59 protein-coding genes (2 of these 59 cut by a window edge) are annotated in these 55,340 nt (G+C 68.3%); 27 read left to right on the top strand and 32 right to left on the bottom strand.

Annotation, left to right across the window (positions count from 1 at the left end):
- On the bottom strand, nucleotides 1-742 hold the 5' portion of the coding sequence (locus tag LFM09_RS05410) for an NAD(P)H-quinone dehydrogenase (protein ID WP_414095128.1). The gene continues 662 nt to the left of window position 1, outside the view; the window shows 742 of its 1,404 coding nt (coding positions 1-742); it begins with the start codon at nucleotides 740-742; the stop codon falls past the left edge of the window.
- Between the two features lie 110 nt (nucleotides 743-852).
- Here LFM09_RS05410 and LFM09_RS05405 point away from each other — a divergent pair, with 110 nt between their 5' ends.
- A complete protein-coding gene (locus LFM09_RS05405; RefSeq protein WP_045317832.1) occupies nucleotides 853-1,302 on the top strand; it encodes a gamma-glutamylcyclotransferase family protein in 450 nt (149 codons plus the stop codon).
- Nucleotides 1,303-1,754: 452 nt separating this feature from the next.
- Here the strand turns inward: LFM09_RS05405 and LFM09_RS05400 are convergent, their stop codons facing one another.
- The 8 genes from LFM09_RS05400 to LFM09_RS05365 form a co-directional block, all read right to left on the bottom strand.
- Nucleotides 1,755-2,561: an ESX secretion-associated protein EspG gene (locus tag LFM09_RS05400; protein ID WP_414095127.1), complete on the bottom strand. Its 807-nt coding sequence runs from the start codon at nucleotides 2,559-2,561 to the stop codon at nucleotides 1,755-1,757.
- Entirely contained in the window at nucleotides 2,561-3,748 is a 1,188-nt protein-coding gene (locus LFM09_RS05395; protein WP_414095126.1) for a PPE domain-containing protein, read from the bottom strand. Before LFM09_RS05395 ends, LFM09_RS05400 begins: the two co-directional genes overlap by 1 nt.
- A gap of 2 nt (nucleotides 3,749-3,750) precedes the next feature.
- Nucleotides 3,751-4,056, bottom strand: a complete 306-nt coding sequence (locus LFM09_RS05390) for a transcriptional regulator (protein WP_414095125.1) — start codon at nucleotides 4,054-4,056, stop codon at nucleotides 3,751-3,753.
- A 157-nt stretch (nucleotides 4,057-4,213) separates the two neighbouring features.
- A complete protein-coding gene (locus LFM09_RS05385; RefSeq protein WP_414095124.1) occupies nucleotides 4,214-4,795 on the bottom strand; it encodes a DUF3558 domain-containing protein in 582 nt (193 codons plus the stop codon).
- Between the two features lie 6 nt (nucleotides 4,796-4,801).
- Nucleotides 4,802-5,368, bottom strand: a complete 567-nt coding sequence (locus tag LFM09_RS05380; protein ID WP_414095123.1) for a GNAT family N-acetyltransferase — start codon at nucleotides 5,366-5,368, stop codon at nucleotides 4,802-4,804.
- Nucleotides 5,369-5,378: 10 nt separating this feature from the next.
- The gene (locus LFM09_RS05375) at nucleotides 5,379-6,149 is read right to left on the bottom strand and encodes an HAD-IA family hydrolase (protein WP_414095122.1); all 771 of its coding nucleotides are present in this window, start codon (nucleotides 6,147-6,149) and stop codon (nucleotides 5,379-5,381) included.
- A complete protein-coding gene (locus tag LFM09_RS05370; RefSeq protein WP_414095121.1) occupies nucleotides 6,128-6,514 on the bottom strand; it encodes a DUF1707 SHOCT-like domain-containing protein in 387 nt (128 codons plus the stop codon). The genes LFM09_RS05375 and LFM09_RS05370 overlap by 22 nt, the downstream gene beginning before the upstream one ends.
- A 38-nt stretch (nucleotides 6,515-6,552) precedes the next feature.
- A complete protein-coding gene (locus LFM09_RS05365; protein WP_414095120.1) occupies nucleotides 6,553-8,322 on the bottom strand; it encodes an acetyl/propionyl/methylcrotonyl-CoA carboxylase subunit alpha in 1,770 nt (589 codons plus the stop codon).
- Between the two features lie 133 nt (nucleotides 8,323-8,455).
- On the opposite strand from LFM09_RS05365, the gene LFM09_RS05360 reads away from it, so the two are divergent.
- Nucleotides 8,456-9,112, top strand: a complete 657-nt coding sequence (locus LFM09_RS05360) for a hypothetical protein (RefSeq protein ID WP_414095119.1) — start codon at nucleotides 8,456-8,458, stop codon at nucleotides 9,110-9,112.
- On the opposite strand, the gene LFM09_RS05355 is transcribed toward LFM09_RS05360, so the two are convergent.
- The 3 genes from LFM09_RS05355 to LFM09_RS05345 all read right to left on the bottom strand — a co-directional run bounded on the left by LFM09_RS05355 (nucleotide 9,109) and on the right by LFM09_RS05345 (nucleotide 12,594).
- Nucleotides 9,109-10,389, bottom strand: a complete 1,281-nt coding sequence (locus tag LFM09_RS05355) for a dicarboxylate/amino acid:cation symporter (protein WP_414095118.1) — start codon at nucleotides 10,387-10,389, stop codon at nucleotides 9,109-9,111. The genes LFM09_RS05360 and LFM09_RS05355 overlap by 4 nt on opposite strands.
- Nucleotides 10,390-10,634: 245 nt before the next feature.
- On the bottom strand, nucleotides 10,635-11,234 hold the full coding sequence (locus LFM09_RS05350) for a Maf family protein (RefSeq protein WP_414095117.1): 600 nt from the start codon (nucleotides 11,232-11,234) through the stop codon (nucleotides 10,635-10,637).
- The gene (locus tag LFM09_RS05345; protein ID WP_414095164.1) at nucleotides 11,194-12,594 is read right to left on the bottom strand and encodes an MFS transporter; all 1,401 of its coding nucleotides are present in this window, start codon (nucleotides 12,592-12,594) and stop codon (nucleotides 11,194-11,196) included. The genes LFM09_RS05350 and LFM09_RS05345 overlap by 41 nt, the downstream gene beginning before the upstream one ends.
- A gap of 77 nt (nucleotides 12,595-12,671) precedes the next feature.
- Here LFM09_RS05345 and LFM09_RS05340 point away from each other — a divergent pair, with 77 nt between their 5' ends.
- A complete protein-coding gene (locus tag LFM09_RS05340; protein ID WP_414095116.1) occupies nucleotides 12,672-13,061 on the top strand; it encodes a hypothetical protein in 390 nt (129 codons plus the stop codon).
- Between the two features lie 65 nt (nucleotides 13,062-13,126).
- On the opposite strand, the gene LFM09_RS05335 is transcribed toward LFM09_RS05340, so the two are convergent.
- Both LFM09_RS05335 and LFM09_RS05330 read right to left on the bottom strand, forming a co-directional pair.
- Complete coding sequence (locus LFM09_RS05335) at nucleotides 13,127-13,348, bottom strand: acyl-CoA carboxylase subunit epsilon (RefSeq protein ID WP_414095115.1); 222 nt, start codon at nucleotides 13,346-13,348, stop codon at nucleotides 13,127-13,129.
- Nucleotides 13,345-14,982, bottom strand: coding sequence for an acyl-CoA carboxylase subunit beta (locus tag LFM09_RS05330; protein WP_414095114.1), 1,638 nt, complete (start codon nucleotides 14,980-14,982; stop codon nucleotides 13,345-13,347). The genes LFM09_RS05335 and LFM09_RS05330 overlap by 4 nt, the downstream gene beginning before the upstream one ends.
- 117 nt (nucleotides 14,983-15,099) lie before the next feature.
- Between LFM09_RS05330 and LFM09_RS05325 the strand changes: the two genes are divergently transcribed.
- The 4 genes from LFM09_RS05325 (at nucleotide 15,100) to LFM09_RS05310 (ending at nucleotide 17,914) form a co-directional block, all read left to right on the top strand.
- The gene (locus LFM09_RS05325; RefSeq protein ID WP_414095113.1) at nucleotides 15,100-15,918 is read left to right on the top strand and encodes a biotin--[acetyl-CoA-carboxylase] ligase; all 819 of its coding nucleotides are present in this window, start codon (nucleotides 15,100-15,102) and stop codon (nucleotides 15,916-15,918) included.
- A 13-nt stretch (nucleotides 15,919-15,931) separates the two neighbouring features.
- Nucleotides 15,932-16,456 carry a PH domain-containing protein gene (locus LFM09_RS05320; RefSeq protein WP_414095112.1) on the top strand — a complete coding sequence of 175 codons (525 nt, stop codon included), beginning with the start codon at nucleotides 15,932-15,934 and terminating at the stop codon, nucleotides 16,454-16,456.
- On the top strand, nucleotides 16,443-17,372 hold the full coding sequence (locus LFM09_RS05315; RefSeq protein ID WP_414095111.1) for a hydroxymethylglutaryl-CoA lyase: 930 nt from the start codon (nucleotides 16,443-16,445) through the stop codon (nucleotides 17,370-17,372). The genes LFM09_RS05320 and LFM09_RS05315 overlap by 14 nt, the downstream gene beginning before the upstream one ends.
- 92 nt (nucleotides 17,373-17,464) lie before the next feature.
- On the top strand, nucleotides 17,465-17,914 hold the full coding sequence (locus tag LFM09_RS05310) for a GNAT family N-acetyltransferase (protein ID WP_414095163.1): 450 nt from the start codon (nucleotides 17,465-17,467) through the stop codon (nucleotides 17,912-17,914).
- A 199-nt stretch (nucleotides 17,915-18,113) separates the two neighbouring features.
- On the opposite strand, the gene LFM09_RS05305 is transcribed toward LFM09_RS05310, so the two are convergent.
- On the bottom strand, nucleotides 18,114-18,608 hold the full coding sequence (locus LFM09_RS05305) for a MaoC family dehydratase (protein WP_414095110.1): 495 nt from the start codon (nucleotides 18,606-18,608) through the stop codon (nucleotides 18,114-18,116).
- A gap of 38 nt (nucleotides 18,609-18,646) precedes the next feature.
- Here LFM09_RS05305 and LFM09_RS05300 point away from each other — a divergent pair, with 38 nt between their 5' ends.
- From LFM09_RS05300 to LFM09_RS05285, 4 genes are read left to right on the top strand one after another with little or no spacing between them, the layout of a single operon-like run.
- Nucleotides 18,647-19,129, top strand: coding sequence for a YbaB/EbfC family nucleoid-associated protein (locus LFM09_RS05300; RefSeq protein ID WP_414095109.1), 483 nt, complete (start codon nucleotides 18,647-18,649; stop codon nucleotides 19,127-19,129).
- Nucleotides 19,126-19,440 (top strand): WXG100 family type VII secretion target, encoded by a 315-nt coding sequence (locus LFM09_RS05295; RefSeq protein ID WP_414095108.1) that lies wholly within the window; start codon nucleotides 19,126-19,128, stop codon nucleotides 19,438-19,440. The genes LFM09_RS05300 and LFM09_RS05295 overlap by 4 nt, the downstream gene beginning before the upstream one ends.
- Before the next feature lie 2 nt (nucleotides 19,441-19,442).
- The gene (locus tag LFM09_RS05290) at nucleotides 19,443-22,034 is read left to right on the top strand and encodes a TNT domain-containing protein (protein ID WP_414095107.1); all 2,592 of its coding nucleotides are present in this window, start codon (nucleotides 19,443-19,445) and stop codon (nucleotides 22,032-22,034) included.
- The gene (locus LFM09_RS05285) at nucleotides 22,031-22,291 is read left to right on the top strand and encodes a hypothetical protein (protein ID WP_414095106.1); all 261 of its coding nucleotides are present in this window, start codon (nucleotides 22,031-22,033) and stop codon (nucleotides 22,289-22,291) included. The genes LFM09_RS05290 and LFM09_RS05285 overlap by 4 nt, the downstream gene beginning before the upstream one ends.
- Here LFM09_RS05285 and hisN read toward each other — a convergent pair.
- Entirely contained in the window at nucleotides 22,272-23,051 is a 780-nt protein-coding gene (gene hisN, locus LFM09_RS05280; RefSeq protein WP_414095105.1) for a histidinol-phosphatase, read from the bottom strand. The two genes, LFM09_RS05285 and hisN, sit on opposite strands and share 20 nt — an antisense overlap.
- A 32-nt stretch (nucleotides 23,052-23,083) precedes the next feature.
- On the opposite strand from hisN, the gene LFM09_RS05275 reads away from it, so the two are divergent.
- Together LFM09_RS05275 and LFM09_RS05270 are read left to right on the top strand one after the other, a co-directional pair.
- On the top strand, nucleotides 23,084-23,758 hold the full coding sequence (locus LFM09_RS05275; protein ID WP_414095104.1) for a response regulator transcription factor: 675 nt from the start codon (nucleotides 23,084-23,086) through the stop codon (nucleotides 23,756-23,758).
- Entirely contained in the window at nucleotides 23,758-25,032 is a 1,275-nt protein-coding gene (locus LFM09_RS05270) for an ATP-binding protein (protein WP_414095103.1), read from the top strand. The genes LFM09_RS05275 and LFM09_RS05270 overlap by 1 nt, the downstream gene beginning before the upstream one ends.
- 7 nt (nucleotides 25,033-25,039) lie before the next feature.
- Here LFM09_RS05270 and LFM09_RS05265 read toward each other — a convergent pair whose 3' ends face one another.
- The 3 genes from LFM09_RS05265 to LFM09_RS05255 form a co-directional block, all read right to left on the bottom strand.
- Nucleotides 25,040-25,573 carry a GtrA family protein gene (locus tag LFM09_RS05265; protein ID WP_414095102.1) on the bottom strand — a complete coding sequence of 178 codons (534 nt, stop codon included), beginning with the start codon at nucleotides 25,571-25,573 and terminating at the stop codon, nucleotides 25,040-25,042.
- Nucleotides 25,503-26,102 carry a GtrA family protein gene (locus LFM09_RS05260; protein WP_414095162.1) on the bottom strand — a complete coding sequence of 200 codons (600 nt, stop codon included), beginning with the start codon at nucleotides 26,100-26,102 and terminating at the stop codon, nucleotides 25,503-25,505. Before LFM09_RS05260 ends, LFM09_RS05265 begins: the two co-directional genes overlap by 71 nt.
- 124 nt (nucleotides 26,103-26,226) lie before the next feature.
- A complete protein-coding gene (locus tag LFM09_RS05255; protein ID WP_414095101.1) occupies nucleotides 26,227-28,422 on the bottom strand; it encodes a sigma-70 family RNA polymerase sigma factor in 2,196 nt (731 codons plus the stop codon).
- A 139-nt stretch (nucleotides 28,423-28,561) separates the two neighbouring features.
- Here LFM09_RS05255 and LFM09_RS05250 point away from each other — a divergent pair, with 139 nt between their 5' ends.
- The 4 genes from LFM09_RS05250 to LFM09_RS05235 all read left to right on the top strand — a co-directional run bounded on the left by LFM09_RS05250 (nucleotide 28,562) and on the right by LFM09_RS05235 (nucleotide 31,553).
- Nucleotides 28,562-29,329 carry a GGDEF domain-containing protein gene (locus LFM09_RS05250; protein ID WP_414095100.1) on the top strand — a complete coding sequence of 256 codons (768 nt, stop codon included), beginning with the start codon at nucleotides 28,562-28,564 and terminating at the stop codon, nucleotides 29,327-29,329.
- Nucleotides 29,330-29,440: 111 nt separating this feature from the next.
- Complete coding sequence (locus tag LFM09_RS05245; protein WP_414095099.1) at nucleotides 29,441-29,821, top strand: GntR family transcriptional regulator; 381 nt, start codon at nucleotides 29,441-29,443, stop codon at nucleotides 29,819-29,821.
- A complete protein-coding gene (locus tag LFM09_RS05240; protein ID WP_414095098.1) occupies nucleotides 29,818-30,612 on the top strand; it encodes an ATP-binding cassette domain-containing protein in 795 nt (264 codons plus the stop codon). Before LFM09_RS05245 ends, LFM09_RS05240 begins: the two co-directional genes overlap by 4 nt.
- The gene (locus LFM09_RS05235) at nucleotides 30,609-31,553 is read left to right on the top strand and encodes a hypothetical protein (protein ID WP_414095097.1); all 945 of its coding nucleotides are present in this window, start codon (nucleotides 30,609-30,611) and stop codon (nucleotides 31,551-31,553) included. The genes LFM09_RS05240 and LFM09_RS05235 overlap by 4 nt, the downstream gene beginning before the upstream one ends.
- On the opposite strand, the gene LFM09_RS05230 is transcribed toward LFM09_RS05235, so the two are convergent.
- A complete protein-coding gene (locus LFM09_RS05230; protein WP_414095096.1) occupies nucleotides 31,511-31,729 on the bottom strand; it encodes a hypothetical protein in 219 nt (72 codons plus the stop codon). The genes LFM09_RS05235 and LFM09_RS05230 overlap by 43 nt on opposite strands.
- Nucleotides 31,730-31,789: 60 nt before the next feature.
- On the opposite strand from LFM09_RS05230, the gene LFM09_RS05225 reads away from it, so the two are divergent.
- The 3 genes from LFM09_RS05225 (at nucleotide 31,790) to LFM09_RS05215 (ending at nucleotide 34,704) form a co-directional block, all read left to right on the top strand.
- A complete protein-coding gene (locus tag LFM09_RS05225; protein WP_414095095.1) occupies nucleotides 31,790-32,977 on the top strand; it encodes a 5-(carboxyamino)imidazole ribonucleotide synthase in 1,188 nt (395 codons plus the stop codon).
- Nucleotides 32,974-33,462, top strand: a complete 489-nt coding sequence (gene purE, locus LFM09_RS05220; RefSeq protein WP_414095094.1) for a 5-(carboxyamino)imidazole ribonucleotide mutase — start codon at nucleotides 32,974-32,976, stop codon at nucleotides 33,460-33,462. The genes LFM09_RS05225 and purE overlap by 4 nt, the downstream gene beginning before the upstream one ends.
- Nucleotides 33,463-33,540: 78 nt before the next feature.
- Entirely contained in the window at nucleotides 33,541-34,704 is a 1,164-nt protein-coding gene (locus LFM09_RS05215) for an acyl-CoA dehydrogenase (RefSeq protein WP_414095093.1), read from the top strand.
- A gap of 48 nt (nucleotides 34,705-34,752) precedes the next feature.
- Here LFM09_RS05215 and LFM09_RS05210 read toward each other — a convergent pair whose 3' ends face one another.
- Both LFM09_RS05210 and LFM09_RS05205 read right to left on the bottom strand, forming a co-directional pair.
- Entirely contained in the window at nucleotides 34,753-35,109 is a 357-nt protein-coding gene (locus LFM09_RS05210) for a hypothetical protein (protein ID WP_414095092.1), read from the bottom strand.
- Nucleotides 35,110-35,170: 61 nt separating this feature from the next.
- Nucleotides 35,171-37,957, bottom strand: a complete 2,787-nt coding sequence (locus tag LFM09_RS05205; RefSeq protein WP_414095091.1) for a BTAD domain-containing putative transcriptional regulator — start codon at nucleotides 37,955-37,957, stop codon at nucleotides 35,171-35,173.
- Between the two features lie 86 nt (nucleotides 37,958-38,043).
- Here LFM09_RS05205 and LFM09_RS05200 point away from each other — a divergent pair, with 86 nt between their 5' ends.
- Nucleotides 38,044-38,616, top strand: coding sequence for a hypothetical protein (locus LFM09_RS05200; protein ID WP_414095090.1), 573 nt, complete (start codon nucleotides 38,044-38,046; stop codon nucleotides 38,614-38,616).
- Nucleotides 38,613-39,197 (top strand): hypothetical protein, encoded by a 585-nt coding sequence (locus LFM09_RS05195; protein WP_414095089.1) that lies wholly within the window; start codon nucleotides 38,613-38,615, stop codon nucleotides 39,195-39,197. Before LFM09_RS05200 ends, LFM09_RS05195 begins: the two co-directional genes overlap by 4 nt.
- A 29-nt stretch (nucleotides 39,198-39,226) precedes the next feature.
- Here the strand turns inward: LFM09_RS05195 and LFM09_RS05190 are convergent, their stop codons facing one another.
- The 4 genes from LFM09_RS05190 to LFM09_RS05175 form a co-directional block, all read right to left on the bottom strand.
- Nucleotides 39,227-43,957, bottom strand: a complete 4,731-nt coding sequence (locus LFM09_RS05190; protein ID WP_414095088.1) for an eIF2A-related protein — start codon at nucleotides 43,955-43,957, stop codon at nucleotides 39,227-39,229.
- The gene (locus LFM09_RS05185) at nucleotides 43,954-44,442 is read right to left on the bottom strand and encodes a toll/interleukin-1 receptor domain-containing protein (protein ID WP_414095087.1); all 489 of its coding nucleotides are present in this window, start codon (nucleotides 44,440-44,442) and stop codon (nucleotides 43,954-43,956) included. The genes LFM09_RS05190 and LFM09_RS05185 overlap by 4 nt, the downstream gene beginning before the upstream one ends.
- Before the next feature lie 121 nt (nucleotides 44,443-44,563).
- A complete protein-coding gene (locus tag LFM09_RS05180; protein ID WP_414095086.1) occupies nucleotides 44,564-45,040 on the bottom strand; it encodes an SRPBCC domain-containing protein in 477 nt (158 codons plus the stop codon).
- Nucleotides 45,037-45,363 carry an ArsR/SmtB family transcription factor gene (locus LFM09_RS05175; protein ID WP_414095161.1) on the bottom strand — a complete coding sequence of 109 codons (327 nt, stop codon included), beginning with the start codon at nucleotides 45,361-45,363 and terminating at the stop codon, nucleotides 45,037-45,039. The genes LFM09_RS05180 and LFM09_RS05175 overlap by 4 nt, the downstream gene beginning before the upstream one ends.
- Nucleotides 45,364-45,677: 314 nt before the next feature.
- Here LFM09_RS05175 and LFM09_RS05170 point away from each other — a divergent pair, with 314 nt between their 5' ends.
- From LFM09_RS05170 to LFM09_RS05160, 3 genes are all read left to right on the top strand, one after another.
- Nucleotides 45,678-46,583 (top strand): trypsin-like serine peptidase, encoded by a 906-nt coding sequence (locus LFM09_RS05170; RefSeq protein ID WP_414095085.1) that lies wholly within the window; start codon nucleotides 45,678-45,680, stop codon nucleotides 46,581-46,583.
- Between the two features lie 74 nt (nucleotides 46,584-46,657).
- Nucleotides 46,658-47,419 (top strand): META domain-containing protein, encoded by a 762-nt coding sequence (locus LFM09_RS05165; RefSeq protein ID WP_414095084.1) that lies wholly within the window; start codon nucleotides 46,658-46,660, stop codon nucleotides 47,417-47,419.
- A gap of 105 nt (nucleotides 47,420-47,524) precedes the next feature.
- A complete protein-coding gene (locus LFM09_RS05160) occupies nucleotides 47,525-47,941 on the top strand; it encodes a DoxX family protein (protein ID WP_414095083.1) in 417 nt (138 codons plus the stop codon).
- Here LFM09_RS05160 and LFM09_RS05155 read toward each other — a convergent pair.
- From LFM09_RS05155 to LFM09_RS05145, 3 genes are all read right to left on the bottom strand, one after another.
- Entirely contained in the window at nucleotides 47,922-48,599 is a 678-nt protein-coding gene (locus LFM09_RS05155) for a TIGR03089 family protein (protein WP_414095082.1), read from the bottom strand. The two genes, LFM09_RS05160 and LFM09_RS05155, sit on opposite strands and share 20 nt — an antisense overlap.
- A gap of 9 nt (nucleotides 48,600-48,608) precedes the next feature.
- On the bottom strand, nucleotides 48,609-49,796 hold the full coding sequence (locus LFM09_RS05150) for an LCP family protein (RefSeq protein ID WP_414095081.1): 1,188 nt from the start codon (nucleotides 49,794-49,796) through the stop codon (nucleotides 48,609-48,611).
- Nucleotides 49,797-49,863: 67 nt separating this feature from the next.
- Nucleotides 49,864-51,423 carry an LCP family protein gene (locus tag LFM09_RS05145; protein ID WP_414095080.1) on the bottom strand — a complete coding sequence of 520 codons (1,560 nt, stop codon included), beginning with the start codon at nucleotides 51,421-51,423 and terminating at the stop codon, nucleotides 49,864-49,866.
- A gap of 108 nt (nucleotides 51,424-51,531) precedes the next feature.
- On the opposite strand from LFM09_RS05145, the gene rfbB reads away from it, so the two are divergent.
- Both rfbB and rfbD read left to right on the top strand, forming a co-directional pair.
- A complete protein-coding gene (rfbB, locus tag LFM09_RS05140) occupies nucleotides 51,532-52,518 on the top strand; it encodes a dTDP-glucose 4,6-dehydratase (RefSeq protein ID WP_414095079.1) in 987 nt (328 codons plus the stop codon).
- Between the two features lie 3 nt (nucleotides 52,519-52,521).
- A complete protein-coding gene (rfbD, locus tag LFM09_RS05135; protein WP_414095078.1) occupies nucleotides 52,522-53,370 on the top strand; it encodes a dTDP-4-dehydrorhamnose reductase in 849 nt (282 codons plus the stop codon).
- A gap of 223 nt (nucleotides 53,371-53,593) precedes the next feature.
- On the opposite strand, the gene LFM09_RS05130 is transcribed toward rfbD, so the two are convergent.
- The 3 genes in view from LFM09_RS05130 to LFM09_RS05120 are tightly spaced (each overlapping or abutting the next) and all read right to left on the bottom strand, a layout consistent with a single transcriptional unit that may run on beyond the window.
- Complete coding sequence (locus LFM09_RS05130; RefSeq protein ID WP_414095077.1) at nucleotides 53,594-54,100, bottom strand: DUF6000 family protein; 507 nt, start codon at nucleotides 54,098-54,100, stop codon at nucleotides 53,594-53,596.
- Nucleotides 54,100-55,191 (bottom strand): glycosyltransferase family 4 protein, encoded by a 1,092-nt coding sequence (locus tag LFM09_RS05125; RefSeq protein ID WP_414095076.1) that lies wholly within the window; start codon nucleotides 55,189-55,191, stop codon nucleotides 54,100-54,102. The genes LFM09_RS05130 and LFM09_RS05125 overlap by 1 nt, the downstream gene beginning before the upstream one ends.
- Nucleotides 55,184-55,340 carry the end of a glycosyltransferase gene (locus tag LFM09_RS05120; protein WP_414095075.1) on the bottom strand. 2,336 nt of this gene lie beyond the right edge of the window, so 157 of the gene's 2,493 nt are visible here — the last part of the coding sequence; its start codon lies beyond the right edge, outside the window; it ends in the stop codon at nucleotides 55,184-55,186. The genes LFM09_RS05125 and LFM09_RS05120 overlap by 8 nt, the downstream gene beginning before the upstream one ends.

The following is a 55,340-nucleotide window of genomic DNA, read 5'->3' as shown; positions in this document are numbered from 1 at the left end:
TGTTCTCGACCCGGTCCGCGCGGGCGTGCTTGACGACGGCCGTGCCGCGCTCGGCGAACACGTCCTCCAGCACCGCGGCCGCGTCGGCGTCCTCGTGGGGGAGCACCCGGTCCCTGGACGAGACCATGGTCACCTTCACGCCCATCTCGGTGTAGGCGGAGGCGAACTCGACACCCGTCACACCGGAACCGATCACGGCGAGGTGCTCGGGCAGTTCGGGCAGGTCGTAGATCTGCCGCCAGGTCAGGACGCGCTTGCCGTCCGGCTCGGCCCCCTGCAGCACCCGCGGCGTGGCGCCCGTTGCGATGAGCACCACATCGGCGTTGAGGATCTCCTCCTCGCCGTCCGCCTTGATGGCGACGACCCGGTGCTGAGCGAGCCCCCGCGTGTCGTCCGCGAACTTCGCCCGCCCGTTGATCAGCCGAACGCCCTCGCGCTGCAGCCGCGCCCGGACGTCCGCGGACTGCGCGAGCGCGAGCCCCTTCACCCGTCCGTGCACCACCGGCAGGTCGACGGCCGCCTGGTCGTTGTTGGTCTGAATGCCCAGCTCACCGGCGTTGCGGAAGGCACTACGAGCCCCCGCCGACGCGATGAAGGTCTTGGACGGCACGCAGTCGTACAGCACGCACGCGCCACCGGCCCCGTCGTTCTCGACCACGGTCACGTCGGCGCCGTGCTGCGCAGCGACCAGGGCTGCCTCGTAACCTGCGGGTCCGCCGCCCATGATGACGATGCGGGTCACGATCATTTCCCCTCTGCGCGCTTGCTGGCCGGGCACAACCGTACGCGTTGGCCGAATCGAGCGTGTCGTCAGTACCGAAAGCTGATCGTTGGGTCGCTACGCTGTCGGACGTGCCGCTCTATGCCGCGTACGGGTCGAACATGGATCCGAACCAGATGATGGAGCGAGCCCCGTACTCCCCGCTCGCGGGGACCGGCTGGCTCGTCGGTTGGCGTCTGACGTTCGGTGGCGAGGACCTCGGCTGGGAAGGCGCCCTCGCGACGATCGTCGAGGAGCCTGACCAGCAGACGTTCTGCGTGCTTTACGACGTCTCGCCGCGCGATGAGTCGCGGCTGGACCGGTGGGAGGGCGCGCTCGGGCTGTACAAGAAGATCCGGCTGCGGGTGCAGACCCTGGAGGGGTCTGTGGTGGCTTGGCTGTACGTGCTGGACGCGTATGAGGGTGGGCTGCCGTCTGCCCGGTACATCGGGGTTGTGGCCGATGCTGCTGAGGCTGCTGGGGCGCCGGATGACTATGTGAACGACTTGAGGACTCGGCCGTGTCAGGGGATCGGGCCCTGATCTCGGCTGGTTGAGCGGGCTGGAGCCGGACGCGCAGTAGTCGCGTGGGTGGTCGCCTTCAGCTGGCGGGCGGGTCGGCGTTCCAGCGGGGTGGCCACCTGGCGTGCGGGCGGCCGCCCTTGCATGGGTGGTTGCTCAGGCCTTGGACGAGCTTTGGTTGCGTCATCGCCGCTTCGCGACGATTGCGATTGGGGCTTGACTTCGGGGCCCTTGCGAAACGCTGGTCGGCCTGTAAAAGGCGGGCTGACAAAGCGCCCGGCCGATCCGAAACGGTAGCGCCTCGAACCCAAAGTCAAGCCCCAAGCGCCGTCGTGCGTGGTTGCGTTGACACCGTCGGCGCGAGTCATTACCGCAGCTCAGCGTGGCAGCAGGCCGTTTCGGGCTCGCCTTCGGCTTCGCCGCGCCAGCCGGGGTGCCGACACGCCGACCGGGGCATTGCTGTGGCGGGTGCGCTACACCCCGGCAGCTTCCGCCAGCAGTTCCACCAGGTGGTGGTGCAACCGCCGGTAGTCCACGGGCGTGATCGTCGACCACGGCGGCTGGCCCGGCGTGGACCGCCGCATCTGCAGGTAGCGGCCCTTCGGAGTGTCGTAGAACGCCACCACGCGGTCCGGCCGCACCCGCTTGCCCCACTTGTCGCGGGCCGCGGCCCCGAACTGGCCGCGATGCGTGGCGTCGCGGACCATCTCGGCCAGCGTGTGGGCGTCGTCGGAGCGCAGCCCGTGGCTGCGTAGCCCCGCTTCCAGATCCTCTGGGGTTGCCGCTGAGGCTGCTGCTGCGTCCAGGTCGGCGGAGGGCAGGGTGATCGAGTGGCCTTCGCCTGCTGGGGCCGTGGGCAGGGCGGTGAGCGCCTCGCGGGGTAGTCCGTCGGCTTCGGCGGGGCGGAGGACCAGTTGGCCGGAGTCCAGCAGGGCCAGGACGCCTGCCTGGCCCTTGCCCGCGGCCAGGACGCGGACGCTTCGGCCCAGCCAGAGGCGGGCGTCGATCTCCTGTTGCGGGCGGTTGAGGACGTGCAGGAGGTCTTCGAGGGTCGGGTCCAGGGAGCGCGGGCCGCCCAGGCCGCGGGCGGCCAGCTGGCGCCAGACCTGGTCTTCCACGGCGCGGCGTTCCTCGCGGGTCTTGCCCGGCGAGGGGACTTTCAAGACCAGAGGCATCGTCTCCAGGCCCAGGTGGTCCCAGAGGACGTCGAACTCCAGCGTGGAGATGATCACCGGGTCGCGCGTGTCGCTCGTCCCGAGGTCCAAGCCGAACAGAGTCATCAGTCGGTCGTGCTCTCCCCGATCACGGGCAGCGAGTAGCTGCCCACGCCGTAGATGTCGTCTTGTTCGCGGAGGTAGTCGGCAGCCTTGTGCTCCAGGTCCTCCTCGTCCTCGCCCTTGCGCGGGCCCATGCCGCCGAAGGGGTCGAACGACTGCGGCATCGGCACGGCCCGCTTGTGGACCTGGTCACCGGCGGCAGCGGTACCGGCCGCGCCCATCGAGCCCATCGCGGAGCTCGGCTGGCCGGCGACACCGGCGGCGCCGCCGTGCGTGGGCATCGGGGCGGCACCCACCGACGAGACGGCGGTCGCGCCCTCCTCCATCGCCTTGTCCGAGGAGCCCGAGGAGTTCGAGGAACGGCCCGCGCGCTGACCCGGCACGCCGACACCTGCGGTACCCGTGCTGGAAGGACCGGACGTGCCGGCCGACGACACGGAGGTCGTCGTGCCCTTCGAAGCGGCGGGTGGGGTCGCGACGCCGGAGGTGCGCGTCGAAGGACCTGAGGCGGCACCGCGCGGCGGCGTCACCGCGGCGCCGCGGCTGCCCGAGCCGGTGCGGGCGCGCGGGACGCCACCAACGGACCCGTTCGGGCCGACGACCCAGGCTCCGGACGGGCCCACGGAGGCGCCGCCGCCGTGCGTCACGCCGGTGCCGCTGATCTGCAGCTGCGGTGGCTGGGTGAACTGGCCCAGCGTCGAGGTGTTCGAGGTCGTGGACGACGCGTAGGTGGTCATGACCTCACGGGCGCGGCGCTCGGCGGCGTCCTGGGCCGCCTCCTGCTTCTCGTGGTCGGTCTGGCCGCCGAAGAGGTGGGTGAGGCCGGTGACCAGCGCGCCCGGCTGTTCGGAGGTCACGGTGACCGGGGGCGGCATGTCCGCGCGGGCCTTCGAGATGTGGCCCGCCTGCAGCTCGGCCGAGTAGCGCATGACGTCCGCGCCGGTGCGGGCGCTGTCCGCCCAGGCGGCGATCGGGTTCAGGCCGGCCTGCGCCATCTCGGAGGCCTTGCCCTCCCACTTCGCGCCCGACAGCGTGATGCCGTTGTGCAGGTCGTCGTTGATCTCGGACAACGCGGCTGAGACGCCCTGCCAGCGCTCCATCGACGCGAACGAGGCGGAGGGGCCGGGACCTGCGTTGATGCGGTCGTACAGCTCTTTGTGGCTGAAGCCCTGCCAGCGGTGTTCGGTCATCCTCAGCACCCGCTCTTGTTCATCATGCCGGTGTTGTCGCCCTCGACCACCTGGTACTGCCGCTCGATCTGGTTCAGGTTGTCCATCGCCGTCTTGAGCTGCTTCTGGTAGTTCAGCAACGCCTGCAGCGCCGAGTCCCCGTCGGAGATCGACCGGTCGTTGAACTTCTCGGCGGCCTCCTGGCTGACCGGGTCACCGGCCCACGGCCGGACGCGGAACTCGGTGATCGCCATCTCGATCTGCTTGTCGAGTTTGATCAGTGCCGCGGAGAAGGTGCTGCGCAACGCCGGAATCGCCTCTGGTTCCACGTTCAGCTGATGCTGGACGGGTGGCGAGGAATCTGCCCCGCTGCGTCCCCCTGGCGGCATCGTGAGACCTCCGGCGGTTGTGCGTACAAGCGCGTCGACACTCTAACCACCGAAAGTAACGCTGGGGAGTGGGATCAGTGACATCCGCCCGTGTGGGTCAGCGCTTCTGGAGCAAACTGGCCATCGCCGCCTCGGCCACCCGCTGGGCCCCGAGGCAAAGATGATCTTGTTGTACCGCAGTGGAATTCCCTCCGTCGCGGAACATGACGTCGAGGAACTGCCCGTCGGCGATGTCGATCTCCACGTTGCAGACGTCGTCGATGTCGGGTGTGCGGACGGTAATCGCCGCGAATCCCTCGATCGAACCCACCGTGTAATCCACCTGGGCGTTCTCCGAGAGCCACACATCCGCTCCGGACACCAGCACGAGTGCGATCCGGGCGACGTTGCCGCTGGTCGTGCTCCGGATCGTGCACGCCTTCGCGCCGCCGAAGCTCGTCTCGACGTACGGGCTGGGCGGGTTGTCCAGGCTCAGCGACGTGCGCTGCTCAGACGTGAGGACCGCGCACGGGTCCACGGCGTCGAGCGGCACGTCACGCGGCCGTTGCGGGAAGTCCATCTGCGCGGAGGACGTCGTGGTCGACGGCGGCGGTGTGGTGCCGGCCGCGTTCTGCTCGGGCTTGGCCGGCGTGCACCCGGCCAGCGCCACCGCGACGACGAGGAGCGCTGCGATCCGCATGGCCGGTCACCGTAGCTGGTCAGGAGCGGGGTCGGTCGCGAGCCGCGACCACAGCAGCATGTCTTCGCGCTGATCATCGACGAGCGTCTCGTCGCGAAGACGACCCTCCTGAGTGAACCCGCACTTCTCCGCCACGCGCTGCGACGCCTTGTTCGACACCGCGTGCTTGTAGGTGATCCGGTGCATGTCCATCGCGCCGTACGCCCACCCCAGCACCGCGTTGAGCGCGGTCGGCAGCACGCCCTTGCCCCGGTGCTTCGGCTGGGTCCAGCAGGTCACCTCGCCGAGCCCGTACTTCATGTCGAGATCGCGGATCACGATGCCGGCCACCACCTCGGACGTCACCGCGTCGCACACCGCCCACGAGAAGCGGTAGCCGTACTTCCAGCCGTTGGTCATGAACACGATGAAGATCTCCGCGGCCGGAGCACCGTCGATGCCCATCCGCTCCAGGTAGCGGTTGGTGTCCTCGTCCGCATACGCCTCGACGATCGCGGGGATGTCGTTGATGCGGTCGTCGTTCCGGAAGGCACGCAGGTAGTACTCGCCCGCGTTGATCTCAACTGGCTCCACGGGCCTGAGGCTAATGGTCTCCGGTGAACCCGTCGTGCCGTTCCGCGAGATCGTCGAGCTCGGTCCGGTGCGCCGACGCGGGCGTGCCGTCCGGCGCGGTGGTCAGCTCGATCACCCAGTCCACGTCCTCGGCGTCGTCCTCACCCGCCAGCATGTCCCGGTGCACCGCGCACGGACCCCAGCCGTCCGCCAGCAACGACGCGGCCAGCTCCTCGGCCTCGTCGCGGTCCGGCAGGATCAGCAGCACGGTCGGCGGGATCAGTCCGCGCACCGCCAGCGCCGTCCGCAACGCGGCCGTGTCCGGCACGTGCACACCGTCCAGCCCGGCCTCGCACGCAGCGACAACGTTCTCCTCGGTGTCGTCGCAGAACACCGCGGTCGGGTACCCGAGCTCGTCGAGCACCCGCCGGAAGACCGCGGGATCGGGCTTCGCGACACCGAGCCGGGCCGAGCTGAAGATCGCGTCGAACTCCGCGTCCAGGCCGAGCAGGACGAGATCCGCCTCCAGCCGCGTGGTCGCGTTCGACAGCAACGCCACGAAGCACTGCCCCCGCGCGGCCCGCACCAGCGCCAACGCCTCGGCGATCACCTCGCCGGCCGGAGCGTCCCAGCCGGCCTCGTCCTGCCACTGCTCGTGGGAGATCTCACCGATGACGGCGCGCCGCAGCAGCGACGGCTCGAAGGCGACCGAGGCGATCTCCGGCGGCACGGGCGGAAACGCGCGCAGCACACCGTCGAGATCCAGCAACAGCAACGGTTTCAGCGTCGGCGTCCGTTCCACTGGCCCCACAGGATCGCCACCGCGGGGATGAGCAGGAAGATCAACGGGTTCCGCAGCACCGCGAAGAACAGGATCACCACGGCCACGCCCACGATCGGCACGACCGCACCTTCCCACCGGCGCGCGGGCGCGCGGGACGGCTCGGGGAACATCGGCATCGGGGTCGCGAACTGCGGACGCGGGTCCGGCAGGTCGTGGAACAACGCCATCAGCTCGCCGCGGGTCTTCGCGGTCGTGATCTTCGCGGACCGATCGCCGTACTCGGTGATGTCGATGCGGCCCGCGCTCATGTGCTCGCCGAGCACCTGCAACGCCTGGCTGCGCTCGGTGTCGCCGATGCGGATGTCCCTGGACGGGTCGCTCACCCTTCAATCGTAGGCGAGTAGGTGAGCGACCCGACCGGTCAGTCCTTCAGCTCGCAGATCACGGTGCCCTGCGTGATCGGGTCACCCGGAGCGGCCGCGAGACCCGTCACGGTGCCCGCCTTGTGCGCCGTCACCGGGTTCTCCATCTTCATGGCCTCAAGCACCACGATCAGGTCGCCCGCCTCGACGGTCTGCCCGTCCTCGACGGCCACCTTCACGATCGTGCCCTGCATCGGCGCGGCCACCGCGTCACCCGACACCGCCGCGGCCTTACCGCCACCACGCGTCGACTTCGGCTTCTTCGCGGCAGCGGCAGCAGGCCGGCCACCACCAACGGCGAGGTCACCCGGCAGCGACACCTCAAGCCGACGCCCGCCCACCTCGACCACCACGGTCTGCCGCGGCGTCTCCTCGGAAACCTCCGAGCCACCACCGGCGAACGGCGCGATCTGGTTGTCGAACTCGGTCTCGATCCACCGCGTGTGCACGGTGAAGCCCTCGGGCTTCTCGGCGGTGAACGCCGCGTCGCGCACGATCACCCGGTGGAACGGCAGCACGGTCGCCATGCCCTCGACGACCATCTCGTCGAGCGCGCGGCGGGCACGGGCCAGCGCCTCGTCTCGGTTCTCGCCGGTCACGATCAGCTTTGCCAGCAACGAGTCGAACTGCCCGCCGATGACCGAACCGGTCTCGACACCGGCGTCGACGCGCACACCCGGACCGGACGGCGCCACGAAAGAGGTCACGGTGCCCGGCGCGGGCAGGAAGCCGCGACCGGCGTCCTCACCGTTGATGCGGAACTCGATGGAGTGCGAGCGCGGCGTCGGGTCCTCGGTCCACCGCAGCTTCTCCCCGGCGGCGATGCGGAACTGCTCGCGCACCAGGTCGATGCCGGTCGTCTCCTCCGACACCGGGTGTTCGACCTGCAGCCGGGTGTTGACCTCCAGGAACGAGATCGACCCGTCCAGTCCGACGAGGTACTCGACCGTGCCGGCGCCGTGGTAGCCGGCTTCCAGGCAGATCGCGCGAGCCGAGGAGTGGATCGTCGCGCGCTGCTCGTCGGTCAGGAACGGCGCGGGCGCCTCCTCGACCAGCTTCTGGTGGCGGCGTTGCAGGGAGCAGTCGCGTGTGCCGACCACGATCACGTTGCCGTGGGTGTCGGCGAGGACCTGCGCCTCGACGTGGCGCGGCTTGTCCAGGTAGCGCTCGACGAAGCACTCGCCGCGGCCGAACGCCGTGACGGCCTCGCGCACCGCGGAGTCGAACAGTTCGGGAATCTCTTCCAACGTCCGCGCGACCTTCAGGCCACGACCGCCACCACCGAACGCCGCCTTGATCGCGACGGGCAGGCCGTGCTCGGACGCGAACGCGATGATCTCGTCCGGACCGGAGACCGGGTCCTTGGTGCCGGGCACCAGCGGTGCACCGGCGCGCATCGCGATGTGCCGCGCGGTCACCTTGTCACCGAGGTCGCGGATCGCCTGGGGCGTCGGGCCGATCCAGATCAGCCCCGCGTCCAGCACGGCCTGCGCGAAGTCGGCGTTCTCGGACAGGAAGCCGTAACCGGGGTGCACGGAATCCGCACCGGACTGAGCGGCGGCGGCCAGCACCTTCTCGAACGACAGGTAGCTCTCTCCAGGCGTGTTGCCACCCAGGGCGAACGCCTCGTCGGCGAGCCGGACGAACGGCGCGTCCCGGTCGGGGTCGGCGTAGACGGCGACGCTCGTCAGACCGGCGTCACGGCAGGCGCGGATGACCCGGACGGCGATCTCACCGCGGTTGGCGATGAGGACCTTGCGCAGCGACACGGCGTCGTACCTCCTGCTGGACCGGTAATTACGGCTCTGGCTGGTGCCGCAGTCTACGGAAATCGGTGAACTTCGAGAGGGAGAGACGGCTCACTTCACAACCATCCTGGGCCCATCCGCCACAATCTGCGACGTGGGTGGATCCAGGTCGCTGCAGGTGGTCGCCGTCGTTGCCGCCGTGGTCGTCGTCGCGGGGGTGGTGTTCGCCTATTTCCAGCGCCCGAACAACACCGATTCAGGTCAATCCGGCACCGACTCCGGAATGCGCTGCGGTACCACCGTCTGCCAGGTCATCATCGGCAAATCGGTGGGCAAGGACCTGGTCGAGCTGCTCGGCGGCACCGGCGGCGGGCGGATCAGGGTGACCGGCGAGACCGGTCCGTTCATCTTCGAGATGACCATCGCCGAGTCCGGTGCGGCGGTGAACGGCGACTCGCTGCAGTGCTCCGACGGAACGGTCAGCGTGTGCCTGGTGCGCGGGGAGCACGCCGGCGACTGGCACGGCGAGGTGCTGATCCGCAGGGACGGCACGTGGTCCCGCGCGCAGGCGGGCTATCTCGCCAACGCCGGGTTCCTCGGGCTGCACGACGTCAACGAGGACGGCACCGGAGACGTCGTCGCCTCCCAGCTCGCGTGCGACGGCCAGTGCAAGAACGCCTACGTGCAGGTGTATTCCGTGCTGGGGCCGGACATCGGCTGTACGACAACGGCACCGTCACGGGAACAGCTGGTGGGCTGGCCCGTGCCGGTGCCGAAGATGTCGCAGCTTCGTCCGTGCGCTGATTCTTAGGCGTTGACGAGTTCCTTCTCGGTGGAAGGCTCCTCGATCAGTCCTTCGCTCCGCGCCACCAGCACCGGCACGGTGATCTGGCCGGCCACGTTGGTCGCGGTGCGGATCATGTCGAGGATCGGGTCGATCGCGTAGACCACGGCCACACCGGTCGCGATCACCTGCGGCGGCAGGCCGACGACGCTCAAAGTCAGCGTGAGCATCGTGTACCAGCCGGTCGTGCCCGCGGTCGCCAGAGCGCCGAACACGGCGACGAGCACGATGCCGACGTACTGCCACACCGAGAGCTGGATGCCGAACAGGTTCGCGATGAAGATCGTCGCGACGGCCGGGTAGACCGCGGCGCAACCGTCCATCTTGGTCGTCGTGCCCAGCGGCACGGCGAAGTTCGCGTACTCCTGCGAGACACCGAGATCAGTGGCTGCCTTGCGGGACAACGGAAGCGTGGCACCCGACGAGCGCGAGACGAACGCGAACTGGATCGCCGTGCCCGCCTTGCGGAAGAACTCGACCGGCGAGGTCTTGCCGACGAACTTGAGCAGCACCGGGTACACGACGAACAGCACCAGCAACGTGCCGACGTACACAGCGAGGATCAACGAGAACAGCGGCTTCACGAACGAGTTGCCGTACGACGCGACGGCGTTGCCGATGAGGCCGAAGATGCCGATCGGCGCCAGCAGGATGATCCAGCCGACGACCTTCTGCACGATGTCGAAGAACGAGCGAACCAGGTTCGTGAACGGCGCGGCCTTCTCACCGAGCGCGTAGGCGGCGAACCCGACCAGCACCGCGATGAACACGACCTGCAGCACGTCGCCCTCGGTGAACGCGCTGAAGATGTTGGTGGGCACCAGGTTGTCGAGCAACGCCTGCCACGAGCCGGACGCGCGCTTGGCCAGCTTGTCGACCGCACCGGCGGCGGGCTCGATCTGCAGCCCCGCGCCGGGCCTGATGATCGCGGCGACCGCGATGCCGATCAGCACGGCGATGAACGACGTGATGGCGAACCACAGGAACGTCTTGCCGCCGAGCCGCGCGGCGGTGCGGCCGCCGCCGAGGTTCCGCAGTGACGCGATGCCGACGACGATCGCGGTGAACACCAGCGGGATCACGGTCAGCTGCAGCAGCGCCGTGAAGGTGGAGCCGATCTTGGCGAGGACGGGCGCGAGCCACGTGCCCTTGCCGAGCCAGCCGGCGAGCGCGCCGAGGACGAGCGCGCCGAGAACTGTGAATCCGAAGACCTTGGGCTTGCGGTATGTCTGGACGAACGACACTGGAACATCTCCTGGGCAGGGATGAGCGAAAGGGGGCGTCGGGAGCGGTCAGCTCCGACAGCCCGTGCTCGTCCTGCGTGCCAGGTCGATGTGCCTGCGACGCGTCAAATACTCGTTCACCGCGTACCCCCAACGCGTGCGTTGAGGGCAGTCTTCCCCGATCGGGTGAACTGTGACCAGGGCGACCAAGATGTGGACGCCGGTACGCCTGCCACGCGCTCAGCGGGCGGACGCGCCGGACGCGCTCACCAGAGCGAGGACACCGCCACGCCGATCTCGCCGAGCAGACGCCGGGTCAGCGGCAGGCTGATGCCGATCACCGACGAGTGGTCGCCGTCGATGCCGTCGATGAACCAGCCACCGCGCCCGTCGATCGTGAACCCGCCCGCGACGTGCAGCGGCTCACCCGTCGCGATGTACGCCTCGAGCTCCTCGTCCGTCGGCGTGCCGAACCGCACCGTCGTCGACTCGGCAGCGGACGCGCGGTCGATCACGGCACCGCCGGAGACCCGCAGCACGGTGTGCCCGGTGATCAACGAGCCGCTCTTGCCCGCGACCCGCCGCCACCGCTCCCGCGCGACCTCGGCCGTGCCGGGCTTGCCCACGAGCTCGCCCTCGAACAGCAGCATCGAGTCGCAGCCGACGACCACGCACTCGTCGTCGTGCTCGATCGCCTCCGCCTTGGCCGCGGACAACGCGACGACGGTCTCCTCGGGCGAGGGGTTGGACAGCGACGCGACCAGCGCGTCCTCGTCCACCCCGGACACGCGGACGACGGGCTCGACGCCGGCGGCTCGCAGGACGTCAAGACGGGCGGATGACTGGGAGGCCAGGATCAGACGCACCAGCGGAGTCTCGCACGCCCGTCTCGCGCCTCATCAGCACCGCCGCGATCACCCCGATGACCGTCGACGCGACCAGCATCAGCAACGAGACGCGCGTGGCCGCGGTGAAGTCACCGGTCGCCGCCAGCCCGACCTGCAGCACCGCACCGGTGGCCGCGCTGCCGAGCACGCCGCCGAACCGCCGCGCGGTGTTGTAAATCCCGGCACCCGCGCCCATCAGCTGCGGATCGAGCGTCTTCGTGGAGATGTTGGTGAGCGGCGAGTAGACCAGCCCCATGCCGCAGCCCACCGCGACGAGCGCCGGCAGCATCGCCCACGGCGACCCGTCCAGCTGCAGCGTCATGACCGCGATGCCGCCCCCGAGCAGGGTGAAGCCGACGACCGGCAAGTACTTCGCTTGCGGCCCGTTCGACAGTCGTCCCGCGAAGAAAGCCACCACACCGGACATCAGCGAGGTCGGTGCGGTGAGCAGACCCGCCTCGAACGCCGAGAACTTCGGCACGGTCTGCACGAACAGCACGAGCGGCACGAACAGCCCGGTGACGGAGAAGTCGATGATCATGCTGGCGACGTTGCCGAGCGAGAAGTTCCGGTTGCGGAAGATCCGCAACGGCAGGAGCGGCTCGGGGTTGCGCGCCGCCGCCTGCCACAGCACGAACACCACCAGCAGCACCACGCCCGCGATGATGATCTCGGGGATCGTGATCGGGCCCGCGACCCGGCCCCACTTGTAGTGCTCGCCGTTCTGCACGCCGAACACCAGCAGCCCGAGTCCGAAGCAGCACAGCAGGATGCCGAGCACGTCGAACCGGTGCGACCGCCCTGGCTGCCAGTCCGGCACCCAGCGCAGCACCATCGTCATGGCGAGCACACCGAGCGGGATGTTGACGAAGAAGATCCACTCCCAGCCGAGCTGCGTCACGAGGATGCCACCGAGCAGCGGCCCCGACACCGTCGCGAACCCGGCGACCGACCCCCACATGCCGAGCGCGGCACCGCGTTTGTGCGGTGGGAACAGGTGCGTGATGAACGCCATCGTCTGCGGGGTCATGGCCGCGGCGCCCAGTCCCTGCACCGCGCGGGCGGCGATCAGCACCTCGGCACTGCCCGCGAGGCCGCAGGCCAGCGAGGCGAGCACGAAGATCGTGAGCCCGATGAGGTAGACCCGCTTCGGCCCGTACCGGTCGCCGAGCCTCCCGGTCAGCAGCAACGGCACCGCGAACGTCAGCAGGTACGCGCTGTTGACCCAGATGATGTCGTTGAGCGACGCGTGCAGACCCTCGATCATCGCCGGCATCGCGACGTTCACGATGGTCGTGTCCAGCAGGATCATGAAGAAGCCGACGCAGAGCGCGGAGATCGCGCGCCAGGCGGTCCGGTCGGTTCGAGTAGTACTACTGATGCGCGCTCACCCCCTCCATCGGCACCCTCGACAGAGTGAAGCGCTGGGTGCTTGTCCTCACCGAACGCGGTTCCGATCGCGAAGGCAAGCGCAGACGGATCGCGGCACTGCTCGTCGGGCTGTGTGTCCTCGTCGGGTCGTGGGCCGTCGGAACCGTGCTCGCGAGCGACCCCATCGGGTACGGCGTACCCATCTGGCCGTTCGCCGACACCGTCGATCGCGCGGAGAACGCGCTGCTGGGGCAGGTCGTGCACGCCGTGCGCGACAACCTGCCGCTGGACCACGAGCACGTTCAGGTGCTGCGCAGGACCGATGCGTACGGCAGCGAGTTCTTCACGCTGAAGCTGAAGGTCGACGGCGAGTTCCGCTGTCGCGAAGTCGCCGTCGGCCTCAACGTGAGCAGCCGCCGGGTCAGTTGTTCCTGATTTGCCATGAGGGTGACCTTCATGAACCTCAGGTTCATGAAGGTCACCCTCATGGCTTCAAATGATCAGTTGGGGAAGCCGGAGGCGCGCCAGGCGCCGGGGCCCGGCTGGAGGGGCCGGCGGACCCGGCGAGCCGGGTTCGCCCACTCGGAGCGTTGGCCGGGCTTGTCCTCGACGGGCGCGGCCGCAGCCAGCCCGGCGATCACCGCGGTCAGCGCCGCCAGCTGGTGGTCGTCAGGGGTGCCCTTGACGACCCGGAGCAGTGGCCTTTCCTCGGGCGCGGTCACAGCGGGATGTTCCCGTGCTTCTTGGGCGGCAGCGTCTCCCGCTTGTCCCGCAGCATCGACAACGCCCGCGCCACGTAACCGCGGGTGTACGACGGCGGGATCACCGAGTCGACGTACCCGCGCTCAGCGGCGACGTACGGGTTGCACAGCGTGTCCTCGTACTCCTGCTGGAGCTGGGCGCGCAGGGCGTCGACGTCCTCACCGTTCGCGGCGGCACTGGCCAACGTCTTGCGGTGCACGATGTTCGCCGCACCACTCGCCCCCATGACCGCGATCTGCGCGGTCGGCCACGCGAGGTTGATGTCGGCGCCGAGGTGCTTGGAGCCCATGACGTCGTACGCGCCGCCGTACGCCTTGCGCGTGATGACGGTGACCAGCGGAACGGTGGCCTCGGCGTAGGCGTAGATCAGCTTGGCGCCGCGCCGGATGATGCCGTTCCACTCCTGGTCGGTGCCGGGCAGGAAGCCGGGCACGTCGACGAACGTGAGCACCGGGATGTTGAACGCGTCGCAGGTGCGCACGAACCGCGCGGCCTTCTCGGAGGCGTCGATGTCGAGGCAGCCGGCGAACTGCGTGGGCTGGTTCGCGACGACACCGACCGAGTGACCGTCCACGCGGCCGAAGCCGACCAGGATGTTCGGCGCGAACAGCGGCTGGACCTCCAGGAAGTCGCCGTCGTCGAGCACGCGGCTGATGACCTCGTGCATGTCGTACGGCTGGTTCGCGGAGTCCGGGATGAGCGTGTCGAGCTCTTTGTCGGTGTCCGTGATCGCGTCGCTGATCGAGCCCTCGGTCAGGGTTCCCTCGAACGCGGGCGAGTCGCTGAGGTTGTTCGACGGCAGGTAGCTCAGGAGCTCCTTGACGTACGAGATCGCGTCTTCCTCGTCGCTGCCGAGGTAGTGCGCGTTGCCCGACTTGGTGTTGTGCGTGCGACCGCCGCCGAGCTCCTCGAACGTCACGTCCTCGCCGGTGACGGTCTTGATGACGTCCGGGCCGGTGATGAACATGTGCGAGGTCTGGTCGACCATCACCACGAAGTCGGTCAGCGCGGGCGAGTAGACGTGGCCACCCGCGTTGGAGCCCATGATCAGCGAGATCTGCGGGATCACGCCGGACGCGCGGACGTTGCGGGTGAAGATCTCGCCGTAGAGGCCGAGCGAGACGACACCCTCCTGGATGCGCGCGCCGCCGCCCTCGTTGATGCCGACGATCGGCCGGCCGGTCTTGATCGCCAGGTCCATGATCTTGACGATCTTCTCGCCGTAGACCTCGCCGAGCGACCCGCCGAAGACCGTGACGTCCTGGGAGAACACGCACACCGGACGGCCGTCGACGGTGCCGTAGCCGGTCACCACGCCGTCGCCGTACGGGCGGTTCTTCTCCTGTCCGAAGTTGGTGGACCGGTGCCGCGCCAGCTCGTCCAGTTCGACGAACGAACCGGGGTCGAGCAGGAGGTCGATGCGCTCGCGGGCTGTCTTCTTGCCCTTCGCGTGCTGCTTTTCGACCGCGCGTGCCGAGCCGGCGTGAACCGCCTCGTCGTTGCGCCGGTAGAGGTCAACGAGCTTGCCCGCGGTGGTGTGGACGTCGGGGGCGTCCGCGGGAACGGTCCCGATCGGCTCGGTCGCACTGCTCATGGGCTCGCAGCCTAACGAGAGCATTGCGGAACCGCCCCGTGCAGTTGTCCAGGTCACGGCAACCTGTTGGTCATCTCTTATCGCACGTACCCTCTCTCGTTCCAATAGCCTGGCGCGATGGACACCGCACTCGACGCCGAGGCGCTGCGCGCGCGGCTGGTAGCACCCAACGGTCCGTACTCCGCGCTTGACGTCGTGGAATCCACCCGGTCGACGAACGCGGACCTCGCGAAGGCAGCCGTCGAAGGCGCCGCCGACCGCACCGTGCTGATCGCGTTGGAGCAGACCGCGGGCCAGGGCCGCCGCGGCCGCACCTGGTCGTCGCCTCCGGGCGGGCTCTACGTCAGCGTGCTGTTCCGGCCGACCGACGTGCACCCGCAGCGGTTGCCGTGGCTGAACCTCATCGCCGGGCTGGCGCTCGTCCGGGTCGCCCAGTCGGTCGGCGTCGAGGCGACGTTGAAGTGGCCGAACGACCTGCTGCTCGGCCCGAAGAGGGAGAAGGGCGCCGGGATCCTGTCCGAGATCACCGCCGGCGTCGCGCAGGCCGTCGTCGTCGGCATCGGCCTGAACGTGGCCAAGCTGCCGGACGACGTGCAGCCCGCGCCCGGTGGGCTCGAGCCGACCTCGCTGGAGTCCGCTGGTGCAACGGAACTTGATCGTGCCGAGCTGGCGTTCCGGTTGCTCGTCGAACTGGCCCAGCTGGAAGGCGTGTGGCGCAAGAACGGCGGCGACGCGTTCGAGTCCGGTGTGCTGGAGGAGTACCAGGAGCACTGCGCGACCGTCGGCGAGCGCGTGCGCGTGGAACTTTCAGGTGGCGTTCAGCTTCTCGGGGTGGCGCAGCGCATCGAGGCCGACGGGACGCTGGTCGTGCGCGGCACCGATGGGGTGGATCACGGCGTGTCCGCTGGTGACGTGGTGCATTTGCGCCCGGCGTGATTAGGGTTGGCCCATGGCCTATCCCGACGACCTGCTGAGCTCCGGCGAGCACGTCGTGATCCACAAGCACCCCCACTGGAAGATGCTGATCTTCCCGGTGTTCTGGCTGCTGGTGGTGGTCGCGCTCGGCACCTATCTGGCAGGGCTCGTCGTTGACCAGTCGTGGGCCACCGTCGCGTGGATCGTGCTGACCGTGCTCGGCGTCGTGCTGATCCTGTGGCTGACGATCGCGCCGCTGGTCCGCTGGCGCACGACGCACTTCATCATCACCTCGGACCGCGTGATGTACCGCGAGGGCGTGTTCAAGCGCACAGGCCTCGACATCCCTTTGGCGCGTGTGAACAGCGTCCGCTTCGAGCACAGTCTGATGGACCGCGTGCTGGGCTGCGGCACGCTCATCATCGAGTCGGCGTCGGACGAGCCGCTCGAGTTCGACGACATCCCGTCCGTGGAGAAGGTGCACACGATGCTGTACCGCGAGGTGAACGACAACCCCGACGACGACTACCAGCCCGGGGCGCTCGATGGGCGCGCGTGAGGTCGGATTGCCGGACGTGGTTCGGTCCGGGTCGCTGCCCTCTCGGGTGACGATCTGGGAGGTCGGGGCTCGGGACGGGCTGCAGAACGAGTCCGTTGTGGTGCCGGTTGCGGTGAAGCTGGAGTTCTTGGATCGGCTGGCTGCTGCTGGACTGTCCGTTTTGGAGGCCACGTCGTTTGTGCACCCCAAGTGGGTGCCGCAGTTGGCTGATGCTGCTGAGTTGCTGTCCGGGTTGGACGCGCGGCCAGGGGTGGTCTATCCCGTGTTGGTGCCCAACGAGCGGGGGCTCGATCGGGCGTTGGAGGCTGGGGTCTCGCACATTGCGATCTTCGCTTCGGCTACCGAGACCTTTGCTTCTCGCAACCTGAACCGGACGTTGGACTCGCAGTTCGAGATGTTCGAGCCGACGGTCGAGCGGGCGTTGGCTGCCGGCATGGACGTTCGTGGGTATGTGTCGATGTGCTTCGGCGACCCCTGGGAGGGCGCTGTTGCGCGGTCTCAGGTTGTGGCTGTTGGGGAGCGGTTGTTGGAGATGGGGTGCTCTCAACTGTCGTTGGGGGACACCATCGGGGTTGCCACGCCTGGGCAGGTTGAGTCGTTGCTGGAAGGCTTCCGGGACGTGACTCGGCTGGCTGTCCACTTCCATGACACCTACGGGCAGGCGTTGTCCAACACGTTGGCCGCCTTGCGTTGTGGGGTCACGACTGTGGACTCCTCTGCTGGCGGGCTGGGTGGGTGTCCGTATGCGGAGTCGGCCACCGGGAACCTCGCCACCGAGGATCTGGTGTGGATGCTCGACGGGCTCGGCATCGAGACCGGGGTCGACCTGGACAAGCTGGTTGAGACTTCGGTTTGGATGGCTGAGCAGTTGGGGCGGCCCAGCCCGTCGCGGGTCGTCAGGGCTCTGGCCAAGTGAAGGTTGTCGAGCTGACTTCTGAGACCTGGGCGTTGGCCGAGGGCTTGTTCAGTTCCAGCAAGACTGTTGAGTGGTGTTTCTGCACGTGGTTCATGCAGACCAACAAGGAGATGGACGGCGGGGACAACCGGGCTGTGTTGAAGGCTCGGTTGGGGTCGCCGATCGGGTTGCTCGCGGTGGACGGATCTGAGGCTGTCGGATGGGTTGCCGTTGCTCCGCGGGCCTCGTATTCGCGGTTGGCGCGGTCGAAGATCACTGCGCCGGTGTCCGAGGACATCTCTGACGTGTGGTCGGTGACTTGCTTCTATGTTCGGCGGGACTCGCGGCGTCAGGGCGTGACTTCGCTGCTGTTGGACGCTGCTGTGTCCCATGCGGCCAAGGCCGGGGCTCGGGCTGTCGAGGGGTATCCGATCGATACCGAGGGACGCAAGCTGCAGGCTGGGGAGCTGTACCACGGGCGGTTGGAGATGTTCCTCGGCGCCGGGTTTGAGTTGGTTGAGAGGCGGGGGACTCGGCGGGCGTTGGTTCGTCGGGGGCTGTGATTTTGAGTCGCCTGGTCCGTGGCGTTCCCTGGCTTGCGGGTTGATGGCACGCCTGTTGCGTTGGGCGACCGCCGGTTCCGTAGGTGGGTTGCGTCCGTTGGTTGGTGTGCGCCGGGACCGCTCGGGAAGTACGGCTCGCCTTCGGCATCGCGTAAGGGCGTCTGGCTCACCCAGGTGCGTAAGGGGCCGGTGCGGGTGGTCAGGTCCTGGTTGTGAACATGCCGGTTGCCACGAACTTGTAGACCAGCTCGTCACCCCGGTGAGCCATGCCTGCGAACTCCACCAGGCCCAGGGTTGGCCTGGTCTTTGAGCGGCGGGCGCTCAGGACCTCGGCTGAGAAGGTCAGTGTGTCGCCTGCGTAGACCGGGGCCAGCCAGGACAGTTCGCGGCCGCCCGGTGAACCCTGGGAGGTGGAGTTGGAGAGGACCTTGTCCACCCAGCTCCGCATCCACAGGGAGGCTGTGTACCAGCCTGAGGCGGACAGGCCGCCGAAAATCGAGTTTCGGCCCGCTTCCTCGTCCAGGTGGAACGGCTGGGGGTCGAACTTCGTTGCGAAGTCCACCATCTCGTTCCGGTCGACTACGACCTCGCCGAGCGGGATGATTCGGCCGGCAGGCAGATCCTCGAAGGCGATCACGCGTTGATCGTAGTAACTGAATTCGCTCGGAACCGATCTAAAGGCGACGGCGTCCAAGAGCCCGAGCCCAGGGCTATGCGTGTGAGGGGGACTCGGTGGACGACCACCGTGCGCAGGTCGAGGAGCTGCTCGCCGACTACCGGCGCAGCCGCGAGCAGTTGGCGTCTGTTCAGCGTGAGCTTGCTGCTGTTGTCGGACGGGCCAGCAGTCCGGACGGGACGGTCACGGCTGTTGTGGGTGCCGGGGGGAAGCTCGCCTCGTTGGAGTTGTCCGAGTTGGCGTATCGGCGGCATCGGCCTGAGCAACTGGCCGAGTTGATCGTGCGGACTGTTGCCGCGGCTGCTGCTTCTGCTGCTGAGGACACGTACAAGGCGTTGAGCACGGTGTTGCCTGCGTCCACGGATCCTGCGGCGCTGGTTGCTGGGACCGCGAACCTGCAGCCTGCCGAGTACGAGGTGGACGACACCGAGACTGTGGATCTCGGTAGGCCTGTTCGGCGGCGTGTTGATGATGATGAGGACAACGAGCAACGGGAGAGCTGGCTCGACTCCGAGCTCATCGACAGGAGGGTGCGATGACCGGGTACCAGGCCGACCTCGAGCGGTTGGACGCCGGGGCCGGGGAGTTGCGCGGGTTTGCCGGGCAGGCCACGGAGATCGCTGGGGCGCTGGACAAGGCGTTGGCTGCGTTCGGGGCCTGTTGGGGTGATGACGCTGTTGGACGCAGTTTTGCGGCGTCGCACGAGAAGCCTTCTGGGGATGCGTCGGGGGCGTTGTCCGCGCTCGCGACGACGTTGGGGGACGTGGGCGACAAGCTCGCTGCTACTGCCGAGACGTACCGGCACGTTGAGCAGAGCAACGCGGCCGGGATGAGAAGGTTGGACGGCTGACCATGGGCATCGAGCTTCCCGCCGAACTCACCGAGGTGGCCGCCAAGGCCGGTGTCACGTGGCCCAAGGCGGACGAGGACGCCATGCGCGCCAGTGCCACCGCGTGGCGCGATGCGGGCGACAAGATCAAGGGCCTCGGCACTTCGTCTGATGGTGCGGCGAATCGTGCGTTGGAGGGGTTGAGCGGTTCTGCTGGTGACGCGGCTCGTGGCCGGTGGGCCAAGGTCGTGGCGCCGGACGGTGAGCTGCAGAAGGCTGCCCGCGGTTGTCATGCCGCCGCTGATCGTCTTGACCACGCCGCCCAGCAGGTGGGTGCCGCGAAGGTCGAGATCGTTCGCGAGCTGACGACGCTGGCCAAGAACAACGACGCCGCGCACGCTTCTGCTTCGGCGGGCAACCCCAACGCTTTGCTCGGGCTCGACACGTTGACGCGAGGTGCCGCGGCGAACGTCGCGAACCTCCAGAACACCCTGTCGTCGGCGATCCGCCTCGACAGCGGTGTGGACATGGGCCAGGCGTCGCCTCCGGTCAACACCGCGCCAGGCGCTCACGGGCCCGGCGGTGGCGGTGGTGGCGGCTTGCTCGGTCCGGTCGGGAACCTCGTCGGTGGCGTGGTGGCTCCGGTCGCCGGGGTTGTTGCTCCGGTCGTTGAGGCGGTTGCCCCGGTGGCTGGGGCGGTCACCGCTCCGGTGGCGCCGGTGGTTGGCGCTGTGACTGCGCCGGTCGCGCCGGTTGTCGGTGCCGTGACGGATGCCGCCGCTCCTGTTCTCAATGCGGCTGCTCCCGTGACCGCGCCTGCTGCGGCCGTTGTCGCGCCCGTCCTCGACTCCACGCCTGGTGTCCGCGACGCCGTCGGTCCGGTGCTGGACGCCGTTGATGGTCCTGGCGAGGGACACGGTCGTGGTGAGGGCGAAGGTCCGGGCCGTGGAAACGGTCAGGGCGAAGGCAGGCCTCAGGTCCTGCCCGGACTGGTCACCGAGGTGGGCCAGGCGGTTCCGCAGGTGGTCGCGCCGGTCGCGGACGTGATCCCGAGCGTTCAGGGCACCCTCGGGCCCATCGCCGAGAACACGACGCAGGCCTCGGCCGCGGTCCTCGACCCGACGCTGGTTCGCGGCGCCGAGATGCCCGGCCAGACGTCCGCCGCGCCTCAGGCCTCCGCGCCCGCGGCCCCGGCCGCACCCGCCGCCCCGAACGTCGGCAGCCCGCTCGGCGGTGCGCCGGTCGGTGGTCTGGGCGGTGCCGTTGGTGGTGCTGTGGGTGGTGCTGTGCCGTCGGCGGCTCCGGCTGCTGGGCAGCTCGGTGCGGTCGTTGGTCAGCAGCAGCAGGCGACTGGTCAGGCTCAGCAGGGTCAGGCGGCTCAGCAGGCCGCCAAGTCGCCTGAGGCCAGGGCTGCCGAGGCGAAGGTCGGCGAGGCCAAGGCAGCTGCCCAGGCCACGGCGGCCAAGACCGGTGTGCCGGGTGCCGTTTCGGCGACCGGTCAGGCTGTGGGCGGCCAGGTCGGCCAGGCGCTCGGCGGCCAGTCCGGCAACCAGCTTCCCGGCCAGGTCGGCAACCAGACCCCCGGTCAGCCAGGCCAAGGCGGCAACCAACCCTCCGGCCAGGGGCAGCAGGGTCAGACAGGCGGCAAGGACGCTCTCGCCAAGGACCCGGCCAAGGATCCCCTCAAGGACGCGCTGGCCAAGGATCCGGCACTCGGCGACCTCGGCTCCGACGCCGCCATTCCGGGCACCCAGAAGGTCGGCGAGACCATCGCTGCTCCTGCGGCTCCGGGGGCCGGAGTCGACCTCGGCACGGGAGCTCCGGTCGCGGGCGTGAACCACGGCGCCGGCGCTCACCAGACCGTTGCCTCGGCGCCGGTCGAGGGCGGTCACCAGAGCCCCCTCACCGATCGGCTCGAAAGCCGGGATCAGGCCCTGGCCGCCCCCGGCGTCGCTTACGACGTGGCTCGCCACTCCTTCAACGCGGCTGCGGTCGGCAGCTGGTTCATGGCGATTTTTCTGGGTTCGAACCAGGCCCCGCGCCTGTCCCGGAAGCCGGCCAGGCAGCTTCCCGCACCACCGCAGCAGGAAGAGCAGCAGACGGCCCCGACGTTCGCCCCGCAGGACCACCCGCAGGCGAGCCTGGTCGACACCGCCTTCCCCCAGTCCGCGACGACGACTGAAGGCCTCGGCAAGGACCACCCGATCGTGCAAGAGCTGATGGTCGGCTACGACCCGTTGGCCGGCATGCACGAACGCGACTGGGAGAGCCTCTTCCTCAACGAGGACGGCTCCCCGAGGTGGCCGCAGGAACGCGAGGGCGGCTACGAGGACAGCCAGCCCGACGTTCTGAAGGAAGGATCCGAGCTCGACCGGTTCGGCACCCCGGAAGGCCGCGTGCTGTCGGCGCTGAACACCCCGTACAAGGAACGTTCGCTGCCCCCGCAGGCCGCGGAAGAGGGCTACCACCGGTACCGCGTCACCAGGGATCTGCCCGTGCACCGCACGATCAGCGCGCCCTGGTTCGGCCAGCCCGGTGGCGGTGCCCGGTACCGCACCACCTACCCCGTCGCGGACCTCGTCGCGCTCGGCTACCTCACGGAGATCACCGCATGAACGTCGAGTCGCTGCCCGAGTGGCTGACCAGGATCGGCGTGCCCGAGGACGTCTTCAGCATCGGTGAGGAGGCGGACCAGCGCTGGTGCCTCCTCACCGACGAGGACGGCAAGGGTCACGAGGTGTTCTGGCAGGAGCAGGGCAACCGCTACGACTGGGCCCGGTTCGACGACGAGAGCGTGGCGTGCCACTACCTCTTCGGCCGGCTGGCGTGGGCTCAGGTAGCGCGCGGAACCCTCACCGTGCCAACAGCTTGAGCGCGGCCTCGTGCAGGTGGCCGTTCGACGTCAGCACGTTGCCGCCGTCGTAACGCTCCACACCGGACAGATCGGTGAAACGGCCACCTGCCTCGGTCACCAGCACCTGGAACGGGGCGATGTCCCACGGGTTCGCCACGGCCTCAGGTGCGAGGTCGATGGCGCCCTCGGCGACCAGGCAGTGCTGGTAGAAGTCGCCGAACGCGCGGCTTTCCCAGGTCGCGTCCACCAACGCCAAGAAGGCCTCGCGTGAGTGGTATTCCACCCACGTCTTGATGTCCGTTGTGGACACGTACGCGTCCTCAAGAGAGCGCACGCCGGACACGGAGATCGGGCGCGTGCCAGAAGAATCCGACGCGAAAGCGCCCGAACCCGCAGCCGCCCACCAACGGCGGCCCAGCGCGGGCGCGGACACGACACCCACGACCGGCACCCCGTCGACCACCAGGGCGATCAAAGAAGCCCACACAGGTACGCCGCGCAGGAAGTTCTTCGTGCCGTCGATCGGGTCGAGCACCCAGACGCGCGAGGCGTCCAGCGTGCCGCCGCGCTCCTCGCCCATGACGACGTCGTCCGGGCGTTCCGAAGTCAAGATCGAACGGATCGCGTCCTCGACCGCGACGTCGGCGTCCGTCACGGGCGTGCGGTCCGGTTTGCGCTCCACCGCGAGGTCGTGAGCGCGGAATCGTGCGGCGGTGATCGCGTCGGCGGCGTCGGCGAGGCGGAGGGCCAGTTCGAGATCAGCATCGTGGCGTGACACGCGGCGATCGTTCCACGAATACGCTGGGCGCCGTGAGCGTGGTGTTGCTGGCCGAGGACGATCCGGCCATCGCGGAACCGCTCTCCCGCGCGCTGACGCGGGAGGGTTATTCAGTGCAGGTCGTGGGGGACGGGCCGAGTGCCTTCGAAGCCGCGGTCGCCGGGGGCATCGACCTCCTGGTGCTCGATCTCGGGCTGCCCGGCATGGACGGTCTGGAGGTCTGCCGCAGACTCCGGCAGAACGGCAGAGGCATCCCCGTGCTGATGCTCACAGCTCGTGCGGACGAGGTCGACTTCGTCGTCGGGCTCGACGCGGGTGCGGACGACTACGTGGCGAAGCCCTTCCGCCTCGCCGAGCTGATGGCCCGCATCCGGGCCCTGCTGCGCCGCCGCGCGCCCGGAACGCTGGAGGTCAACGGCGTGCGCGTCGACCTGGCCGCCCGCCGCGTGACCGTCGACGGCGGTGAGATCCAGCTCGCGAACAAGGAGTTCGAGCTCCTCAAGGTGCTCATCCAGCGCGCGGGCCAGGTCGTGAGCCGCGACGAGATCCTCTCCGAGGTCTGGAACGACCCGGACCTCAAGGGCAGCAAGACGCTCGACATGCACATGTCGTGGCTGCGCAGGAAGCTCGGCGACGGCACCCCGAACTCCGCCGAGAAGCGCATCGCGACCGTGCGCGGCCGCGGTTTCCGCTTCAACGCCGACTGATGCGCCGCCGGATACTGCGGGCGATCCTGCTCGCCGTTGCCGTCACGGGGATCGTGCTCGGCCTCCCGCTGGGCTACTCGGCGTTGCAGCTGGTCGAAGACAACGCCCGCGGCGACCTGGCCGAGGACGCCCAGAGGATCGCGACCCTCCTCGACGACCAGCTCGCCAACCGCCAGAGCGTCGACGTCGAGGCCGTCAAGATCGTCATGCCCGCAGACGGCCGCCTCACCGTGACCTCGGGCGGCACGACCAGCGTCACCGGTCCATCGCCCGGCACCGACCCGCTGACCGTCGAACTGTCGATCGCCCAGCAGGGCAAGGTCGTGCTGGAGATCCCGTCCGGCCCGATGCACACCACCCAGGCCCAGGTCGCGGGCCTGGTCCTGCTCCTGCTCGCGTTGTCCGTCGGCACCGGCACCGTCGTCGCCCTGGTGACCGCGCAAACGCTTGCCCGACCTCTCGGCTACGTCGCCGCCCGCGCGTCCCGTCTGGGCGCCGGCGACTTCCGCGCCGACGAGCAGCGCTACAACATCGAGGAGCTGGACGCGGTCTCCGAGGCCCTCGACACCTCGGCCACGGCGCTGGCCCGCCTCGTCCAACGCGAACGCGAGCTGGTCGGCGACGTCTCCCACCAGCTCCGCAGCCGCCTGACCGCGCTCCAGCTCCGGCTCGAAGCCCTGGCCGAGCACCCCGAGCCGGACACCGCGGCAGAGGCCCGCGCCGCTCTCGAACAGGCCGAACGCCTGGCTGCCGTGCTGGACGAACTCCTCGCTGCCGCGCGCGCGGCCCGAGCCGTCGGCGCCGAGCCGTTGGAGCTGCGACCGGCCCTGAACGCCATCGCCGAGGAGTGGCGCGAACAGGTCAAAAGCGCTGGTAGGGCACTCAGGGTGCGCGTGCCGGAAGGCCTGCTTGCCCGTGCCACACCCGCTCGCCTGAGAGAAGCAATCGGCGTGCTCCTCGACAACGCGCTGATGCACGGCGAGGGCAACGTCGTCGTCTCCGCGCGCAGCGAAGAGGGCACGGTCGTGGTCGAGGTCAGCGACGGCGGGGCCGGCGTGCCCGACGAACTGGCAGCGCACATCTTCGAGCGCGGCGTCTCCGGCGGCGGCTCGACCGGCGTCGGGTTGGCGCTGGCCAGGGCGTTGGTCGACGCGGACGGCGGCAGGCTGGAACTCTCGACGGCGCGCCCGGCGACGTTCGCGGTCTTCCTGCCGGTGCCGAAGGCTCAGGATGTGGTGGGAATCTCCTGGAGGACGCCGAGCACCCCGCGCTGAAAACGGCCTACGAGTGGCCGAGCGCCTCTTCCTCGTCCAACGGCCGCGGCCCGCGCGCGTTCTCCTCCGGGAACACCCAGTTCTTGTACCCGTACCAGCGGAAAGCCATCGCGATCAGCGTGCCGATGATCTGCGCGCTGAGGAAGTCCGCGATCTCCTCGGTGAACCGCGACACGTGCGGCTCCTGCAGGTGGAACGCGTATCGCGAGACCCACAGCGGTGCCGAGTTCAGCACGATGCCGATGCCGTTGACCAGGAAGAACAGCGCTGCCTCGTGGTGGCGTTCGCGCCCGCCACGGGTGCGGAACGACCACTCCCGGTTGAGGATGTACGACACGATCGTGGCGACCAGGGTCGCGATGATCTTCGCCGTCACCGGGTTGTTCGGCAGGATGATGGTCTTGATCCCGAAGAACAGGACCGTGTCGATCACGAAGCACGTGCCCCCGACCAGGGCGAACTTGACTAGTTCACGATGCTTCAGCGCGATCGATCGGATCGGCTCCGGAAACCTGGAGACCACTGTTTCGGCTAGGGACACGGGGTGAGTCTACGGAGATCGGGTGAACGCGCCGGTCCGGTCGAGCGCCGGCGTCCGGGAAGACCCACCGTCGCATCGCCCAGAACTTGAAGCCCGTGGCGAGCAACATGCCGATGATCGAGCCCGAGACGAAGTCCGCGATCTCCTCGGTCATCACCGAGACGACGGGCGACTGCAGGCCGAAGAGGTGCCGCGACAACGTCAGCGGCAGGATGTTGATGCCCACGCCGATGCCGCTGACCAGGAAGAACAGTGCCGCCTCGTGGTGGCGCTCGCGGCCGCCGCGGGTGTGGAACGACCATTCGCGGGACAGCACGTACGAGGCGATGATCGCCACCAGCACGCCGATGACCTTCGCCGTCACGACCTTGTCGGTCAGCACGGTGAGCTTGAGCGCGTACCAGACGCCGTTGTCGATGAGGAACGTCGTGCCGCCCACCAACGCGAACCGGATCATCTCGCGGTGCTTGTGAAGCAGGAACTGGAGTGGTTCTGGCAACCGGCTCATGGCACGGCGAACGACTGGCAGCACCGCGCCAGCTTACGGATCAAGACCGAGCCGCCCGCCCCCGGGTGTCACCTTCGGCCACCCAGAGGCATGGGACCTGCGCGTTCAGTTACTTGACAAGATCAACTAAAGATCGACTTCCCGATCAGCTCCGCGGCGGCTTGCACGGCCAGCCGAGGAGGTCCGGGATCAACGGCGGTCGCCAGCCCGGCCACGGCTCGCACGGCGGGGACGTCGGCGGCGGCGTGGTCGGCACCGGGGTCGACGGTGGCACGGTCGGGGTTGGCGTCGAAGGCGGAGGTGCCGGTGTCGGGTTGGGCGTCGGCAGCGGCAACGGAAGCGGCAACGTCGGCTTGCCCGGGGTCGTCGGATCCGCGGGCACCGTCGGCTTGGCGGGCGGCGTCGTGGTCGTCGGCGGCACGGTGGTGGGCGCGGTCGTCTCCGGCGGCTTCACCACGTCGTCGACCGGCGGGTGGTCCGGCCGCATCTTCACCGGCACGGTCACGGTCTTCTTCGCGTTGCCCAGCGACGCCGTGACGGTGATCGTCCCGCCCCGGTGCGGCAGCCCGAACGCCCAGACGGACATCCGGAACTTGTCCTCTTTGTCCAGGTCGGTGACGCAGTGGATCGAGTTCTTGTCCGTCCGCGAGCACTCCCGGCACGGCGTGAAGATCACGATGTTCTCCGACGACGACACGTCGAGCTTCAACGTGCCGGCGCGCGGGCCCTTGTTGCGGACCTGCACGTCGACGCGCGGGTCCCAGAACACCTCGTGCCACGTCGACACGGTCAGCTCGATGTCGTCGTTCACCGGCGGCACGTCGACCGCGACGCTGACGTTGACCGAGATCGCGGTGCCCGCGCTGATGGTGCCGGTGATCGTGCCCGGTTGGGCGTCCGGCGTCGCACGCAGCCGGAACAGGAACGTCGCCTGGCCGGCGGGCGCGATGCCGGACGGCGTCGAGCAGGTGATCGTGCCGCCACCGGCCGGGCAGTTCACGGTCTGGTCGGTGGCGCCGTCCGGTTGCAGCAGGCGTGCGGCGAACGACGAGGGTCCACCTGTCGACAGCACGCCCGGCGGCAGGTTCAGCACCATGCTCGCGGGCGGTGCCGGGGTGCCGCCGGTGTTCCGGACGGTGATCGGGAAGTCCTTGGGCTCCTCGCCGGGCGTCAGTGTGAACCCGCTCGGCGTGGTCGGCGTGAGCGACGGCGGTGCGGGGGTCGGCTCCGGGGTCGGCGTCGGGGCCGGGGGCTCCGGAGGCGGCGCGGGCGTCGGCAGTTGCGGAGATGGCGTCGGCTGCTGAGGTGCCGGCGTGGGCACCTGTGGCTGCGGCGGAGGCGGCTGAACGACGGTCTGCGCTGGTGGCGGCGGTTCGGCGGCCTGCACCGTCGGCACCTGCTGGTTCGAACCGCCCGCGGTCAGCGCGATGACGACAGCGGCGGCGACCGCTGCGGCGGAACCACCGACGGTGACCAGCTGGCGGGGGATCGAGGCACCGACCGCGCCCGCACCGCCGGCCGCCGCACCGGCACCGACGACAGCCGTGGTCGTGCCGGCGACGGCCAGGTAGGTCGTGGCGCCCACACCCAGCACCAGCGGGGCGACGAAGATCCGCAGCGCGCCGTTGACGTCCCTGAGCTCTGCGGCCAGCGCCCGGCACCGGCCGCACTCGTCGAGGTGCGTCTCGACCTGGGTGGCCTCGCGCTTGGACAGACCACCTCGGGTCCACGCGCCGAGCCGGTCGACGGTCGCGCGGCAGCGTTCGGCCTCGGTCTCGGACAGGTGCATCTGCAGGTACTGCTGCTTGAGGCCCTCACGGGCGCGGTAGGCGAGCGCGGACACGCCGTTCGCCGTCAGGCCGAGCAGCGGGGCGACCTCGGCGGGCGACTGACCCTCGATCTCGGTGTGCCAGAGCACCATCTGCCAGCGCTCGGGCAGTGCGGCGAACGCGCGGGCGGCCATCGACCGTTCGAGCCCGGCCACCGCGGTGTCGCTGAACGCCACGGCGGGCGCGACGTCGGTCATGTCCTCGGTGAGGTCGACCTTCTTGTCGCGGCGGGTCTTGTCGTAGGCGGTGTGGCGCAGAGCCGTGAGCAGGTAGGCGCGGAACGCCGAGTCGGGGCCGCGGCCGGCCCGGAGCGTGTCGAGGACCTTCGCGAACGCCTCGGAGACCAGGTCGTCGGCCTCGGCCTGCGAGCGGGCCAACTGGCGGGCGAGGTTGTAGGCCGCCGAGACGTGCCGTTCGTACAACTGGCCGTAGGCGTCGATGGTCCCCGCGCGCACGGACTCGATGAGTTCCGCGTCGCTTGGCCCCTGGACGTCTGCAGGAACGGTCGCCAAGTCTCTGTCCCCTCCTCGCGGCGCTCAGTGTGACGTACGACGCCGCGAAGAGTCATCTCAATCCCCCACGCGGGTTGCGTCACGAACCGGAAGTGAGCGCGTCTCCCACCTGGAATCGGGAGAGCTGAAGGGAGACCGGGTGGGTGTCGCACAAGCGGAACGCCTGCTGAAGTCGAGGTGGCGGACCGCCACCATGGCTGCCGGCTGGGCGTTCCCCGCAGACTGGCCGCTCGCCGAGGTCGACGAGGTGTGCGCGGCGATGCTGGAGAACACCGACCCCGGTGACGCGCTGGTCCGGCTGGGCCGTGCGCGTGCCGAGGCGGGAGCGGGACTCAGTGAGACGCTGCTCGACCTGGCCGCGCTGCACGCCGTGCTGACCGACGCGTCGCACATCGTGTCGCCGAACGTCGACGCGCTCCCTTCGCGGATGTTGCGGATGACGGCGTTGGGGTGGGCGGACGTGGTGACGAAGCAGGCCGGCGACTGCGCGGCAGAGGACCCTCTGACCGGGCTGGCGACAGCCGCGTATCTGAGGACCAGGCTGGGCGAGGTGTACCGGGAGTCCCCCGTCGCGCCCCTCGACTACGCGTTGGTGCTGCTGCGGCTGGACGTGCACCGCGCGTCGGGCTGGTCCCGCGTCGTCGCGATGACCCTGGTCTCGGACGCCCTGCGCACCGTGTTCGACGGCGGCGAGACGTTGGCGACCCTCGGTCCGTGCGTTGCCGCGGTGCTGGTCAGACGTGACGAAGTGCTGGCGCGTCGGGTCTCCAACCTGCGCGTTCTAGCTGCCGACCGGCTCGCCGACGACCCCAACGTGCGCCCTGCCGGGCCCGCGAAGGTCTGGATCGAGAAGTTGCCGGACACGCACGCCGAGGCGTGCACGCTCCTCACCTCGCTCGGGCGCTGACTCCCCCTGTCCCGCGCCCGTGTTCTCTCCCGTGTCCCCACCGGGGTGCTTCCCAACGCCCGCAGAAGTGTTCTATTGTCCTAGTTCACTAGAACAATCTGGGGAGCGTGTGTGGTCGAGTTCCACGTCGACCGCGGCAGCGGCTATCCCGCGTACCTGCAGCTGGGTCAGCAGGTCAGGGAGGCGTTGAGGCTCGGCTGGCTGCAGCCGGGTGATCGGCTGCCGACGGTCCGCGACGTCGTCGCGAGCAGCGGGGTGAACGCGAACACCGTGCTGAAGGCCTACCGCGAGCTCGAGCTCGCCGGCCTCGTCGAAGCCCGTCAGGGCTCCGGCACCTTCGTCAAGGCCTCCCTGGGGTCCGCCGCCCCCGAGGACCTGGACCCGTTGCGCGCCAAGTTGGCCGTCTGGGTCGCGGAGGCACGCTCCGCCGGGTTGGAGGACGAGGACATCTACGCGCTGCTGCGCGAGGTGCTGAGTGGGGGAGCGCAATGAGCGTGGTTGCGGCCAAGGTGTCGAAGTGGGCGGTGCGTGACGTCTCCTTCGAACTACCGCCGGGCAGTGTCACCGCCCTGGTGGGGGCCAACGGCTCTGGCAAGTCGACGTTGCTGAACATCCTGGCCGGGCACCTGCCGCCGGAGTCGGGGCACACGTCGATCGCGGGCCGCGTCGCGTACGTGCCGCAGCACAAGCCGATGTACAAGGGCTTCAAGGTTGCGGACGTCCTCGAGTTCGGCCGGCGCATGAACACCGTGTGGGACAACGAACGCGCCGACGACTGGCTGACCAGGTACAAGGTGCCGCGCCGGTTGCAGATCGGCGACCTGTCGGGCGGGCAACGCACCCACGTGACCCTCGCGCTGGCGTTGGGTTCGCGTCCGGACGTGCTGATGCTGGACGAGCCACTGTCCGAACTGGACCCTCTGGCGCGCCGCAAGGTCATGCGGGAGTTGTTGACCGAGGTGAACGACAACGGCATGACGCTGGTGTTCTCCACCCACGTCGTCGCCGAGATCGGTGGCGTGGCGGACAGGTTGCTGCTGCTCGCCAACGGACGCCTGCTCGTGGACGGCGGCACCGACGAGTTGCTGGAGGAGCACGTTCTCTACACCGGGCCACGGGTCTCAGACGCTCCTGTGGAGGGACGCGTGGTGCTCGCGAAGCACAGCCAGTCGCAGTCGCAGTACCTCGTGCGCTCCGGCGGCACGCAGATCGCCGAACCGTGGACAGCGCGGTTCGTGACGCTGGAGGAGCTGGTCGTGGCGCACCTGGAGCGTGCCGCGTGAACACGATGTTGTGGCTGACCTGGCGTCAGCACCGCTGGACGATCGCCGCCACGGCAGCGCTCGCATTGCTGGGCGCGTACTCGCTGCTGTCCACGGAGATCGGGAATGCCCGGTACGACTCGATGCCGATCGCGGGCTTCTACGGGCTGATGGTGCAGCTCTCCTTCGGTGCCGTGATCGGCATGTTCTGGGGCGCCCCGCTGATCGCCCGCGAACTGGAGGAACGCACCTACTTCGTGGCGTGGGGTCAGGACGTGACGCCGGCAGTGTGGCTGCGCGGCAAGGTGCTGGTCCTCGGCGGACTGGCCGTCGTGCTGGGCCTCGCCGTGGGCGCCGGCGACGGTTTCAGCGGTGCGCAGAAGTCGTGGTCGCAGTTCGAGGGGAGCCCGCTGGTCCAGGCCGGCTACGCGTTCCTGGGCTTCGCACTCGGTGTGCTCGTCGGCCTGCTGACCCGGCACGTGGTGACGGCGATCGCGGCGACGTTGGTGTTCTACACGTTGATCCGTGCCGTGCAGGCCGCGCTGATGCGTGATCACTACATGCCGGTGGAGCGCTCGATCGCCCGCTGGGAGAGCACGGTCGACGTGCCACCGAGTGCGCTGGAGATCGCCCGCGGTTTCGTGGGACCCGATCTCGACCCGGTACCGCTGACCGACCTGTGCGAGGGCCTGCCGAACCCGAACAGCTGCATGCGCGCCTCGAAGACGGCCATCGGCACGTACGTCGACTACCAGCCGATCGATCGGCTGGTGATCTTCCAGGTCGTCGAGTTCGTCATCTGCGCGTTGATCGCCGCGGGCCTGCTCTTCCTCACGTTCCGGCTGCTGCGCCGTGGCGGCGGGTGGAAGCCGTCCCGCTCCCACCGCCGCCTCGAGTCCGAGGAGTCCGTCGAACCGGTTCAGAGCACGCCGGAGGTCGCCGCGGCCCAGGCAGAGGGGTAGCGCGGACGGAACGCGAGCTCCCGCTGCGCGCGGTTCGTCGACACTATCCCGTGCCACGGGTCGAACACCTGCTGAACGGCCTCACTGGGGGTGATGCCGTTCAGCAGGTGCAGCTCGACGGCCCCCGAGCACGACCAGCGGTTGGTGATCCACACCGCACCCGAGGGCAGCGTCACCTCGCGGAGGCTGGCTCTGCTGGTGAGCGCGGAAGAAGCCGCAGGTAGGATGCCTGAACCGTGGACTCCCGTACCCGTCTTCCCGTCGTCGGCATGATCGGCGGCGGGCAGCTCGCCCGCATGACGCACCAGGCCGCGATCCCGCTCGGCCAGTCGCTTCGCGTGCTCGCCGTCTCCGAGAACGACCCCGCCGCACTGGTCGCGCGGGACGTGGTGCTCGGCACGCACACCGACCTGGACGCGTTGCGCGCGTTCGCGAAGGGCTGCGAGGTCGTCACGTTCGACCACGAGCACGTGCCTTCCGAGCACCTGCGCGCGTTGGTCGCGGACGGCGTGAAGGTGCACCCCGGTCCGGACGCGCTGCAGTACGCGCAGGACAAGCTGAAGATGCGGGTGCGGCTGGCCGAGCTGGGGCTGCCCGTGCCGCCGTTCGCCGAGGTCCACGAAGTGCGCGACGTGATGCGCTTCGGTGCGGCTCACGGCTGGCCGTGCGTGCTGAAGGCGGTCCGCGGCGGCTACGACGGGCGCGGCGTGTGGATGTTGAACCAGCCGCACAGCGCCGAGCTGGTCGTGCCCGAGCTGCTGGAGGCCGGGACGCCGCTGATGGTCGAGCAGTGCGTGCCGATGCGCCGCGAGCTGGCGGCCGTGGTCGCGCGCTCACCGTTCGGGCAGGGCGCGGCGTGGCCGGTCGTCGAGACGGTGCAGTCCGAGGGCATCTGCGTCGAGGTCCTGGCCCCCGCTCCCGGGTTGGACGGCGCCGCGGCCCAGGAGCTGGCGCTCAAGGTCGCCGACGCGTTGGGCGTGGTCGGCGTCCTGGCCGTCGAGCTGTTCGAGACGGCGGACGGCGTGGTCGTGAACGAGCTCGCGATGCGCCCGCACAACTCGGGCCACTGGTCGATCGAGGGCGCGCGCACGTCCCAGTTCGAACAGCACCTGCGCGCGGTCCTGGACTACCCGCTGGGCCGCACCGACCTGATGGCGCCGGCCGTGGTGATGGCGAACGTGCTCGGCGCTTCCGAACCGCCCGCGATGGGCCCCGACGAGCGCGTGCACCACCTGTTCGCACGCTTCCCGGACGCGCACGTGCACCTCTACGGCAAGGAGGAACGGCCGGGCCGCAAGATCGGCCACGTGACGTTCCTCGGCAACGACATGACCGATGTCCGCCACCGCGCCCGGTTGGCCGCGGACTGGCTGTCCACCGGTGTTTGGAACGACGGCTACGACATTCACGGGAGTGCGGAGTGACTCAGGTTGGCGTGATCATGGGCAGCGACTCGGACTGGCCGGTGATGAAGGCCGCCACCGAAGCGCTCGCCGAGTTCGACGTCTCGTTCGAGGTGAGCGTCGTCTCCGCGCACCGCACCCCGCAGCGCATGCTCGACTACGCGAACTCGGCGGCAGGTCGTGGTCTTCGTGTGATCATCGCGGGCGCGGGTGGCGCGGCTCACCTGCCCGGCATGGTCGCCTCGGCCACCGTGCTCCCGGTCATCGGCGTCCCCGTGCCGTTGAAGTACCTCGACGGCATGGACTCCCTGCTCTCCATCGTGCAGATGCCCGCAGGCATCCCGGTGGCCACCGTCTCAGTCGCCGGCGCGCGTAACGCGGGCCTTCTGGCTGTTCGCATCCTGGCTGCTTCGGACACCGCGCTGCAGGAGCGCGTGGCCCGCTTCCAGGCAGAACTCGAGCAGCTCGTACTAGACAAGGACGCGGCGCTGCAGAAGTCCCTCTGAGTGCTCAACAGCACACCGGCGACCGTAGTGAACGGGCGCTAACATCGTGCTGAGTACTCGCTACCGGGAGGTAACAAGGTGAACCCGAGCTTCGGCACCTACCAGCTCGCCGAGGAGCACGAGGCGCTGCGAGAGGCCGTCCGCTCGCTCGCCGAGAAGGAGATCAAGCCGTTCGCGGCCGAGGTCGACGAGAACGAGCGCTTCCCGGTGGAGGCCCACAACGCCCTGGTCAAGTCCGGCTTCGCGGCCGTCCACGTCCCCGAGTCGTACGACGGCCAGGGCGCGGACTCCGTGGCGACCTGCATCGTCATCGAGGAAGTGGCCCGCGTCTGCGCGTCCTCCTCGCTGATCCCGGCCGTGAACAAGCTCGGCACCATGCCGATCCTGCTGTCGGCCTCCGAGGAGCTCAAGCAGCTCGTCATGCCGTCCATCGCCTCGGGCGAGGCCATGGCGTCCTACGCGCTGTCCGAGCGCGAGGCCGGCTCGGACACGGCCTCGATGCGCACCAGGGCGCTTTTGGACGGGGACCACTGGGTGCTGAACGGCACCAAGTGCTGGATCACCAACGCCGGCGAGTCCACCTGGTACACGGTGATGGCGGTCACGGACCCCAACGCTGCCAAGAAGTCCGCCGGCATCTCGGCGTTCGTCGTGCACAAGGACGACCCCGGCTTCTCGGTGGGCCCGAAGGAGCGCAAGCTCGGCATCAAGGGCTCGCCGACCCGCGAGATCTACTTCGAGAACTGCACGATTCCCGCCAACCGGATCATCGGTGAGCCCGGCACCGGCCTGAAGACCGCGCTGAAGACGTTGGACCACACGCGTCCGACCATCGGTGCGCAGGCCGTCGGCATCGCGCAGGGTGCTCTTGAGGCCGCGGTCGCGTACGTCAAGGACCGCAAGCAGTTCGGGAAGTCCATTTCGGACTTCCAGGGCGTGCAGTTCATGCTCGCCGACATGGCCATGAAGATCGAGGCCGCGCGCCACATGGTCTACGTCGCTGCGGCGAAGGCCGAGCGCGGGGAGCCGAACATCGGCTTCATCACCGCTGCTGCCAAGTGCTTCGCGTCCGACGTGGCCATGGAGGTCACCACCGACGCCGTGCAGCTGTTCGGTGGCGCCGGCTACACGCGTGACTTCCCGGTCGAGCGCATGATGCGTGACGCCAAGATCACGCAGATCTACGAGGGCACGAACCAGATCCAGCGCGTCGTGATGTCGCGCGCCGTGCTCAACGGCTGAGGTTCGTACGCGGACGGCCCGGAGGCACTCGCCTCCGGGCCGTTTTCGTCAGGCGGCCACACAGGTGCCGATCGCCTCACCGATCGCACCCTTCGCGCCCAGCACGCACGCCGACTCCGCGGTCAGCGACTTGTCCGAGATCTGCTGGGCGAAAGCGATGGCGACGTTCATCATCCGTGTCGGGCTGCCGCTGTCCACGGCCTCCTTCACCGCTTTGGCACGGGCTTCCTCTGTCGTGCAGCTGATGTCGGTGCCGAACTTGTCGACCCGAGGTAGCCACAACGCCTTCTGGCCGGACGGGCACGGCGCGACCTGCCACCTTGTCGCCTCCGAGGCCTCGGCGAACGGGGCGGACAGCACGACGAAGCCGAGCGTGAGGGCGAGAGCTGCTAGGAGACGTCCCATGAGCTCGAACGTAACTCCGGGTCGGCGACTCGACCGGGGGAACCGGGACCACGGTCGGTGACTACGCTCCGTCCAGTTTCGCGCGCACGTCCGCGGCGTCCTGGTGCCGCACGTCCTCCAGGATGCTCAGGGCCCGGCGCCACGACGAGCGGGCGGCCGTCGAGTTGCCGAGCGCGGAGTGTGCGTCGCCCAGGCGGTCGTGGAGCTCGGCGATCGAGTGCTGGTCACCGCCTTCCTCACGCAACGGGACCGCCCGCGTGAAGAGTTCGACGGCCACCGCGAAGGCGCCCAGCCGGTACTGCGTGTAGCCGAGGCTGTCCAGCACGATCGCGATGCCCTGGGTGTCGCCGAGCTTCTCCATCACCGCCAGCGCCGAAGTGCAGTACGGCAACGCTTCGGCGGCGCGGCCCATGATCGCGAGCTTCTCGCCGATGGCGTTGAGAGCGCGGGCTTCCGCGTACTCGTTGCCGCACAGGCGGTAGAGGTGCAGGGCGCGTTCGTACTGCGTGAGGGCGTCGGTTTCCTTGCCGCGCCTGGACAACAGCCAGGCGAAGTTCATGCGGGCGTGTGCCTCGGAGATCTCGTCGCCCAGCGAGGCGAACATCGTGATCGCGCGGTCGTAGTGGTGGTCGGCCTCGTCGTCGCGGTCCACGTAGGCGTGGACACCGGCCAGGTGACGGTGCGCCATTGCCTGCATCGGCAGCGAATCCATCCGCAGCCCGGCGTTCAGGGCCGCGGTGTGCAGCGGGATCGCCTCGTCCCAAAGGCCGCGGTAGTTGAAGAACGACGCCAGCGCGCGGGCCAGCTGCCACACGTGAATGTCCGAAGTGGACGAGAGCGAGAGCGCGGTCAGCACCTGGCGTTCGGCGTCGAACCACGCCCACGCCTGACGCACCGTCGACAGCACGACCGGAGGCGCTGCGGGTTCGGGTAGCGAGAACGGACCTCTGTTGGGCTGCAACAACATCGCGGCGTCACGCGCGGTGTGCAGGTAATGGTCCAGCAACCGCAGGTCGTCGTCCGGGGCCAGTTCGGATGCGTATTCGCGCACCAGGTCGTGCATCGCGTAACGGCCGGGAGCGGAGACGAAGACCAGTGAAGCCTCGACCAGTTCGTCCAGCAGCGGAAGGACGTCGGTGCCGGCGAGCGCCGCAGCGGCCGGGGCGGCGAAATCCGGTCCGGGATGCAGGCCCAGCAACGAGAACAGTCGTCTCGCTTGAGCGCTCAACGCGCCGAGCGACCACGAGAAGACCGAGCGGACATCCGCGCGAGGATCGTTGTCCGACAACGTGTCCAGGCCCGAGCACACCGCATCGGCGCGAGCGGCGGCGATCGCAAGCGCCAGCGGCAGACCGGCGCACACGGACACGATGCCCGGCCTCGCAGCGGCAGAAACGCCGCGGCAGTCCAGAAGCCGGTCGGCTTCTGTCGTCGACAACACGTCCAGCGTCACGGGAACCGCACCCTCGACCGCGACCAGCCCGGTCAACGCCACCCGGCTCGTGACGACGACCTGGCACCCCGGAGCACCCGGCAGCAGCGGCCGGACGTGCTCGGCGTCGCGGGCGTTGTCCAACACGATCAGCACGCGTTTGTCCGCCAGCAAGCTGCGAAAACGTGCGGAGCGCGCCGCGAGACCCGCCGGAATCGACGCCGCCGGCACCCCGAGCGCCTCCAGAAAGCCGTGCAGGGCCTCAAGAGCGGGCATCGGCTGGCCGACCGGGTCGAAACCGCGCAGGTTGACGTGCAGCTGCCCGTCCGGGAAACGTGCCCGAACCCGATGTGCCCACTCGACGACGAGCGTCGTCTTGCCGACGCCCGCAGTCCCGGACACGACCGCGATCGAGCCGGAAATCGCTGTGAGTGCTGTTAGTTCGGCCTCCCGCGCCACAAACCTCGCCAGCCGCAACGGAAGCTGCGCTGGCACCGAACGCGGCGGCTCGGCCCGCAACAACCGCCGGTGAGCCTCCACCAGTTCGGGACCGGGATCGACGCCGAGCTCGTCGGCCAGCAGCCGCCGCACCCGGTCGAAAACGGCCAGCGCGTCGGCCCGCAGATCGGCAGCGGCCAGCACTCCGATCAACCGCGCGTGCAACGGTTCGTGCAGCGGGTGTTCCTCGGCCAACGCGCGCAGCCACGGCAACGCCTCCGCCGGACGGCCCACGGCATACGCGAGCAGCGCGTCTATTCGTTCGGAAACCAATGCGGTGGCAAGGGGATGCTCGCGCAGCTCGTCCACGTCCGCCAGCACCTGCCCACGCCACAACGCAAGTGCTCGGCCCAGCAGATCGAACGACTCCGGCGCGGTCTCCTGGTCGGCCGATCGGACCAACGACCGGAACGCAGCCAGATCAAGCCGGGAATCCGGCAGGCACAACCGATACCCGCCCGGCACCAGCTCCAACGGCACGACCGACCGCAACCGCGACACGTGCACCTGCACCTGCACCGAGCCGACCAGCTCCGCGAGCTCGTCCACAGCAACCGGAACACCGGGCGACAGCGCCAACCGGCCGAGCAGCACCCGCCGTTTGCCGCGCCCGACACCGGTTTCCATCTGTCCACGATGGACCGTCAACGGCCCGAGCACCGACAGCCGAACCTCACCGCTGTCCATCACTTGCGGCACCTCGATGTACGCGGCCGCCCGCAGCTCCTCGGCCTCGTTGCCGGTCAACCCCAACGCATCGATCAACGCCCGGACAGACCGCGGGTGCGGCCGGCGAGACCGCCCCTGTTCGAGGTCGCGAACAGCAGCAACGCTCATGCCCGCGCGGTCGGCGAGCTCACGCTGGCTCACCGACGCCTCGTGCCGTCTCAAGCGCAACAGCGAGTGGAAGGCGTCCACGCGCGGCACGGTAGTACGGGTTTGCTACGGGCAAGGGCCGTTTCGCGCGGATCGCAAGGCTGTCCCCCCACGAGGAGGGAGAAACCTTGAAGGCGAAAGCACTGGCGTTGCTAGGAGCCTTGGCGCTGACACTAGGCGCAACGGCCCCAGCGAACGCCTACACGCAGGAAGTGGTCGGTCAGTGGACCGAACCACCGCAGTTCAACTACATCAAGAACATCCCGTCGCCGCTCAACAGCCAGGTAGTGGCCTACGTGAGCATCGGCACCACGATGTACCGAATCAAGATGCGCGCGGGCAGCGGCAACGGCAACAAGAACGAATGCACCAACAACCAGGGCTGGCTGCCCGACGGCGTCTACAGCAACACCGACGCCGACGGCAACAGCCACTTCAAGCACTACAACAAGACCTGGGGCCACACCGTCGTGCGCGGCTGGGTCTGGGAACTGGGCAACAAGAAGACCCGCTGCGGCAACATGCGCACCGAGCTCTTCATCCACTCCCAGGGCACCAGCGGCTGGAGCGACTCGAACTACCGCTCCGAAGGCTGCATCAAGATCAACCAGGTCGACCGCACCTTCCTGCACAACCAGTTCGCCCGCTCCTACCAGCCCACCAAGGGCTACCTGAGCGTCTGGGGCAGCGGCGGCACGTGATGAGGCGCCTGGCACTGGGCTTCCTGGTGCTCGCGCTGACCGCCTGCGGCGCACAGGAGGACCCTGTGCGCCGCCAGGTCCTCAAGCACGAGGAGCTGATAGCAACCTGCATGCACCGCAACGGCTTCGACTACGTCGTCGCGGTGCCGGTCGACCTGGCGGTCCAAGAGGCCCGCCGAGCCGGCAAGCCCCTCGAACAGGCAATCGCCGAACGCCCCACGAACCCGAACGACACGCTGCTCGCCGCGCTCCCCGCAGATCGCCAGGCGGCGTGGGGCGACGCCCTGTACGGCACCGACACCACCGCGGGGTGCTTCAACGAGACGTATCGCGAGGCCTGGGGGAAGGGCCTCGAAGACCTCTCGGAGAAGTCCGAGCAGCTGGTGGCGAAGGTCCAAGCCGACCCTTCGGTGAAGAAGGCTCTCTCGGCTTACGTGGAGTGCATGCGCGGCAAGGGGTTCCGCGTGAGCAGCCCGGATGGCGTGTACGAGCTGGGTGAGGCGGCTGAGCCCGCCCACGCCGAGTGCGTCAAGCCGTACGAGACCGTCTACGACAAGGCCTACCTGAAGCACAGCCGCTGAGTCGGGGCCGCCCTGGGGGCGGCCTCGACCTACTCCGGCAACGTGGGAAGCGGGCCGAACGTCTCGGCGGGCAGGCGATCCACGCCGTGCTCGCTGGCGACGGTCCAGCCCATCCACCTCCACGCGCCCTCGGTGCACCTGATCAATCTGTGCGTCGGTCCGTCGAACACTGCGAATTCGCCGTTCGGGAGCAAGGCGAAGCAAGGGCTAAGCAGGCTGCCGGTGTTGGCGTCCCAGATGAGTACGCCGCTGTCGGTGCCAGTGACGATGCGGGTGTCGTCGGGTGACCAGGCGACGGAGTAGACGCCGCCGAGGTGCTTGGTCAGTCGGTGGACCAGGTCACCGGTAGCGGCGTCCCAGATGTGGGCACCGACCGAGGTCCCGGTGAGGATGCGGGAGCTATCGGGTGACCAGGCGACGGAGTAGACGCCGCCGAGATTCCTAGCGAGTCGGTGGACGAGGTCGCCAGTGGTGGCGTCCCAGATCGAGGCGTCCTTGTCGCTACTGGAGATGATGCGGGTGTTGTCGGGTGACCAAGCGATCGATCGTCCCCAAGTGCTGGCGTCGCGGATGTCGTGGCGTAGACCGCCTGTGGCGGCGTCCCACAGGCGAATTCCTGCATCGTGGCCGGTGAGGATGCTGGTGCTGTCGGGTGACCAGGCCAAGGTACGTGCTCTGCGCGGGGGGTCCGTGAGTTCGGCGAGGAGCTCGCCGGTGATGGCGTCCCACACACGAGTGGAGTTCACCGAACTGGTCACGACACGGGTGTTGTCAGGTGACCAGGCCACCGAGTAGACGAGGCCAGGGCCTGTATCGAGTCGATCGAGTGGTTTACCGGTGGTGGCCTCCCAGATGTCGGCACAGTCGACCGTGCCGGTGATGATGCGGTGGCTGTCCGGTGACCAGGCGACCGCGCTTGCCCTGTCCGTGTCGAGGAGGTCGTGGAGCAGCAGGCCGGTGACAGCGTCCCAGACGCGAGCGGGTCCGCCGGCGGATTCGGTGATCAGACGGGTGCTGTCGGGCGACCACACGACTGATCGCACCCATGTGCTGGGGTGGGTTAGATGGTGGACTGGCAAGCCGGTGTTGGCGTCCCAGACGCGTGCGCCGTCGAAGTTGCCAGTGAGGACGTGGTTGCCATCCGGTGACCAGGTCACCGTGTAGACCGCGCTTGAGTGGAGGAGTCGGTGGAGCACCTCGCCGGTGTTGGCGTCCCAGACGTAGGCCACTTCTTGGATTCCGGTGAGGATGCGGTCGCCATCCGGTGACCAGTCGACGGAGTCGACGCCATCAAGCTCCTCGGCGAATTGGCGGAGTGGTTCGCCGGTGGTGGCGTCCCAGATGCGGGCGCTGTCGGGGGTGCCGGTGAGGACGCGGGTGTTGTCGGGTGACCAGGCGACTGTGGTGACGGGGGCTTGATGTTCGAGTTGTTGGAGTGTTGTGCCGGTGGAGGCGTCCACGACAAGTGCGCAGGTGTCGTAGCCAGCGATGACGCGTGTGTTGTCGGGTGACCAGGCGACGGAGTTGATGACGCCGAGGCCTTCGGCGAATTGGCGGAGTGGTTCGCCGGTGGTGGCGTCCCAGATGCGGACGCTGTCGGAGGTGCCGGTGAGGACGCGGGTGTTGTCAGCTGACCAGGCGACCGCGTTGACGAAGTCCATGCCGGTGAACTGGTGGAGTGGTTCGCCGGTGGTGGCGTCCCAGATGCGGACGCTGTCGGAGGTGCCGGTGAGGACGCGGGTGTTGTCAGCTGACCAGGCGACCGCGTTGACGAAGTCCATGCCGGTGAACTGGTGGAGTGGTTCGCCGGTGGTGGCGTCCCAGATGCGAGCGTGGTTTCCGATGGTGCTGGTGAAGATACGGGTGTTGTCAGATGACCAGGCGACCGTGCTGATCCGGTCCGCGTCGAGGAGTTCGTGGAGCAACTCGCCGGTGACCGCGTCCCAGATGTGAGTGCTGCCGAGGCCACCGGTGAGGATGCGGGTGTTGTCGGGTGACCAGGCGACCGCGTTGGCGGTGCCCATGAACCCGGCGAAGTAGGTGAGCCGCGGTTCTCCGGTGAGGTCGGTGCTCCGCGGGTGCGGCGCGATTCGGAGCCCAGGGCTGGGTGCCGGTGGCGATGTGCAGAGGAGTAGCTGGGCCCTGTGTGCATTGGCTCCGCTGAGATCGACACCGCCGGTGTCGCAGCGCCGGAAGATCGCCCCGGCGACATCCGCACCCGTCCACGACGATCGAGTTAGCAAGCAGTTGTGGAACTCGGAACCTGCTGCTTTGGCATCCGAGAGGTCGGTATCCGAGAGGTCCGCCCTTGTGAACCTGGCGTCTCGCAGATCCGCGCCGGACAGATTCGCCCTGTTCATGGCGAGCGTGCGACCCGCGTCGAACGTCCATCCGGAGAGAGATGCACCAGCGAGATCGACCGCCACGAGCGACTGCCTCGGGTAGTCGTTCCGGGCGGCGTGCAGGGCATAGGCGAGTGCGAGTTCGGATGCCACGGGCCGGTACCGGCGTCTGATGTCCTCAAGGCTGGCGACGGCCTGCTCAGGTGCCGCCGTGACCGACTGGCCCAGGAAGTCCAGGGTTTCCTGGCTGGGCACCACCATGGCGAAGGCGTCGAAGCGCCGCTCGTCGTCACGGCTCAGTGTCCGGAACAGGTAGCGGGCCAGGAAGTACTCGAACAACGAGCGGTGCGCGAACGAGAAGCTGTCGCCCTCCCTCTTGAGGAACGTCGCGGTGCGGAAGTCCGCGGTCCACAGATCAGGCACATGCTCGCGGTAGTGGCGACGGATGTCCGGGCGCTCGTCGAGCAGGGCGAGCAGCCAGTCGTCGAGTTCGACCGGGCTCCAGGAGTTCTTGCCCGATTGCCACAGACCTGCGGCGATTTCCTCCATCAGCAACCGCTTGTGATCAGGTATGAGGGTGTGTTTGCCCTCGTCGCGGGAGATCCAGCGGTCGACCACCTCGGAGTAGATGTCGACGGAACGCAGCGTTCGCCCCTGTAGTTTCGCCGTCTCGATGAACTCCACTTGGTCGGAGATCAATCTCAACGTGATGGGGCGTTGGGCGAGCTCGGTCAGGTTGTGGACGGCGCCGATGGTTTCCAGGAACCTCTCCACCCACTGACCGTCCCGGCCCAGATTTCCGGCCAGGTACTCGCGGATCTGCTCGTCGCGGAACGGCAGCATCAACAAGGCCAGGTAGTCGGTCCCGCGGAGGCCTTGGCGGGTCTGACCGTTGAAGAAGTCGGCCTCGTCTCGGATCGTGCGGAAGTACTGGGTCCGGCACGTCAACAGCATTCGAGCTGCTGAATCGCCGGGCAATGCGCGCCAGAGTTGACGGGTGAACAGCTGGCGGTCATGCGGCGTGAGGTGAACCAACACCTCGTCGAGGCCGTCGAAGACGATCACTGTGCGGCTGTTTTCGAGCTGCTTGCGCACGACATCCGCGTTCAACCGCTCGCGGGGCACGCCCGGCGGGCGAGTCGCGTCGAGCATGCTGTCGAGAATGCGGTCGAGGGCCATGGCACCCGTCAGTTCACCGGCGCGCACGTCTCGCAGGTCGAAGAGGATCGGCAGCGGAGAGGACGGGTCGCTCTCATGCAGTTCGAGCAAGCGCCGGGTGAACAGTTTCGCTGTGGTGGTCTTGCCCATGCCGACGTCGCCGAGTAGTGCGCAAAGCCTTGGAGCGCCTGGTTTTTCATCAGTCGCCCAGGCGACCAGTCGATCGACGGCCCGCAACGGGGTGCCGGACGAGTGTTGGTCCTCGCGCTCCAGGAACGACTCCTGGAGCGAGGCTTCCCGCAGCTCCGAAGGCACCAGGTATTGGCTGTCGTCACCTCGGCGTGCGCGTACCTGCTTGGCTACCAGTGCCTTGAGGATCGACTTCTCCTCGTCGCTGCACTCGCGGTCGGTACGTGGAGTGGAGATGACGCGTTGGATCTCGCGGATGAGTTCGTTGACGTACTTCTTGCGCTGCGGAGTGCGCAGAGTGTCCCAAGGTGAGTCGAGCAGAGCGATTTCGTGTCGCTGCAACGGCTTCAGGTTCACTGGGCCGTGCGGGAGGCTGCCGAACGACACGGCGACGAGCCGGCCCCGTCGCTTGAACACCTGGTGGCGTTCTGGTGAGTTGAGATATGCGGGGCTGATCAGGCTCACGCACACGTCCGCTTCAGCGCACAAGCGAGAGCGGACCTCGTATGTGTCCTCTCCAAGGCGGACCGAGCTTGAGTCCGCGACTTCCCACGCCTGTCCGTCCAATGCCTGCAGTGTGTCGGTCAGTTGCTCGATCAGCGCGGCCGCACTACGGGCTGGGCTTCCTGTGGTCGGGTGGAAACTGACGTACACCCGCAGTCGGCGGGACTCGCCCAATTCAGTGACCTCGGGTGCCACCGGCCTGGCGATGCCGATGTTCTCCGCGGCATCCTCGGTGAACGCGACCAGGCTGCGTTCGACCGGGTTGCCGGTGAACCAGCCGTAGCGGGTGTCGGGGGAGGTCTTGTGGGAATCCAGTTCCAGCACCAGGTCCACACCCGCGGACTGGGCCAGGGCGTTGACCCTGGTGCGGAACTCGCGGAACGCGTCCTGGGCACGTTCGTCGCCCGAGGGGAACTCGCCGACTTCCAAGGCTTGGCGCAGGAGGAAGCGGCCGTCCGAGTCGACCAGGTCCGCCAGCGTCGTCAGGCGTGCGGCCTGCATCGTGGTCAGGGACGGGCGAAGCGCGGAGATGCGGTCGGCTGTCTCGGCCCGCGTCAGGCGGGTCATCGGCGGTAACCGTTGTCGCCGAGGGCGCTGCGGCGGATCTCCTCCGCGAGTTTGTTGGCGAAGTCGGTGCGGCGGTTGCCTCGGGTTTCGGTGTAGGCCTTGCCGTCCAAGGCGAACATGTTCAACGCGTCCACGCCCTGGAAGTTGTGACCGGCGCCGAAGGACAGCAGTGGCTTGAGGCGTACCGGGAGGGCGCCCTTGTCCGCGGTGGGGCCTACGAAGCGCGGGAGTTCGTGCTCCAGGACGAACGAGCTGTCCAGGTAGTGCGAGGAGAGGAGCAGCAGGCCGAAGTCCGCTTCGTCGATGCGGTTCTTGATCGAGCCGGTGAACTCCTCGCCGCACGTCAGGTGGGAGTCCTGCCACCACTCGACTGTCAGGTCGGTGAAGAGGCGCAGGGTTGGCCGCAGGTCGTGCACCAGTTGCTGCGCGGGGTCCTTGTCGCGACGGCACCAGCTGAGGAAGATCCGGACCGTTTGGGTCGCCATGACTGGAGGACGGTACTCCCGGAAGACCCCGGATCAAATCCCGGATCGACGCGGCACATCAGTCAACCGAATACGGCCAGGTCGAGGCCGCCCAACGGAATGAGCGGCCTCGACTGGAATGTCAGAGCGTGGCGAGGACTTCGCCGAGGCGTTCGTAGGAGCGGCCGGCGCCGTCGGACATGCCGGTGGCGAGCACGGCGTCGCGGGCTTCCTGGGAGACCAGGCGCATGGTGGTGGTCATCGTGGTGCGGCCGTCGGCCTCGACGAACTCGATGGTCGTCACCGCCGGCGGGTTGTCCTCGAAGTGTTCGGTGTGGACGATCCGCGTCACTGGAGACACCTCGGTGTATTCGCCGTACATCTCGAACGCCCCGGAGCCGTCTGGTTGCGCCCAGCCGTAGCGCCACTTGCCGCCCACGCGCAGGTCTACCTCGCAGATCGGCATTTCCCAGCCGTCGGGGCCGAGCAGCCAGCGCTTGATCAGGGACGGCTTCGTGAAGGCGTCCCAGACCAGGGAGGCGGGGGCGTCGAACGCGCGGGACATGGCGATCTCGGTGTCGGACGGGAGGGTGACGAGGGTGCCGAACTTGGTGGTCATTGGTCGTTCTCCTTCATCTCGGTCAAGAGTGCGTCCAGGCGGGCGTAGCTCGCGTCCCAGAAGCGGCGGTAGTTCTCGGCCCACACGGCGACCTCCTTCAGGGGTGTCGCGTCGAGCTGGCAGGGGCGCCACTGGGCTTCCCTGCCTCGGGTGATCAGGCCTGCCTTCTCCAGCACGCGCAGGTGTTTGGAGATCGCCGGGCCGCTGATGTCGAACGGCTCGGAGAGCTCCTTCACCGTTGCCGGGCCCTCGGTCAGCCGGGCGAGGATCGCTCGGCGGGTCGGGTCCGCCAGTGCGGCGAAGGTGGCGCTCAGCTGGTCCATCTCGTACCTAACCACTTGGTTATCTAACCTCTGGGTTAAGTAAGCCCCGCCCGTGTCGGGCTGTCAAGCCCCAACTTCAAGATCGACTACGTGGATAGCGCTTTCCGATCCTGCACATCGAATGGGGAAATGGCCCGGATGGACCTTTTTCTGCAGGGCACGGAATAAGGGTGAGGCTGAATAGAGCAACTTCAAAGACGGAGCTGGACAGCTGGTCAGGGGCCTCGCTACGTTCCGAAAGCCGCAAGTTAACCTCGTTTAGTGAGGTATTTCGAATGAGAGCGAAAAGAACTGTTTCACTAGCGTTCGGATTTGTGCTGGCCGCTTCCGTGTTCGTGCCGACCGCGCAGGCGGCACCCGGCGGAAGCTCTGCCAGCCTGGCCAGAACCTCCGACAACAAGATCCAGTCGGCCGCCGCAGCCGAGACGTACTGGACCGCGGAACGGATGGCCAGTGCGATCCCGGCGCAGGCTCCTGTCACGGTGAAGGCGCCCAACAGTCCCAACCCGAAGGGGCGGGCGGGCAGCATCGAAGGGGTCTCCGTCAAGGGGATCGGCGCGATGCTCAACGAGTCGCAGACGGTCGGGAAGGTGTTCTTCACCAACCCGGCGAACGGCCTGAACTACGTGTGCTCAGGCGCAACAGTCAACAGTGGCAAGAAGAAGCTGGTCCAGACGGCGGGGCACTGCGTGCACGGCGGTGCCGGTGGCCAGTGGATGCGCAACTGGGTCTTCGTTCCGAGGTACCGCAACGGTGTGCGGCCGTTCGGCACGTGGAGTGCTTACCAGCTCACGGCCAGGACCGCGTGGGTGAGCTCCAGCAGCTTCGACGAGGACATGGGCATCGTGATCATGCAGACCCTCGGCGGCGCCGCGATCGTGAACGCCGTGGGAGGCAACGGGTTGCGCTGGAACTGGGGCTACTCGGTGGCGGTGACGATCCTCGGTTACCCGGCGGCGCCGCCGTTCCCCGGTGAGCTGCAGTACTTCTGCCAGGGCACGACCTGGAACGGGCACGGACAGCAGGTCAGGGCCTGGTGCAACATGACCGGCGGATCGAGTGGTGGTCCGTGGTTGCAGGAGTACAACGACCAGAACGGGCTCGGCTACATCAACAGCGTGGTCAGCCACCGGCACTCCGACCCGAACCAGATGGACGGGCCGTACTTCGACAACGACATCAAGAGCCTCTACGACTTCGCGGAGTCCCTGTCGCCGTGACGTGGAAACCTGCCCGGGCACGGGGAAACCCGTGTCCGGGCAACCAGGGAGTGAGCGTGTTCCGTCCTAGGTTCATGAGCAACCGAATCCTCCTCGCCGCGCTGGTCGTCACGCTGCTCGCCGTCACGGGGTGCGGCGACCGGGCAGCGGGGCAGGGTGGAGACCTGCGGGGCAAGGTGTTCGTCTCCACGTCCGTCACCGAGCAGGGCAAACCCAAGGCACTGGTCGAGGGCACGTCGATCGAGCTGAGCTTCACCGACGACGGCAGGGTCATCGCCAGGGCTGGCTGCAACATGATCCAAGGTCCGGTGACGCTGGACGACGGCAAGATCGAGGCCAAGGACCTCAGCAGCACCGCGATGGGCTGCCCCAACCCTGATCTCCACACGCAGGACGACTGGCTGACCAAGGTGCTGGGAGCGTCACCGGCGTGGAAGCTCGACGGCGGCAACCTCGTGATCACCGGATCCGACGCCGAGATCGTGCTGTCGGCTGAAAAAGAAGAGAAGCTCGACGGCGAGTGGACGCTCACGAGCATCGTCAGCGGCGAAGCCGTGTCGTCGATCCCCGGTGGCGTGCCGGCCACGCTGAGGTTCGAGAACGGCAAGGTCGAGGTGTTCGCCGGCTGCAACACCGGCAGCGCGTCCTACAAGGTGGACGGTCAGACGATCACGTTCGAGTCGTTGGTGCACACCGACAAGGCGTGCGGCGAGAACGAGATGACGGTGGAGAAAGCCGTGCTCAACGCGCTGAACGGCCAGGTCGCGTACAAGATCGACCGCAAGAACCTCAGCCTCACGACCGCGAAGGGTGACGGAGTGGTTCTTAAGAAGTAGCTGTTGGGTTCCTGTCGTTTTCATGAGGTTGTTCAAACCTGCACTAGTTTTGGTTCGAAGTTGAACTACCGACAGCGAAACGACAGGATTCGGGGAGCCAGGACCATGATCAAGGACGTCGCCGCACTCATCGGCCGCATCGGCATCGGCATCGTGTTCGTCGCGCACGGCTGGCAGAAGTGGACGGAGTTCGGTCTCGCCGGCACCACGGCGTCGTTCGAGAAGATGGGCGTGCCGCTGCCCGCGGTCTCCGCCGCGTTCGCCGCCACCGTCGAGCTCGCCGGCGGTCTCGCGCTGATCGCCGGCGTCGCACTGCCGATCGTCGGTCTGCTGCTCGCTGCCAACATGCTCGGCGCGCTGTTCCTCGTGCACATCTCCAACGGCCTGCTCGGGCAGGGCGGCTCGGAGCTGGTCGTGGCGCTCGGTGCCGGCGCGCTCGCGCTCGGCTTCAACGGTGGCGCCTACTCGCTGGACCGCCTGCTGTTCAAGAACAACAAGATTCTCAACCCAGCAGCTGTGTGATCTTCTCGCTGTCCCGGCGCGCGGCCAGCCGGCCCGCGTCGGGATTGCTCACCTGAACCAGCGATCCACCGGCCGCCAGCACAGCGAGAAAACCTTCCACGACACCGGAAGGCGCGTTCCACTCCAAAGTGGACAAAATGCGAGGCTCGGAGCCCAGGTCGATGCCACGTGCCGCGGCCACCACGTCATCCACAGTGGACTCGCCCAACGCGAGCGTGGAACCGGGGACCGGCTCCCACGGCGTGAAGTCGTCGCCGTGCACGCGAACGTCATCCAGGTAGTCGACATCCGCTCCGGCGCCCAAACCCATGGGGTGCAACGAAGCCACGGCCACGACGTCAGCGGCAGCCGTACCGCCGGGCGGCACCACCGCGACCCGAGCGTCGACACCCGCGCCAACGACACGGGCGCCGCACCACCACGCGCCGAGCAGCAGACCCGCGGTCTGCCAGTGCGCGGGCAACAGCACCGCCACCGGATCGCCCGGCTCGACGTCGTGCTCGTCCCGCAGCCAGTTCGCCGTCTTCGCGGCCCAGTTCGCAATGGTCGCGCGAGACAGCTCCACGCGCGTGCCCGCAGCGTCGTCGTAGTGCGTGATCAACGGACGACCCGGATCAGCCTTCAGCAACGGCGTGAAGAGGATCTCGGTCACGCTCACGCGGCACTCCTAGTCGACGCAGGGCACATCCTGTTGCGCCAGAGCGGCATGCGCGCCGTCCAGCGAGAGCAGCTTCTCAGCCCCGAACCGCGCCGGTGTAGTGGGGGTCGTGGAAGAAGGCGCCGGCTTCGGCGTCTCACCGATGAGCTGCGCCACCCAGGCCTTCACCGCCTCGCGGTCCACCGTCACGACGCTCTGACCACGCTCGTTGCGCGCGTCGATGTTCGTCACCGGGATCGTGGCGAACTCCACGTTGCCCGACGCCAGGCCCTGCGCCTGCGCCGCCAGCGTCGCCAGGTCGAGCTTCGAGTCCACCACGACGGACTTCGACACCGCGTCCAACAGCCCGTTCATCTTCCCCGGATCGGTGAACGTGCCCGCGGACAGCAGCTGCTTCATCGCCTGCGACATGAACACCTGCTGCCGTGCGATGCGACCCAGGTCACCACCCGGCATGTTCCGCTGCCGCACGAACGACAACGCGTCGCTGCCCGAGATCACCTGCTGGCCGGCGCGGAAGTTCGCGCCGGAGTTCGGGTCCGACGTGCCGGCCTTCAGGCACACCTGCACGCCGCCGATCACCTCGGTCAACAGGTAGAACCCGTAGAGGTTGATCTCCGCGTAGTGGTCGACGCGCATCCCCGTGAGGTCCTGCACCGCCTGCACCAACGCCCGGCGGCCGGCCTCGTCGGACGCCCGCTCGCGCTCCTGCTGGTCGCTCACGCCCTCGGCCTGCAACCGTTCGGCGGTCAGGTACTTCACCGCGCCGTACGCCGAATTGATCTTGTCCTCGCGGAAGCCGGCGATCGGCACGTAGGTGTCACGCGGGATGGAGATCGCGTTCGCCTTGCCGCCGTTGCGCGGCACCCGGATCACGATGATCGTGTCCGTGTTCACCGTGTCGGTGCCCTCGGTGCGCAGCTTGCGCAACACGTCCGCGGGAAGCGGGCGGCCCTGCGCGTCCGTCCGGCTGTCGCTGCCCACCAACAGGATGTCGATCGCGCCGTCCTCGACGGGCGGCGAGTTCGGGATGTCGTCCAGCACCTCGAGGATCTGGGTGGTGTTGATGTTGTTCTGGACGCGCTGCAACGTGACCCAGGACCAGCCGGAGAACGCCAACGTTGTCACGGCGACGAGCGCGACGACCGTCCGGCCGATGACCAGGACGGTCTTCTTCGCGCGTGTGGCAGCGCTCAACGTGGGTCCTCCGTGTGCTGGATATGCGTGCTCAGCGTAACTATCGGAAGCCCGTTACGCCGGGGATTCAGTTCACGCAGACCAGTCCGCCCGCTGTGATGGGCGGCGCACTGCTCGAAGGCGCGGTCGACGAACCGGGAACGCCCTGCGCTTCGACGTCCTCGTCCTCGTCGGAAGATGAGGAGTAGTCGGTGCCGACGTAGACGTGCACCTGTCCTTTTCGGACCGACTTCTCCTCCGCGACGTTCACGTTCGGCCCGAGTTCGGCGGCGACCTTGCGGGCAGCCCCTTCCTCGCCGGCCGCGTAGTACACGACCGTGGTGTCGCTGTTCTCCGGGGCCGAGGCGACGGGGCCGCGCTTGAAACCCTTCGCGGCCAACGTGTTCATCACCTCGGCCGCGAGCCCCTGGCGCCCGGCCGCGTTGAACACCTGCACGGTGATCGACGAGTTCGGCGGCGCCGGCAGCGTCGTGGTCGTGGTGGGCACCGACGAGCTGGGGGACTTGTCCGCGGCGAGCGAGTTCAGGAAGTCCTTCACCTGCTTGGGGTTCACCGGCAGCACGTTGCCGTCGCCGTAGGTGTCCATCGGGTCACCCACCGGAATGGTGCGGAACTCGATGTTGCCGCCCACGAGGCCCTGCATCTGCTCGGCGAACGTCGTGATGTCCCAGCCGGAGCTGAGGATCACCGACTTCTGGATCGCCTCGACCAGTCCGTTCAGCTTGTCCGTGTCGGTCAGCGTGCCGGTCGACAGCACCTTCTTCGCCAGCGCGCCGATGAACACCTGCTGCCGCACGATGCGGTCGAGGTCACCGCCGGGCAGGTTCTTGCGCTGGCGCACGAACGACAGCGCCGCCCTGCCCTCGATCATCTGCGGCCCGGCCTTGAAGTCCGCGCCCGAGTCCTCGTCCCAGGTGGCTTCCTTCACGCACACCTCGACGCCGCCGATGGCCTTCGTGACCTCGTAGAAGCTCGCGAGGTTGACCTCGGCGTACCGGTCGATGCGGACCTTGTCGCCGGTCATCTTCTCGATCGTCTTGATCAACGTCTTGCGCCCGGCCGCCATCGACTCGGTGCGGATCTTCGCCTCGTCCGTCTCGCCCTTGGACCGCAGCTGCTGGTCGACGGTGTTGCGCTGGCGGGCGAACGCCGAGTTGAGCTTGTGCTTGCCGAACCCGTCCGCGATCTCGACGTAGGAGTCGCGCGGGAACGAGATGGCGACCGCACGCGTGCCGTCCACCGGGATGTGCACGAGGATCATCGTGTCGGTGTTCTGCTCGCCGTCCGAGTACCCGCCGTTGAGCAGCGCCAGCACTTCCTTCGACAGCGGGTTGCCCTGTGCGTCCGTGCGGCTGTCCATCCCCACGAGGAGGATGTCGACGGCGCCGTCGAGCGGCTTGCGCGTGTCCTTCGCGATGTCTTCCGAGATGACCTCGGTTTTGACGATCCCGTTGTTGGCCGCCCGCAACTTGCCCCACCCGTAGGACGTGACGAGGAGCACAGCGGCCGAGACGAGCGCGACGAAGATCTTTCCTGTCGTCAGGAACGCGCGGAAAGCCGCCGTCGGTCGGGTCCCCTCAACCCTGACCGGCAGACTCCTGCCTTCCACAGTCGTTTCCTCCCCCACTACGCCGAGTTTAGTCGTTTATAAGACACACGACGTGACGTTGCTGTGGGTTGCAGCGATTGACTACGTGACAGACTGCGAGCGAGGAACACCACAGGAGGAAATGGCATGCGCGTACTGGTGACAGGTGGGGCCGGTTTCATCGGCTCGCACTACGTGCGGGAGTTGGTGAGCGGCTCGTACCCGGCCTTCGCGGGTGCCGAAGTGGTGGTGCTGGACAAGCTCACCTACGCGGGCAGCGAGACGAACCTCGCGCCGGTCGCCGGCAAGTTCGAGTTCGTCCGGGGCGACATCTGCGACCCCGAGGTCGTGGCCGAGCAGATGCGCGGCGTCGACGTGGTCGTCCACTTCGCCGCCGAGTCGCACGTGGACCGGTCCATCACGGGATCGGCCGACTTCGTGCTGACCAACGTCCTCGGCACGCAGACGCTGCTCCAGGGCGCCCTGAACGCGGGCGTGGGCCGGTTCGTGCACGTGTCGACGGACGAGGTCTACGGCTCGATCGAGGAAGGCTCCTGGTCCGAGACGCAGATCCTCGAACCGAACTCGCCGTACTCCGCCTCGAAGGCTTCTTCCGACTTGCTGGCGCGGGCGTTCCACCGCACGCACGGACTGCCTGTGAGCATCACTCGGTGTTCGAACAATTACGGGCCGTATCAGTTCCCCGAAAAGGTGATTCCGCTCTTCGTCACCAATTTGATCGACGGCAAGAAGGTGCCGCTCTACGGCGACGGACTCAACGTGCGCGACTGGCTGCACGTCGACGACCACTGCCGCGGCATCCAGCTCGTCGCCGAGGGCGGCCGGCCGGGGGAGATCTACAACATCGGTGGAGGCACCGAGCTCACGAACCGCGAGCTGACCGAGAAGTTGCTGGCCGCGACCGGCCGTGACTGGTCGTCCGTCGAGCCCGTGGAGGACCGCAAGGGCCACGACCGCCGCTACTCGGTCGACATCTCCAAGATCTCCGCGGAGCTGGGTTACAAGCCGCAGGTCGACTTCGCGACCGGTCTCGCCGACACGGTCGAGTGGTACCGCGAGAACCGCGCCTGGTGGGAGCCGCTCAAGGAGCGCGCTGCATTGGCGAAGGGCTGAGCGTTGATCCTGGTTCCCGGTGGTCGTGGCCAGCTCGGCCACGACCTCGCCGCTCTGTCCTCCGACGTCCGCGCGGTGTCCTCCGCTTCGCTGGACGTGACTTCTGTGACTCCGGCTGATCTGGCCGGTGCGTCAGCGGTGATCAACTGTGCCGCTTACACCGCCGTGGACGCGGCCGAGACCGACGAGGAACGCGCGTTCGCGGTCAACGCCGTCGGTCCTGGTCTGCTGGCTGAGGCGTGCGCTTCTGTTGGCATTCCGTTGATCCACATCTCGACGGACTACGTGTTCTCCGGTGACGGGACGCGGCCGTACGAGCCGTCTGACCCGGTCGGCCCGAAGTCCGCTTACGGCCGAACGAAGCTCGAAGGTGAGCGTCGGGTGCTGGAGGCGGGCGGCTGGGTCGTGCGCACCGCGTGGGTCTACGGCGCGCACGGGTCGAACTTCGTGAAGACCATGGCGACGCTGGAGGCTTCGCGTCCCGAGCTGTCCGTTGTGGACGATCAACTCGGCTCGCCGACGTGGTCGCGCGACCTGGCTGCCGGGCTTCTTGAGCTCGCCTCGGTTCTGCCGTCCGAACGCCTCCTGCACGCCACCGGTGGCGGCGAGGTGACGTGGTTCGGCTTCGCCCAGGCGATTTTCGAGGAGCTGGGTGCCGATCCGGCGCGCGTGAAGCCCTGTACCACGGCGGACTTCCCGCGACCGGCCCCGCGACCCGCCTACTCGGTGCTGTCGGGTGCGGCATGGGCAGCAGCCGGACTACGCCCGTTGCCGCAGTGGCGCAGCGCCCTTTCGGAGGCGTTCAAGGCAGGCGTGGTAGCTCCCCGTACCGGTGCTGCGCCATTGGAGTGACCGGTCTGGCACGGTAGTTCCAAGTGCGAGAACCTGTTCGGCATGTTCGATTCCGGGCGCAACCCCCAGCGTCCCGCGACAGCGGATTCCGATCGGCAACGCTTCCTCAAGTGCGTTGCCGCCGTCACGGGCTCGCGACAGGTGTCGATGAGCCAGCTCGACAAGCACTCGCCGAGGCCGCACTCTCGGTGAAGCCGTTGGGGCGTCAGGGTTTCCTGGCGCCCTACAGCGCGAGCAGCCTCTTGATCGTCTCGTGTTCGGCGTTGAGGTTCGGGTAGCCGGTTCCCCAGCAGCCGTTGTTGATCCAGTTCAGCCAGGCGTCCGTGTACGTCGTGGCGCGCTGAGCGTCGATGTGCAGCAACGCGCCCATCGCCCACGGCTGGTCGTACTGGCAGTTCAGTTCTGGCAGCCACCTGTCGAGATACGTCGCGAGCCACTCGGCGTCGTCCGCCTCACCGAACGCGGCCAGCGCGAAGCAGTAGCCCTGACCCGCGAAGCAGGTCGCGCTCTCCACCAGGAGTTCGCCGATCCGGTCGCGGAACTGCGTGCGGTGCGAAAACCCGGCGAGGTAGGCGCCGACGATCTTCTCCCGCCACCCCGACCGCAGCAGCGTCTCGATCTCGCCGTCGGTGCTGGCACCGGCGGTGTCCATCACCTCGGCCACGAACTTGCGCCGCTCGGGCTCAGGCATGCGGTACAACAGGTTCGCGTGCAGGAGCCCCGCGTACATCACGCCCTGCTCAGCCGGTACGCCTCGACCGTCTTCTCCGCACACCGCCGCCAGGTGAACTCGGCCGCGTACGCACGCCGTTCCGCCTGAGCAGCAGGAGTGGCCGGAGCCGCAACGGCCTGAGCCAACCCCTCAGCCAGCGCCTCGACATCGCCAACGGGCACGTGCAGCGCATGCCCACCCGCGACCTCGCGCAACGCCGGCACGTCCGAGCACACCACGGGAACGTTGCAAGCCAACGCTTCCAGCACCGGCAGCCCGAAGCCCTCGTCACGTGACGGCAGCACCAACGCCGTGGCACCGGCCACCACCGACCGCAGATGCACGTCCGACAGATACCCGGTCCGCAGCACCCCACCATCCACACCGGACTGACCGGGTCCGACGATCACCAGCGGCGGCAGCGAGGGGTCGGACGCGTGCGCCTTGATCAGGTACTCGAGGCCCTTGCGCGGCCCGTCCGCACCCACGAACAGCAGGTACTCCGACGGAAGACCCAACCGCCGCCGCAGGGTCTCCGAGGGGGCGCGGGACGCGAACCACGCGGGGTCGACGCCCAGCGGCGTCACCACGATCTTCGAAAGCGGCACCGAGAACCGGTCCGCCACCACGGAAGCCACCGCCGCGGTCGGCGTGCAGATCACGTCCGCCCGCTGCGCCGACAACCGGACCAGCTCGGGCAGCCGGCGGTCCGACGGCGGCAGGTCACCGGGCGAGTCCAGGAACGCCAGGTCGTGGATCGTGACGACACGGCCGGCCCGGATGGTGGGCGGCAGCACGAAGTTCGTGCCGTGCATGACGTCGGAGAACCCGGCGAGCATCTCCACCGGCGGGAACGGCGCACGCAACCACATCTGGCGCAGCGCCCGTGCCGCGACGGGCAGGCCGCGCGCGGTGACGTCGTGCGGCAGGACGGTCCGCAACGCGCGCCAGCCGCGCAAGGTGAACGCGACCGCCCGTACGTCGGCCTCCTCTGGCATGGAGGCCAGTTCTTCGGCCAAAGCCGCTGTGTAGCGGCCGATTCCGGTGCGGTTTCCGAGCAAGGGTGTGCCGTCCAGCAGTACGGACAGCGGTTTCGGGGATCTAGCCATGCTTGCCACCACGCGCGATTTTGCGCAGACGCCCCGTCGCCCGCTTGGCCAACTCGGACGGGCCGCCCGCGTCCAGGTACTCGCGCACCAGTCGCAGGTCCCGCTTCACCTTGTCCGCCGCGCTGAGCTGCGGTGCGCGCACCAGCAAC

The organism is Lentzea alba (assembly GCF_047445655.1).
Taxonomy (GTDB): domain Bacteria; phylum Actinomycetota; class Actinomycetes; order Mycobacteriales; family Pseudonocardiaceae; genus Lentzea; species Lentzea alba_A.
Note: the sequence above shows the minus strand (reverse complement) of the source record. Positions and strands in the feature narration are given on the sequence as shown.

Bases quoted from the DNA above. Each gene is read 5' to 3' on its own strand.
- LFM09_RS05400 (WP_414095127.1), bottom strand. From the start codon at position 2,561: ATGACTCTGTTCGGCTTGGACCTCGGGACGAGCGACACGCGCGACCCG.
- LFM09_RS05395 (WP_414095126.1), bottom strand. From the start codon at position 3,748: ATGACCGAACACCGCTGGCAGGGCTTCAGCCACAAAGAGCTGTACGAC.
- LFM09_RS05385 (WP_414095124.1), bottom strand. From the start codon at position 4,795: ATGCGGATCGCAGCGCTCCTCGTCGTCGCGGTGGCGCTGGCCGGGTGC.
- LFM09_RS05330 (WP_414095114.1), bottom strand. From the start codon at position 14,982: ATGAGCAGTGCGACCGAGCCGATCGGGACCGTTCCCGCGGACGCCCCC.
- LFM09_RS05325 (WP_414095113.1), top strand. From the start codon at position 15,100: ATGGACACCGCACTCGACGCCGAGGCGCTGCGCGCGCGGCTGGTAGCA.
- LFM09_RS05320 (WP_414095112.1), top strand. From the start codon at position 15,932: ATGGCCTATCCCGACGACCTGCTGAGCTCCGGCGAGCACGTCGTGATC.
- LFM09_RS05315 (WP_414095111.1), top strand. From the start codon at position 16,443: ATGGGCGCGCGTGAGGTCGGATTGCCGGACGTGGTTCGGTCCGGGTCG.
- LFM09_RS05310 (WP_414095163.1), top strand. From the start codon at position 17,465: ATGCAGACCAACAAGGAGATGGACGGCGGGGACAACCGGGCTGTGTTG.
- LFM09_RS05295 (WP_414095108.1), top strand. From the start codon at position 19,126: ATGACCGGGTACCAGGCCGACCTCGAGCGGTTGGACGCCGGGGCCGGG.
- LFM09_RS05290 (WP_414095107.1), top strand. From the start codon at position 19,443: ATGGGCATCGAGCTTCCCGCCGAACTCACCGAGGTGGCCGCCAAGGCC.
- LFM09_RS05285 (WP_414095106.1), top strand. From the start codon at position 22,031: ATGAACGTCGAGTCGCTGCCCGAGTGGCTGACCAGGATCGGCGTGCCC.
- LFM09_RS05270 (WP_414095103.1), top strand. From the start codon at position 23,758: ATGCGCCGCCGGATACTGCGGGCGATCCTGCTCGCCGTTGCCGTCACG.
- LFM09_RS05240 (WP_414095098.1), top strand. From the start codon at position 29,818: ATGAGCGTGGTTGCGGCCAAGGTGTCGAAGTGGGCGGTGCGTGACGTC.
- LFM09_RS05210 (WP_414095092.1), bottom strand. From the start codon at position 35,109: ATGGGACGTCTCCTAGCAGCTCTCGCCCTCACGCTCGGCTTCGTCGTG.
- LFM09_RS05190 (WP_414095088.1), bottom strand. From the start codon at position 43,957: ATGACCCGCCTGACGCGGGCCGAGACAGCCGACCGCATCTCCGCGCTT.
- LFM09_RS05185 (WP_414095087.1), bottom strand. From the start codon at position 44,442: ATGGCGACCCAAACGGTCCGGATCTTCCTCAGCTGGTGCCGTCGCGAC.
- LFM09_RS05180 (WP_414095086.1), bottom strand. From the start codon at position 45,040: ATGACCACCAAGTTCGGCACCCTCGTCACCCTCCCGTCCGACACCGAG.
- LFM09_RS05175 (WP_414095161.1), bottom strand. From the start codon at position 45,363: ATGGACCAGCTGAGCGCCACCTTCGCCGCACTGGCGGACCCGACCCGC.
- LFM09_RS05165 (WP_414095084.1), top strand. From the start codon at position 46,658: ATGAGCAACCGAATCCTCCTCGCCGCGCTGGTCGTCACGCTGCTCGCC.
- LFM09_RS05160 (WP_414095083.1), top strand. From the start codon at position 47,525: ATGATCAAGGACGTCGCCGCACTCATCGGCCGCATCGGCATCGGCATC.
- rfbB (WP_414095079.1), top strand. From the start codon at position 51,532: ATGCGCGTACTGGTGACAGGTGGGGCCGGTTTCATCGGCTCGCACTAC.
- LFM09_RS05130 (WP_414095077.1), bottom strand. From the start codon at position 54,100: ATGTACGCGGGGCTCCTGCACGCGAACCTGTTGTACCGCATGCCTGAG.
- LFM09_RS05125 (WP_414095076.1), bottom strand. From the start codon at position 55,191: ATGGCTAGATCCCCGAAACCGCTGTCCGTACTGCTGGACGGCACACCC.